Source organism: Arthrobacter sp. MMS24-T111 (assembly GCF_054888995.1).
In genome coordinates this window covers 2,902,879-2,959,911 of the sequence record NZ_JBTZRO010000001.1, presented here as the reverse complement: position 1 = coordinate 2,959,911, position 57,033 = coordinate 2,902,879, and the positions used below count along the sequence as shown (strand labels likewise).

45 protein-coding genes, 5 tRNA genes, 5 pseudogenes and 1 riboswitch (2 of these 56 cut by a window edge) are annotated in these 57,033 nt (G+C 66.7%); of the genes and pseudogenes, 11 read left to right on the top strand and 44 right to left on the bottom strand.

What is annotated here, in order from left to right:
• Together ACX5I6_RS13885 and ACX5I6_RS13880 are read right to left on the bottom strand one after the other, a co-directional pair.
• Positions 1 to 260, bottom strand: the 5' end (the start) of a protein-coding gene (locus tag ACX5I6_RS13885; RefSeq protein ID WP_461840838.1) for a DUF58 domain-containing protein. 640 nt of this gene lie to the left of the window's left edge; only the first 260 of its 900 coding nucleotides appear in the window; its start codon is at positions 258 to 260; its stop codon lies off the left edge, out of view.
• 6 nt (positions 261 to 266) lie between these two features.
• Positions 267 to 1,274, bottom strand: coding sequence for an AAA family ATPase (locus tag ACX5I6_RS13880; RefSeq protein ID WP_285246256.1), 1,008 nt, complete (start codon positions 1,272 to 1,274; stop codon positions 267 to 269).
• 110 nt (positions 1,275 to 1,384) lie between these two features.
• Between ACX5I6_RS13880 and ACX5I6_RS13875 the strand changes: the two genes are divergently transcribed.
• Positions 1,385 to 1,612 carry a hypothetical protein gene (locus ACX5I6_RS13875; RefSeq protein WP_461840837.1) on the top strand — a complete coding sequence of 76 codons (228 nt, stop codon included), beginning with the start codon at positions 1,385 to 1,387 and terminating at the stop codon, positions 1,610 to 1,612.
• On the opposite strand, the gene ACX5I6_RS13870 is transcribed toward ACX5I6_RS13875, so the two are convergent.
• The 6 genes and pseudogenes from ACX5I6_RS13870 to ACX5I6_RS13845 all read right to left on the bottom strand — a co-directional run bounded on the left by ACX5I6_RS13870 (position 1,609) and on the right by ACX5I6_RS13845 (position 8,414).
• Positions 1,609 to 2,466, bottom strand: a complete 858-nt coding sequence (locus ACX5I6_RS13870; protein ID WP_461840836.1) for a carbohydrate ABC transporter permease — start codon at positions 2,464 to 2,466, stop codon at positions 1,609 to 1,611. The genes ACX5I6_RS13875 and ACX5I6_RS13870 overlap by 4 nt on opposite strands.
• Positions 2,463 to 3,344 carry a carbohydrate ABC transporter permease gene (locus tag ACX5I6_RS13865; RefSeq protein WP_461840835.1) on the bottom strand — a complete coding sequence of 294 codons (882 nt, stop codon included), beginning with the start codon at positions 3,342 to 3,344 and terminating at the stop codon, positions 2,463 to 2,465. The genes ACX5I6_RS13870 and ACX5I6_RS13865 overlap by 4 nt, the downstream gene beginning before the upstream one ends.
• Positions 3,345 to 3,346: 2 nt before the next feature.
• The gene (locus tag ACX5I6_RS13860) at positions 3,347 to 4,696 is read right to left on the bottom strand and encodes an extracellular solute-binding protein (RefSeq protein ID WP_461840834.1); all 1,350 of its coding nucleotides are present in this window, start codon (positions 4,694 to 4,696) and stop codon (positions 3,347 to 3,349) included.
• Between the two features lie 7 nt (positions 4,697 to 4,703).
• Positions 4,704 to 5,902, bottom strand: a pseudogene (locus ACX5I6_RS13855) (ROK family transcriptional regulator).
• A 220-nt stretch (positions 5,903 to 6,122) separates the two neighbouring features.
• Positions 6,123 to 7,281: pseudogene (locus ACX5I6_RS13850) on the bottom strand (class I SAM-dependent methyltransferase).
• Between the two features lie 50 nt (positions 7,282 to 7,331).
• Positions 7,332 to 8,414, bottom strand: coding sequence for an FAD-dependent oxidoreductase (locus ACX5I6_RS13845; protein ID WP_461840833.1), 1,083 nt, complete (start codon positions 8,412 to 8,414; stop codon positions 7,332 to 7,334).
• A 46-nt stretch (positions 8,415 to 8,460) separates the two neighbouring features.
• Between ACX5I6_RS13845 and ACX5I6_RS13840 the strand changes: the two genes are divergently transcribed.
• On the top strand, positions 8,461 to 9,783 hold the full coding sequence (locus ACX5I6_RS13840; protein ID WP_461840832.1) for a class I SAM-dependent methyltransferase: 1,323 nt from the start codon (positions 8,461 to 8,463) through the stop codon (positions 9,781 to 9,783).
• A 20-nt stretch (positions 9,784 to 9,803) separates the two neighbouring features.
• Here ACX5I6_RS13840 and mctP read toward each other — a convergent pair whose 3' ends face one another.
• From mctP to ACX5I6_RS13765, 15 genes and pseudogenes are all read right to left on the bottom strand, one after another.
• Positions 9,804 to 11,480 carry a monocarboxylate uptake permease MctP gene (gene mctP / locus ACX5I6_RS13835; RefSeq protein ID WP_285246264.1) on the bottom strand — a complete coding sequence of 559 codons (1,677 nt, stop codon included), beginning with the start codon at positions 11,478 to 11,480 and terminating at the stop codon, positions 9,804 to 9,806.
• Positions 11,477 to 11,854 carry a DUF3311 domain-containing protein gene (locus tag ACX5I6_RS13830; protein WP_461840831.1) on the bottom strand — a complete coding sequence of 126 codons (378 nt, stop codon included), beginning with the start codon at positions 11,852 to 11,854 and terminating at the stop codon, positions 11,477 to 11,479. The genes mctP and ACX5I6_RS13830 overlap by 4 nt, the downstream gene beginning before the upstream one ends.
• Before the next feature lie 203 nt (positions 11,855 to 12,057).
• Positions 12,058 to 12,130, bottom strand: a tRNA-Ala gene (locus tag ACX5I6_RS13825).
• Between the two features lie 195 nt (positions 12,131 to 12,325).
• Positions 12,326 to 12,398, bottom strand: a tRNA-Ala gene (locus ACX5I6_RS13820).
• Between the two features lie 117 nt (positions 12,399 to 12,515).
• Complete coding sequence (rsfS, locus tag ACX5I6_RS13815; RefSeq protein ID WP_026264528.1) at positions 12,516 to 12,917, bottom strand: ribosome silencing factor; 402 nt, start codon at positions 12,915 to 12,917, stop codon at positions 12,516 to 12,518.
• A 40-nt stretch (positions 12,918 to 12,957) separates the two neighbouring features.
• Positions 12,958 to 14,154 (bottom strand): hypothetical protein, encoded by a 1,197-nt coding sequence (locus ACX5I6_RS13810; protein ID WP_461840830.1) that lies wholly within the window; start codon positions 14,152 to 14,154, stop codon positions 12,958 to 12,960.
• Positions 14,155 to 14,161: 7 nt separating this feature from the next.
• A complete protein-coding gene (nadD, locus tag ACX5I6_RS13805; RefSeq protein WP_285246268.1) occupies positions 14,162 to 14,776 on the bottom strand; it encodes a nicotinate-nucleotide adenylyltransferase in 615 nt (204 codons plus the stop codon).
• Positions 14,777 to 14,831: 55 nt separating this feature from the next.
• The gene (locus ACX5I6_RS13800) at positions 14,832 to 15,071 is read right to left on the bottom strand and encodes a hypothetical protein (RefSeq protein WP_285246269.1); all 240 of its coding nucleotides are present in this window, start codon (positions 15,069 to 15,071) and stop codon (positions 14,832 to 14,834) included.
• Between the two features lie 80 nt (positions 15,072 to 15,151).
• Positions 15,152 to 16,516, bottom strand: coding sequence for a glutamate-5-semialdehyde dehydrogenase (locus tag ACX5I6_RS13795; RefSeq protein WP_461840829.1), 1,365 nt, complete (start codon positions 16,514 to 16,516; stop codon positions 15,152 to 15,154).
• A gap of 26 nt (positions 16,517 to 16,542) precedes the next feature.
• Positions 16,543 to 17,694: a glutamate 5-kinase gene (gene proB, locus ACX5I6_RS13790; protein ID WP_461840828.1), complete on the bottom strand. Its 1,152-nt coding sequence runs from the start codon at positions 17,692 to 17,694 to the stop codon at positions 16,543 to 16,545.
• Complete coding sequence (obgE, locus tag ACX5I6_RS13785; RefSeq protein WP_461840827.1) at positions 17,684 to 19,273, bottom strand: GTPase ObgE; 1,590 nt, start codon at positions 19,271 to 19,273, stop codon at positions 17,684 to 17,686. Before obgE ends, proB begins: the two co-directional genes overlap by 11 nt.
• A 117-nt stretch (positions 19,274 to 19,390) precedes the next feature.
• Positions 19,391 to 19,655 (bottom strand): annotated as a pseudogene (gene rpmA / locus ACX5I6_RS13780) (50S ribosomal protein L27).
• 61 nt (positions 19,656 to 19,716) lie between these two features.
• Positions 19,717 to 20,025 (bottom strand): 50S ribosomal protein L21, encoded by a 309-nt coding sequence (gene rplU, locus ACX5I6_RS13775; protein ID WP_018761567.1) that lies wholly within the window; start codon positions 20,023 to 20,025, stop codon positions 19,717 to 19,719.
• A gap of 264 nt (positions 20,026 to 20,289) precedes the next feature.
• Entirely contained in the window at positions 20,290 to 21,810 is a 1,521-nt protein-coding gene (gene thiD / locus ACX5I6_RS13770) for a bifunctional hydroxymethylpyrimidine kinase/phosphomethylpyrimidine kinase (RefSeq protein WP_461841720.1), read from the bottom strand.
• Between the two features lie 7 nt (positions 21,811 to 21,817).
• A riboswitch (TPP riboswitch) is annotated at positions 21,818 to 21,915 on the bottom strand.
• Between the two features lie 28 nt (positions 21,916 to 21,943).
• Positions 21,944 to 25,471, bottom strand: coding sequence for an Rne/Rng family ribonuclease (locus tag ACX5I6_RS13765; RefSeq protein WP_461840826.1), 3,528 nt, complete (start codon positions 25,469 to 25,471; stop codon positions 21,944 to 21,946).
• A gap of 437 nt (positions 25,472 to 25,908) precedes the next feature.
• Between ACX5I6_RS13765 and ACX5I6_RS13760 the strand changes: the two genes are divergently transcribed.
• The gene (locus ACX5I6_RS13760) at positions 25,909 to 26,577 is read left to right on the top strand and encodes a vitamin K epoxide reductase family protein (RefSeq protein WP_461840825.1); all 669 of its coding nucleotides are present in this window, start codon (positions 25,909 to 25,911) and stop codon (positions 26,575 to 26,577) included.
• Positions 26,578 to 26,640: 63 nt separating this feature from the next.
• Here the strand turns inward: ACX5I6_RS13760 and ndk are convergent, their stop codons facing one another.
• The 5 genes from ndk to ACX5I6_RS13735 form a co-directional block, all read right to left on the bottom strand.
• The gene (gene ndk / locus ACX5I6_RS13755) at positions 26,641 to 27,060 is read right to left on the bottom strand and encodes a nucleoside-diphosphate kinase (protein ID WP_285242823.1); all 420 of its coding nucleotides are present in this window, start codon (positions 27,058 to 27,060) and stop codon (positions 26,641 to 26,643) included.
• Positions 27,061 to 27,107: 47 nt separating this feature from the next.
• Positions 27,108 to 27,563: a DUF4233 domain-containing protein gene (locus ACX5I6_RS13750; RefSeq protein WP_461840824.1), complete on the bottom strand. Its 456-nt coding sequence runs from the start codon at positions 27,561 to 27,563 to the stop codon at positions 27,108 to 27,110.
• A gap of 3 nt (positions 27,564 to 27,566) precedes the next feature.
• Positions 27,567 to 28,925, bottom strand: coding sequence for a bifunctional folylpolyglutamate synthase/dihydrofolate synthase (locus tag ACX5I6_RS13745; RefSeq protein WP_285246277.1), 1,359 nt, complete (start codon positions 28,923 to 28,925; stop codon positions 27,567 to 27,569).
• Positions 28,926 to 28,928: 3 nt separating this feature from the next.
• Entirely contained in the window at positions 28,929 to 32,255 is a 3,327-nt protein-coding gene (ileS, locus tag ACX5I6_RS13740; RefSeq protein ID WP_461840823.1) for an isoleucine--tRNA ligase, read from the bottom strand.
• A gap of 616 nt (positions 32,256 to 32,871) precedes the next feature.
• Complete coding sequence (locus tag ACX5I6_RS13735; protein WP_461840822.1) at positions 32,872 to 33,630, bottom strand: SDR family oxidoreductase; 759 nt, start codon at positions 33,628 to 33,630, stop codon at positions 32,872 to 32,874.
• A gap of 74 nt (positions 33,631 to 33,704) precedes the next feature.
• Here ACX5I6_RS13735 and valS point away from each other — a divergent pair, with 74 nt between their 5' ends.
• Entirely contained in the window at positions 33,705 to 36,326 is a 2,622-nt protein-coding gene (gene valS, locus ACX5I6_RS13730; protein ID WP_461840821.1) for a valine--tRNA ligase, read from the top strand.
• A 347-nt stretch (positions 36,327 to 36,673) separates the two neighbouring features.
• Here the strand turns inward: valS and ACX5I6_RS13725 are convergent, their stop codons facing one another.
• The 6 genes from ACX5I6_RS13725 to ACX5I6_RS13700 all read right to left on the bottom strand — a co-directional run bounded on the left by ACX5I6_RS13725 (position 36,674) and on the right by ACX5I6_RS13700 (position 41,868).
• Positions 36,674 to 37,288 (bottom strand): mycothiol-dependent nitroreductase Rv2466c family protein, encoded by a 615-nt coding sequence (locus tag ACX5I6_RS13725; protein ID WP_461840820.1) that lies wholly within the window; start codon positions 37,286 to 37,288, stop codon positions 36,674 to 36,676.
• A 14-nt stretch (positions 37,289 to 37,302) separates the two neighbouring features.
• Complete coding sequence (clpX, locus tag ACX5I6_RS13720; protein ID WP_018761579.1) at positions 37,303 to 38,583, bottom strand: ATP-dependent Clp protease ATP-binding subunit ClpX; 1,281 nt, start codon at positions 38,581 to 38,583, stop codon at positions 37,303 to 37,305.
• Positions 38,584 to 38,760: 177 nt separating this feature from the next.
• Entirely contained in the window at positions 38,761 to 39,420 is a 660-nt protein-coding gene (locus tag ACX5I6_RS13715; protein WP_018761580.1) for an ATP-dependent Clp protease proteolytic subunit, read from the bottom strand.
• A gap of 37 nt (positions 39,421 to 39,457) precedes the next feature.
• Positions 39,458 to 40,081, bottom strand: coding sequence for an ATP-dependent Clp protease proteolytic subunit (locus tag ACX5I6_RS13710; protein ID WP_461841719.1), 624 nt, complete (start codon positions 40,079 to 40,081; stop codon positions 39,458 to 39,460).
• A 234-nt stretch (positions 40,082 to 40,315) separates the two neighbouring features.
• Positions 40,316 to 41,713, bottom strand: coding sequence for a trigger factor (tig, locus tag ACX5I6_RS13705; protein WP_461840819.1), 1,398 nt, complete (start codon positions 41,711 to 41,713; stop codon positions 40,316 to 40,318).
• Between the two features lie 80 nt (positions 41,714 to 41,793).
• Positions 41,794 to 41,868 (bottom strand) — tRNA-Pro (locus ACX5I6_RS13700).
• Between the two features lie 130 nt (positions 41,869 to 41,998).
• Between ACX5I6_RS13700 and ACX5I6_RS13695 the strand changes: the two genes are divergently transcribed.
• A tRNA-Gly gene (locus ACX5I6_RS13695) sits at positions 41,999 to 42,072 on the top strand.
• A gap of 47 nt (positions 42,073 to 42,119) precedes the next feature.
• On the opposite strand, the pseudogene ACX5I6_RS13690 reads toward ACX5I6_RS13695, so the two are convergent.
• From ACX5I6_RS13690 to ACX5I6_RS13680, 3 genes and pseudogenes are all read right to left on the bottom strand, one after another.
• Positions 42,120 to 43,078, bottom strand: a pseudogene (locus tag ACX5I6_RS13690) (Fpg/Nei family DNA glycosylase).
• Positions 43,078 to 43,572, bottom strand: a complete 495-nt coding sequence (locus ACX5I6_RS13685) for a ribose-5-phosphate isomerase (protein ID WP_018761584.1) — start codon at positions 43,570 to 43,572, stop codon at positions 43,078 to 43,080. Before ACX5I6_RS13685 ends, ACX5I6_RS13690 begins: the two are co-directional and overlap by 1 nt.
• Before the next feature lie 87 nt (positions 43,573 to 43,659).
• Positions 43,660 to 44,676, bottom strand: coding sequence for a hypothetical protein (locus ACX5I6_RS13680; protein ID WP_461840818.1), 1,017 nt, complete (start codon positions 44,674 to 44,676; stop codon positions 43,660 to 43,662).
• 189 nt (positions 44,677 to 44,865) lie between these two features.
• On the opposite strand from ACX5I6_RS13680, the pseudogene pepN reads away from it, so the two are divergent.
• Both pepN and ACX5I6_RS13670 read left to right on the top strand, forming a co-directional pair.
• Positions 44,866 to 47,438 (top strand): annotated as a pseudogene (gene pepN, locus ACX5I6_RS13675) (aminopeptidase N).
• Positions 47,435 to 47,908: an OsmC family protein gene (locus ACX5I6_RS13670; RefSeq protein WP_461840817.1), complete on the top strand. Its 474-nt coding sequence runs from the start codon at positions 47,435 to 47,437 to the stop codon at positions 47,906 to 47,908. The pseudogene pepN and the gene ACX5I6_RS13670 overlap by 4 nt, the downstream one beginning before the upstream one ends.
• Here ACX5I6_RS13670 and ACX5I6_RS13665 read toward each other — a convergent pair.
• Complete coding sequence (locus ACX5I6_RS13665) at positions 47,905 to 48,900, bottom strand: Rossmann-fold NAD(P)-binding domain-containing protein (protein WP_461840816.1); 996 nt, start codon at positions 48,898 to 48,900, stop codon at positions 47,905 to 47,907. The genes ACX5I6_RS13670 and ACX5I6_RS13665 overlap by 4 nt on opposite strands.
• Before the next feature lie 66 nt (positions 48,901 to 48,966).
• On the opposite strand from ACX5I6_RS13665, the gene ACX5I6_RS13660 reads away from it, so the two are divergent.
• On the top strand, positions 48,967 to 49,650 hold the full coding sequence (locus tag ACX5I6_RS13660) for a mechanosensitive ion channel family protein (RefSeq protein ID WP_461840815.1): 684 nt from the start codon (positions 48,967 to 48,969) through the stop codon (positions 49,648 to 49,650).
• Between the two features lies 1 nt (position 49,651).
• A complete protein-coding gene (locus ACX5I6_RS13655; RefSeq protein WP_461840814.1) occupies positions 49,652 to 50,131 on the top strand; it encodes a globin in 480 nt (159 codons plus the stop codon).
• Positions 50,132 to 50,155: 24 nt separating this feature from the next.
• On the opposite strand, the gene ACX5I6_RS13650 is transcribed toward ACX5I6_RS13655, so the two are convergent.
• The gene (locus ACX5I6_RS13650) at positions 50,156 to 50,815 is read right to left on the bottom strand and encodes a hypothetical protein (RefSeq protein WP_461840813.1); all 660 of its coding nucleotides are present in this window, start codon (positions 50,813 to 50,815) and stop codon (positions 50,156 to 50,158) included.
• Between the two features lie 64 nt (positions 50,816 to 50,879).
• On the opposite strand from ACX5I6_RS13650, the gene ACX5I6_RS13645 reads away from it, so the two are divergent.
• Entirely contained in the window at positions 50,880 to 51,815 is a 936-nt protein-coding gene (locus tag ACX5I6_RS13645; protein ID WP_018761592.1) for an acyl-CoA thioesterase, read from the top strand.
• 85 nt (positions 51,816 to 51,900) lie between these two features.
• Here the strand turns inward: ACX5I6_RS13645 and ettA are convergent, their stop codons facing one another.
• The 3 genes from ettA to ACX5I6_RS13630 all read right to left on the bottom strand — a co-directional run bounded on the left by ettA (position 51,901) and on the right by ACX5I6_RS13630 (position 54,871).
• Positions 51,901 to 53,583 (bottom strand): energy-dependent translational throttle protein EttA, encoded by a 1,683-nt coding sequence (gene ettA, locus ACX5I6_RS13640; protein ID WP_018761593.1) that lies wholly within the window; start codon positions 53,581 to 53,583, stop codon positions 51,901 to 51,903.
• A gap of 60 nt (positions 53,584 to 53,643) precedes the next feature.
• Positions 53,644 to 54,201 (bottom strand): DUF6993 domain-containing protein, encoded by a 558-nt coding sequence (locus ACX5I6_RS13635; RefSeq protein ID WP_461840812.1) that lies wholly within the window; start codon positions 54,199 to 54,201, stop codon positions 53,644 to 53,646.
• Between the two features lie 112 nt (positions 54,202 to 54,313).
• Complete coding sequence (locus ACX5I6_RS13630; protein WP_461840811.1) at positions 54,314 to 54,871, bottom strand: single-stranded DNA-binding protein; 558 nt, start codon at positions 54,869 to 54,871, stop codon at positions 54,314 to 54,316.
• Positions 54,872 to 55,077: 206 nt separating this feature from the next.
• Between ACX5I6_RS13630 and ACX5I6_RS13625 the strand changes: the two genes are divergently transcribed.
• A tRNA-Arg gene (locus ACX5I6_RS13625) sits at positions 55,078 to 55,150 on the top strand.
• 70 nt (positions 55,151 to 55,220) lie between these two features.
• Here ACX5I6_RS13625 and ACX5I6_RS13620 read toward each other — a convergent pair.
• Together ACX5I6_RS13620 and ACX5I6_RS13615 are read right to left on the bottom strand one after the other, a co-directional pair.
• Complete coding sequence (locus ACX5I6_RS13620) at positions 55,221 to 56,237, bottom strand: CAP domain-containing protein (RefSeq protein WP_461840810.1); 1,017 nt, start codon at positions 56,235 to 56,237, stop codon at positions 55,221 to 55,223.
• A 185-nt stretch (positions 56,238 to 56,422) separates the two neighbouring features.
• Positions 56,423 to 57,033: the end of an ROK family protein gene (locus tag ACX5I6_RS13615; protein ID WP_461840809.1), read on the bottom strand. Its footprint extends 616 nt past the window's final position; only the last 611 of its 1,227 coding nucleotides appear in the window; its start codon lies off the right edge, out of view; it ends in the stop codon at positions 56,423 to 56,425.

The window sequence follows — 57,033 nt, the reverse complement described above, 5'->3', positions numbered from 1 at the left end:
TTGCGCCCGGTATCGGTAACGAGGAGGACCGTTTGCCTCCGGACTGCCACATAGCGCCGGATCAGGGGTGAGCCGTGGCGCGCCGAGGCCTTCCAGTCGATGTCGCGGACCTCGTCCCCGGGAACGTAGGCACGCAGGTCATCGAAGTCGAGGCTGCGGCCACGGAAGACGGAACCGTATTCGCCGTCGAGCATTCCCCGGGCTTTCCGGTGCGCGAAGATGGCCATCTTCGACTTCACGCGCTGGAGCAGGCTTGGCATGCGGGGTCAGGGGGTCTGGACGGCTGCGACGATGGCGTCGATCACCGATTCGACAGGCACTTGCTCGGCCACGGCATCGAAGTTCAGGATCAGCCGGTGCCGCAGGACCCGGTGGGCCAGCGACCTGACGTCCTCGGGGATGACGTGGTCGCGGCCGTTCAACAGGGCAACAGCACGGGAGGCCTGGCTGAAGGCGATGCTGGCGCGGGGGCTGGCGCCGAATTCGATGAATCCGGCAAGCCGGGCATCGATGTACTGCGAAGCATGCCGGGTCACGTACACCAGCCCCACGATGTAGTTGATCAGCGCAGGATCAATGTAGATCCGCTTGGCGAGGGCCTGGATGTCGGTGACGGCGTCGAGGGAGGCGGCGGCAGCAGGCTTCTGGTCCGCGGTGAAGATGCCGGCATCGATCCTGCGGATAATCTCCGCTTCCTCCGCCGGCGACGGGTAGTCCAGCACATCCTTGAGCATGAAGCGGTCCATTTGGGCTTCAGGGAGCTGGTAGGTGCCTTCCTGCTCGATCGGGTTCTGGGTGGCCAGGACCAGGAACGGTGAGGGCAGCCGGTAGTCCTGTCCGCCGATGGACGTCTGGCGTTCCTGCATGGCCTCCAGCATGGCGCTCTGGGTCTTGGCGCTGGAGCGGTTGATTTCGTCCAGCAGCACGATGTTGGCGTGCACCGGCCCCAGCTGGGTGACGAAAGTTCCTTTGGCGGCATCGTAGATCTGGGTTCCCACAATGTCGCTGGGCAGCAGGTCCGGGGTGCACTGGATCCGGCGGAAGTCCGCACTGACAGCCTCGGCCACCGTTTGCGCCGCAGTGGTCTTCGCCAGTCCCGGGACGCTTTCGAGGAGGATGTGCCCGCCGGTCAGCAGGCCCACCAGGAGCGATTCGCGCAGCCGGGACTGCCCCACCACCTTGGCGTCGAAACTGCGGGAAATGTTCGCGACCACCTGCTGCGCCCTGGCCAGCTCCGCCGGTTCGATTCTTGCGGGCACGCTGGTCGAAAGCACTGGTATTCCCCCTGGTGACGGTGATGGAGTCGCGGGCCGGGCCGGCCGTGTCCCGCCCGCCATCCTATCCAAGACCGCTGGGCCCGGAACGGCAATGGGCACCCCTCCCCATGCGGGCCGGGCAGGTCTATCCTTTTGCCATGATCGAGCTTCCAGACAGTTACAAGAAGTACCTCGCCGGCAAGAACCAGTTGTTCGTGGACACGGTCAGGCCCGTCCTGATGCAGTCCGCGGCGGACAAACTGCACGGCGTCCGCGTGGTGGACACCCACCACGGCCACCAAGCCCACCTGGACGATACCCTCCCCTTCGGCGTCGTGCTCGAGGACATCGACTAGCCCCTGACAGCTCCCGACAGCGCCAACGAGTTGCCGGCGCCGCGCGCCACGATGCCGTAGAGGGCCAGCACCGGCAGGGAGTAGAGGATGGAGAACGCGGCCAGCTGGCCATACGCCACGGCCCCGTACTGGCCGAAAAAGCTGAAGATCGATACCGCCGCCGGCTGGTTGCTTTCAGAGAGCAGGAGCACGAACGGTACGAAGAAGTTCCCCCAGGCCTGGATGAACACGAAGATAAACACCACGCCCAGGCCCGGGCCCATGAGCGGCAGCACGATTGAACGCAAGGCAGCCAGCCGGGATGCCCCGTCCACCCAAGCGGCCTCCTCCACGGCCAAAGGCACGGCATCCATGAAATTCCTGGTCATCCAGATGGCCATGGGCAGGCTGGTCGCGGACAGGAACAGCACTGTGGCGGGCAAGGAATCCAACAGCTGAAGCTGAACGAACAATCCGTACACCGGAACCATGATGGCCGTCACCGGCAGGCAGGTGCCGAACAGGATCCCGTACATGAACGGCTGGTTGAAGCGCGACCGGTAGCGCGAGAGCGGGTAGGCCGCCAGGACCGCCGCCGCGAGGGTCACGGCACCGGTCCCTGCAGAAAGCACCAGGCTGTTCCACAGCGGCCGGAACAGCAGCTCCGGGGTGAGGACTGCGGAAAAATTGTCCAGGGCCGGCCGCAGCGGAACTTTGGTGCCATGCCCGGCGGCCGGGTCCAGCGAACCGAGGACCAGCCACAGCAGCGGCAGCACGAAGCACGCGCCGATCACCAGCAGGACGGCATCCGCCACAGCGCTCCCCCGCGGACGGCGGCGGGCCCGTGGCCGGACGGCAGTCCGTGCGGCCGTCACGGCTTCTGCTCCCGCAAGAGGCGAAGATAGGCGGCCCCGAACACTGCCCCGATCAGGATCAGCACCGAAGCCACCGCCGTGCCGTAGCCGATGTCGCCGAATTTGAAGGCCTCCTGGTAGGCCATGACGGGCAACGTGGAGCTGCCGTTGGCCGGACCGCCCGCGGTCATGACCCAGATCAGGGTGAACACGGCCAGGGTCTGCAGCGTGACCAGCATCAGGTTGGTAGCGATGCTGCCCCGGATCACCGGCAGGGTGATGAACACCAGCCGCTTCCAGGCGCCGGCCCCGTCCATGTGTGCCGCTTCGGTGAGCTCGGCCGGTACCCCGCCCAGCGCCGCGCGGTACACCAGCATGGAAAAGGCGGTGCCCCGCCACACGTTCGCCATAATCACGGCCAGCATGGGCAGGGCGTAGAGCCAGTCGATTTCCGCCAGTCCCAGCCCGCCGAGTAACTGGTTGAGCGTGCCGTCGCGGCTGAAGAAAGCGTAGGCGGCGAAAGCGGCCACGATTTCGGGCAAGACCCAGGCGGCGACGACGGCGGTACCCACCGCCGCGGAGACCGCGGGCCGGGCCCGGCGCAGAAGGACCGCCAGCGCCAGTCCCAGGACGTTCTGGCCCAGAACGGCGGACCCGCCCACGAACACCACCGTCAGGGCCAGCGAGAGCGGAAACACCGGGTCCTGCAGCAGCCGCTGGTAGTTCCCCAGACCCACCCATTCCGGGTTCCTGGCATGCCTGCCGGTCAGTCCGGCATTGGTCAGCGAGGCCTGGAAGGCCCACAGCACCGGGCCCGCCAGGAAGACCACAAGCAGCAGGACGGCCGGCAGGACCGGCAGGTAGCGGGCGAACTGCCGCCGTTGGTGGTGGCGTGCCACCGCTACTTCCGGACGGTCTTGTCGCCGCCCACGATGCCTGCCACGGCCGTCTCGTAGTCGGCGGCCGCCTGCTCCGGGGTCCTCTTGCCCGTGATGACGGCTTCGGTGGCTTCCTGGACGGCAGCGGAGATCCGGGGGTAGTCCGAGGTGGCGGGGCGGTACCGGGTCACCGACACCAGGCTGGACACGTCTTTGACGAAGGGGTTGGCGGACTGGTAGCCCGGATCGGCTGCGACGTCCGTGCGGACGGCGATTTGTGAACTGGCGACCGTGAACTTCAGGGAGTTCTTTGCGTTCAGCGCCGTGGTCAGGAATGTGAAGGCGAGGTCAGGCTGCTTGGTTTCCGCGCCCACGGCCAAGGTCCAGCCGCCGGACATGCTCACGGCGCCCGGTGCCCCGCCCTTCTGTGTGGGGAATGGGGCCACGCCCATGTCCTGCGCGTACGCCGGCCATTCGTAGCTTCCACCTATTTGCCAGAACGACGGCGTATAGGAGCCTTCCACTGTGGCGCCCAACTTTGCCTTCGGGAACCAGTCTCCAAACACCTTCTTCCAGACGTTCGGGTCCAGCGCATCAGCGGGCGGCACCGCGAGGTTCTCCTGGTAGAGCGCCTGGAGGAAGGTGAGGGAATCCTTGAAGCCAGCTGAGCCGACGACCCATTTTTTCGCGTCCTGGTCGTACAGGCCGGCGCCGGTGCCGTACAGCAGTTCGTAGAACCCCTGCATCACTGTTCCCTCGCCGGTGCCTTTGCCGGCATACATGTTGAACGGGATCACGGCGGGGTTCGAGGCCTTGATCTTCCTGGCGGTGTCCAGGATGTCCTGCCAGGTGGCAGGGCGCCAGGGCAGCGCGATGCCCGCGGCTTCGAAAACCCTCTTGTTGTACCAGATGGCCCGCGTGTCGGTGCCCAACGGCACCGCGTAGGTGCCGCCGTCGTCGGCTTTCCCGGCTTCTTTCGCGCCGGCGTCGAACTTGTCCCAGTCTTCCCATGCCGTCAGCCGGCTGTCCAGGTTCAAAAGGTACCCGGCATCCACGTCCGAGCGGACCTTGAACGTGTCTTCGTAGAAGACGTCGGGGGCGGTGGCCGGCGACCTGAGCGCGAGGGCCAGTTTGGTGCCGTAGTCGTCGTCGTTGGCCTGGATGGGTTGGAGTTCAACGGTGACGCCCTGGTGCGCGGCTTCGAACTCCTTCTTGGCGTCCTGGAACATGGTGTCCAGTGCGGTGAAGGAATCCGTCTTTTGGTAGGCCACCTTAATCGTCTTGCCGCCTGCAGGATCGGCGGAAGTACAGCCGGCAAGGGCCAGTGCTGCGGCGGCCAGGAGGGACACCGTGGCGGATACCCGGCGAAGCATGGTCCGGTCAGCTTTCCAGCAGCAGCCGCTGGGCGCGGGGCGCGAGGGTATGTTCCAGGACCAGCGATGCTGCGCCGATGGCGCCCACGTCCTCCCCTACGCCGGTGCCCACAACCTCGATGGGGTGGATCAGGCGGGCGGCGCTGTTGGTGTCCAGGAGGGACGGGATCAGCTCCAGGTAGCGTTGCGACAGGCAGGTCCAGAACGGGCCGCCGAAGACAACCCGTTCAACATCCAGGGTGTTGGTGACCACTGAAACTGCCCGTGCCACCAGGACGGCTGACTTGTCCAGGATGGCGGAGGCCCGTTCGTCCCCGCTGTAGGCGCGTGCGCAGAGGTCGGCGAAGCTCTGCTTGATTTCGGCGGCACTGCTGGCGGGGGGCCCTTCCAGGATGCCGGCCGCCTCCGCCTCCGCCACCAGCACCTGCGGAATGCAGGAGGATTTGACGCAGCCCCGCTGGCCGCAGTCGCAGGGAGGACCGTCCGGATCCACCACGATGTGGCCGATCTCGCCGGCATTGCCGGAGGTTCCGCGAATAACCTCGTCGTTGAGGACGATGCCACAGCCGATGCCGGTTCCCATGTACATGAAGACGAAGCTCCCCGCGCCGCTGGGGCCGCCCGCCCAGGTTTCCGCCACGGCCGCGCTGGTGACGTCCTTGTCCACCAGTACCGAGTAGCCGGTGGCCCTGGCCAGCGCCTCACGCAGTTCCACCCGGTCCCAGCCCGGCAGCAGCGGCGGGTCCACCACGGTGCCGTTGTCCAGGTCGATGGGGCCGGGAGCGGCCACGCCCACGCCTGCAATGCGGCTGCGGTCCACGCCGGAATCGGTGACGACTGCGCCAGTTCCGCGGCGATGGTGGTGATGACGGCGGAGGGATCGTTCCCGCCCGGAGTCTTGATGCGTGAATGCCGGACCACCGCGCCCACCAGGTCCAAGACGACGAACGTGGTCACGGCGGGGTCCAGGTGGACACCCAGGGCGTACATGCCGGCGGGGTTGAGCCGCAGGATGGTGCGCGGCTTGCCCGGTCCGCTGCCCTCTTTGCCGGCTTCCACGATCAGGTTTTGGTCCAGCAGGCGCCGGGAAATATTGGAGATGGTCTGCGGGGACAGGCCCACGATCTGCGCGAGTTCCACGCGGCTCAACCCGCCGGTGGTCCTGCGGATCGCGTCGAGGATGACGGTGAGGTTGAAATCCCCCATCCTGGGCAAGTTGGTTCCGCGCCTCGGAGAAGATTGGCGGATCTCAGACACGGTGTCCCCTAAACGTCTTCGGCTACCTGCATACGGTGATGCTTTGAATCGTACGTTACGGGCGGGCGCGCGCCCACATGGCCGCGCGGCGGCGCGGCGCGGGAACGGTCCACGTCAGCGGCGGTTTGGCGGTGGGTGCCGGTCCACGGGTGGCGGCCACTGGCCCGGATCAGCGGGAGCGGCGGACGCTTCGCGTGACGGTGAATTTGGGATTCATGCCTTCCACCACGGTGGGCCCGACGTGCCTTTCCAGCGCCGGCAGGTAGGCAAGGTGCCGGTTGAAGACCGTCCACAACTCACCGCCGGGGGCCAGGACCCGTCCTGCCGCCTCGATCATCTTGATCCCGGCGCCGGCATGGACGCCGGCACCAACGTGGAAGGGCGGGTTCAGCAGGACGGCATCGGCAGCGCCGTCGGGGAAGGTACTGAGCGCGTCGTCCTGCAGGACGGTGATCCGGTCCGCCAGGCCGTTTTCCCGTGCGGTGGCGAGGGCCGACTGCACGGCGGCCGCAGACTGGTCGGTGGCCGTGACGGCGGCGCCAGGGAACTGGCGCGCGTACATGGCGGCGAGGATGCCGGTGCCGCAGCCGAGGTCGACGGCGTGCCGTGCCGGTTTCATGGCGGGCAGGAACGTCAGTAGGAATCGGGTGCCGATGTCCAGTTTGGCGCCGGCGAAGACAGCGCCGTGGGCGGCAACGTCCAGGTCCAGCTCAGCGACGTGCTCCACCACCGGGAAGCGTGGCGGTGCGGCCGGTTTTGCTCCGGCGGCCAGGACCAGCCGCGACTTTTGCCGGGCGAGCTTGCGGCTGGACGGATGCGAAAAAGCGTTCCAGGACCGCGTTCATGCCCAGGGACATGTGTTTGACCCGGCCACCGGCCAGCAGCAGCACCCCGGGGGCCGCGTGGCGGGCGACGGCAGCCGCAATCTCCTCCAGCTCCGCCAGGGTCTTGGGCAGTTGCAGCAGGACTGTGTCCGCGCCTGCCAGGAGCTCAGGCCCGAGGGGCAGCTGGGCGAATTCCGTGCTTTCACCGGCGAATCCCGGCAACTGTGCGTCGCATTGCGCGGCGTTCAACCGCAGCGCCCGCTCCCCCGTCACCAGGTCCTGGTGCACGCGCAGGGAGGCCGGGGCGAGGACGGCGGATGCGCCCAGGGTCAAGGCGCCGTAACGGTCGCCGATTACGGCAATGGTGCTGCCGGACCGGCCAAGCTGCACAGCGGTGTCCAGGAGCAGCCGGTCCGTGGCGTCCCAGGCGTGGAGGTTGGGCGCTTCAACATCGGGCCGCCGGCGCAGGACATCGAAAATCTCCGCCAGGGTATGTGCTGCCACCGGTGTCCTGCCGCCTTCTGTCGTCCGTGCCGTCCCCGGGTTCCCAGGGGTCACCCCCACGTTACCGTTTCCGCCGCCGGAGCCATCCGGGGCAGTGCCGCGATGGCTGCCACTGCTGCGCGGCCGGCCCGGTTGGCGCCGATGGTGGACGACGACGGCCCGTAGCCCACCAGGTGGACGCGCGGCTCGGCTGCCACCTGGGTTCCATCCATTGCGATCCCGCCGCCCGGTCCGCGGAGATGGAGCGGGGCGAGGTGTTCCAGTTCGGCCCTGAAGCCGGTGGCCCAGAGGATGATGTCCGCTTTCAGGAAGCTGCCATCGGCGCGGCGGACTCCGTCCGGTTCGATGGCCGTGAACATGGGCTGCCGGTCAAGGACGCCGCGCTCCCGGGCTGCGCGGAGCGCCGGAGTCCAGATGAGCCCGGTCGCCGATACGACGCTTTGCGGCGGGAGGCCCCGGCGGACACGGTCCTCCACCAGGGCCACGGCGTCGTGCCCGGCCCGGGCATCGAACGGGGCATCCCGCCAAACCGGTTCCCGGCGGGTGAACCAGCTGGTGGACGTGACGCGGGAAATCTCGTCCAGCAGGCCGACGGCGGAGATGCCGCCGCCCACCACAATCACGTGCTTGCCCGTGAATTCAGCGGCGGAGACGTAGTCGGCCACGTGGAGCTGCCGGCCGCGGAACGAGGACCGGCCCGGGTAGATGGGCCAGAACGGGCGGGTCCAGGTGCCGGTGGCATTGATGAGCGCCCTGGCGCTCCAGCCGCCGTCGGACGTCTCCACCCTCAGCCGGCCGGCCGGGTCCCCGTCTTCCCGCCGGACAGCACGCACTTTGACGGGCCGGTGCACTGCAAGGCCCAGGGCGGCCTCGTAGCCGCCAAAGTAGCGGGTCAGGAATTCGGAGCTGGGCTCGGCGGGATCGACTTCCGGTTTGGGGATCCCCGGCAGGTCGCTGATTCCGTTGACCGTTGCCATGCGCAGGCTCTTCCACCGATGCCGCCAGGCACCGCCCGGACCTTCTTCTGCGTCGAGCACCACGAAATCGAATCCCCGGCGCTGCAGGTGGTAGGCGGCGGACAGGCCGGCCTGGCCCGCCCCGATGACCACAACATCGGTTGGCTCAGGAATCACTCCCCAATGATAGTCGCGGAGGGCGGCGCAGCCTTAGGGTGGGCCCATGGACACTGCAGGAGCCGCCAAGGCCACGGGACATGCTGACCGGCTGGCAACAGCGTTGGGGGTGGTGCTGGGGACGGATCGGATCCCTCTGCGCCTGAGGGCGTGGGATGGCTCCGAGGCCGGGCCAGCGGACGCCCCGGTCCTGGAGTTCAGGTCACGCCGGGCCCTCCGGCGGATGCTTTGGTCACCGGGGCAACTGGGGCTGAGCCGGGCGTATGTCGCGGGTGAGATCGACGCCCCGGGAGACGTGTTCGCCGCCTTCGGGGCACTGAGCTCGGCAGGCAAGTTTGCCGAGCCCGGCCCCTTCCGTCCGCCCACTGCCCGCGAACTGTTGCTGTTGGCACGGACGGCGGTCAGGCTGGGCGCGGTAGGTCCCAACCCGGTGCCGCCGCCGGAGGAGGCCCGCATTGCACGGAAGGGCAGGATGCATTCCAGGGGCCGGGATTCTGCCGCCATCTCCCATCACTACGACGTCGGCAACGACTTCTATGCCCTGGTGCTGGGACCCTCCATGGTGTATTCCTGCGCCGTATGGCCGGCGGGCGGTGCGCCGGATTCGCAGGCGCCGGACGTGGGCCTGGACGCCGCGCAGGAGGCCAAAGTGGACCTTGTCTGCCGCAAACTGGGCCTCCAGCCCGGGATGCGGGTCCTCGACGTGGGCTGCGGCTGGGGCAGCTTCGCCCTCCACGCGGCCGCCGGGTACGGAGTCACCGTGGTGGGGGTGACGCTGTCGACGGAACAGGCCGCCCTGGCCCGCAAGCGGGCTGCGGATGCCGGCCTCACCGGCACCGTGGAGATCCGGGTTCAGGACTACCGGGATGTGCACGACGGACCGTTCGACGCCATCAGTTCCATTGGCATGTCCGAGCATGTGGGCCGGGCCCAGACCCCTGCCTACGCAGCTGCGCTCTTCGGGCTGCTCAGGCCCGGCGGCCGCCTGCTGAACCACGCCATTTCCTGGAACGCCGGTCCCACCAGCCCCGATCCCGACTCGTTCATTCCCCGGTACGTGTTCCCCGACGGGGAAATGATCAGCCTGGGCGAGATGGTGGCCGCCCTGGAAACAGCCCGGTTCGAAGTCCTCGACGTCGAGGCCCTCCGCCGCCACTACGCCCTGACCCTCCGGGCCTGGGTCCGGCGGCTGGAAGAGAACTGGGACGAAGCGGTGGCCCTCGCCGGGGCCGGGCGCGCCAAGGTATGGCGGCTGTACATGGCGGCCAGCGCCCTGGGCTTCGAAAACGGGCTGACCGGCGTCAACCAGGTCCTGGCCCGCCGGCCGGGCGGGGCGGAGCCGCCACTGCGCCGCGCCGATTGGTTGTGACACCCGGCCCGGATGGGCGGTTAAGCGACCGGTGACGGGCCGCCCGGCTGGGTGTAATGCTGGGTCTGCTCGATCTGCACCACTTTCGGGTCCGTCTCGTCGGCGTCATAGTCCGTGGGCCGCGTCAGGTCCTCTCCCGTCCGGACCTTCAGCGCCCGCAACACCACAGTCAGGACGACGGCGACCACCAGGTTGAGCGCGAAGGCGGACACCGCAATGTACACGCTGAAGTCCGTCCCCGGGAAGGCGGCCACCGAGCCGCCGAAGTGCGCCTTGGTCACAGGGTTGACCACGTTGTAGGCGGATACTGTTCCGAACACGATGCCCACTGCCCAGCCGGCCAGGAGGGCCCACCGGTCAAACCAGCGCGTGTACAGGCCGGCCACTACCGCCGGGAACGTCTGCAGGATCCAGATGCCGCCCAGCAGCTGCATGTTGATGGCGGCGGACTGGTCCATGGCGATGACGAAGACCAGTGCGCCCACCTTCACCACCAGGGAGACGATCTTGGATACTTTCGCCTCGGTCCTGGCGTCCACGTCGGGCCGGATGAAGTCGCGGTAGATGTTGCGGGTGAACATGTTCGCGGCGGCGATCGACATGATCGCTGCCGGCACCAGGGCACCGATGGCGATTGCGGCCAGTGCAATGCCCGCGAACCAGGCCGGGAAGTGGTCAAGGAACAACTGAGGGACCACCAGCTGCGGGTTGACCGATCCATCAAGGTCGATGGGCTTGGTCCCGGCTTGGATGGCAACGAATCCCAGCAGGGCCAGGAAGCCGAGCATCAGCGAGTACAGCGGGAGGATCGCTGCGTTGCGGCGGATGGTGTTCCGCGCCTTCGACGCCAGCACGGCGGTCACGGAGTGCGGGTACATGAACAGTGCCATGGCTGATCCGAGGGCGAGGGACCAGTAGGCGGAGTAGTTGGCGGCGCCCGGGATGAAGACGCCGGCCGGCTTGCCCGTGGCCTGGCTGACGGTGCCCAGTTTGGCCTGGGCGGAGTTGAAGATCGTGTCCCAGCCGCCGAACTTGATGGGCAGGTAGATCACGGCCACGATGACGGCGAGGTAGATCAGCAGGTCCTTGACCACGGCGATCATGGCCGGTGCACGCAGCCCCGAGGTGTACGTGTAGGCGGCCAGGACCACGAAAGCCAGGATCAATGGCAGGTCGGTCAACAGCACGTTGCCGGAGCTGCCCAGGCCCAGGACCGTGAGCACCGCCTTGATCCCGACCAGCTGCAGCGCGATATACGGCATGGTGGCGACGATTCCGGTGACTGCCACCGCCAGCGAAAGCCAGCGGCTCCCGTACCGGCCGCCCACGAAGTCGGCCGAGGTGACGTAGCCGTGGCGGTGGGAGACCGACCACAACCGGCTCATGATGATGAAGATGATCGGGTAGAGGACGATGGTGTACGGGACGGCGAAGAAACCGCTGACCGCCCCCGTGGCCCACATCGCCGCCGGGACCGCGACAAACGTGTAGGCGGTGTAAAGGTCCCCGCCCAGCAGGAACCAGGTGATCCAGGTTCCGAACCCGCGGCCGCCCAGGCCCCACTCGTCGAGGCTGTGCAGGCCCTCCACTGCGGATCCCCGGCGCCACTTGGCAGCGAGGAACCCCATGACGGCCACCACGACGAACAGCAGCACCACGATGACCAGGGCAGTCCAGTTGATTTCGCGCCCGTTCACGGCCGGTCCCCTCCCCGGCCGGTCCGGGCGGAGGCGCCACCCGCCCTCGGCGGGCCGCCGGCCCGTGCCTCAGCCCGCCGTCGTCGGTCTTCCCTGGTGACCAGCCAATAGGCTGTACCGGTCAGCACGGCAGAAATTGGTACCCAGGCCAGCTGGTACCAGTAGAAAAACGGCATGCCGCCCAGCCGGGGTGCGTCAAAGGAGTACAGCTGCGGCATCAGCGGGAGGAGTATGGCTGCCGCCAGCAGGAGGCCGGCCCCAATATACGGAGCCGGCCTGGCCGGTCCCCGGATGGCTGTATCACGCGACAGCGCCGTTCCGCGGGGAACCCCTTCGCCGTTCGCACCGTAACCGGAATCATTCGCCTGGGACATCTGCGACCTCCTCGTCAGCGACGTCCCGGGGCTGGACTCTGGTGAATGAAGGCCAGCGGCGGGACGCTGTGCCCTCCATGATCAGTTGTACCCCCGTTTGACCTGCGCGGGAAGGGTTTTGCACCAAGGCCGGCCCGCTTCCGGGCAGCAACGAAAAGGGAACCATCACCAGGTGATGGTTCCCTTTTCCCTACTTTGCACGGTGGAGCTGAGGGGACTCGAACCCCTGACCCCCTGCATGCCATGCAGGTGCGCTACCAGCTGCGCCACAGCCCCGTACAACGTGTTCCTTCCGGTCGTTTTCCCGGAGCAACCTGACCAGAGTAATGCACTTTTGCGCTGGACGCCAATCGGGCGTTTCCCGCCACGCCGGAGGCTGTGGACCGCCGCCGAAGCTGCACCACTGGCGGCCGTGAACAACCCAAAACAAAAAATCCGCCGGAACCATGATGGTTCCGGCGGATGTACCGGTGGAGCTGAGGGGACTCGAACCCCTGACCCCCTGCATGCCATGCAGGTGCGCTACCAGCTGCGCCACAGCCCCGGAATGTTGCCGCTCCAAGAAGCTTTGTTCGGGGTCTCCCCCGAAGCAACTCAAATATCTTAGAACAGCAATTCCGAAAATTCCAAATCGGGAATATTCACGGATCTGGCGTCTCGCCTACTCGCCGTCGGCCGCCGCGCCGGCCTGGGCGGGGACGTCGTCGCCGAGCTGCAGGTCCACCACCGGGCAGTCCTTCCAGAGCCGCTCAAGGGCGTAGAACACGCGGTCTTCCTCGTGCTGGACGTGGATGACGATGTCCGAGTAATCCAGGAGCACCCACCGGCCACCGGAGCGGCCTTCACGGCGCACCGGGCGGAGGTCCTGCTTGGCAAGTTCTTCCTCGATGCCATCCACGATCGCGTTGACCTGGCGTTCGCTGGGTGCAGAGGCGATGAGGAAGACGTCGGCCAGGGCCAGCCGTTCGCTCACGTCAAGGGCCACGATGTCGTGGGCTATCTTGTCAGCGGCAGCCTTGGCGGCCGTACGGGCCATAGCGATGGACGTTTGTGTTGCAGTCACGGGACTCCTTGTTTGGGTTAAGCGTTTTGCCGCTGCGGGATCAGCGGGACATGCCGGTGACGATCAGGATGATGCCGGCAACGAGTGCCAGGATCCCGAACGCGAGGATGCAGAACTGGAGGACCCGGTTGCGCCGTGCCCTGGTGAGCCCCGCCGTTGCGGCATCCAGCGGATCGAGGCCGTAGGCGGACCGTGCGGGTACCCGGGGCAGGTCCTCGAAGAGGTCTCCGGACTGGCCCTCCGGCCGCGCAGCCGGTTTGGGCCGGCTGGCCGCCTTCGCGGCCGCTTCGGCCCTGGCGATCACCTGGGACCGGCCGGTGCCGGACTCGGCAGCCGCTGCTTTGGTACGGGCCGCGGGCCGGCGCTTGCCGGCACCCTGGACCTTCGTACCGGGCCGGGTGGTGACCGGAACATGCGAGGTTGCCGGCGGTTTCATCACGGGGCGCTCAACGCCCGGGACCTGGACGAACTCAAGCGGCGTGACCATGGCAAGGTTGCTGGCGGTGGACGGGCCGGATGTGTCCTGGGTGCCGCCAGCCGGTGGTGGGGTTGCGGGACCCGCGGCCTGGGCCTGGCCCCCGGCCTGTTCGGCGAGTTTCTGCCGGGCCATCGCCCGCCGGTTCATGACCGCCGCCCTCTCGGCCAGCGCGATCTGTTCGGCGAGGATCCCCGGATCCACCGCTTCGGGGTCCTGGGAGGCGATGTGCTCCATTTTGGCGATCTGGTTCCGCGCCTGCGCTGCGATGAGCGCCCGCGCTTCCAGGGCCTGCTCCACGGTCATGCCGTCCGGCGCGGGGTTGACGGTCTCCTTTGCCGCAGCGTTCTTTCCACCGCCGGGTCGGGTTTCGGGCGCAGGCGTTCCGCCGCCCGGAGGGGAGGTTGGGCCGGTCGCTGGTTGAACCACCGGATTCGCGGCCGTCAGGGCCTGCTCTTTGAGCTGCTGCAACCGCAACTGGCGCCGGGTGGGCGGACCGCCGGCGGACAACTGCCCTTCCTTCTCTTCGAGCTCCTTGATGGTGCGCAGGGCGGCACGGTCGCGGGCACGGATCTGGGATGAGCGCTGCGGGGCTGACTGGCCTGGAACAGCTTGTGGGCGCGCGGCAGGTTCGGGCGCATCCTCGGCCGGCCGATTCGCGGCAGGCGGGCGTTGCTCCGTGGTGGCCGGGGTGCCCTGTTGGGCGTCCCTGGCCTTCCGTAGTTCCCGGCGGCTGCGGATGGGAGGCTGTTCCTGACTCATTGAGAACTCATTCAGTACTGGCTGGTTCGCGTGCTTCGGAAAGTGGTTCATCCGCGCCTGCCGGCGGATCGGCATAGAGATCGTACTTGGCGATGTACTGCACCACCCCGTCCGGGACCAAATACCAGACCGGATGGTTCGCTGCCACGCGGGCACGGCAATCCGTGGACGAAATGGCCATGGCTGGCACTTCCAGGAGGCTGACGTCCTCGCGGCCCATCCCGTCCAGGACGTGTCCCGGGCGGGTGACTCCCACGAAGTGCGCCAGCGACCAGAGCTCGTCAATGTCCTTCCAGGACAGGATCTGCGCCAAGGCGTCAGCACCCGTGATGAAGAACAAGTCGGCATCCGGCCGCTGGGCCCGGAGGTCGCGCAGGGTGTCAATGGTGTAGGTGGGACCCGGCCGGTCCACGTCAACCCTGCTGACGGTGAAGCGCGGATTGGAGGCCGTAGCGATCACGGTCATCAGGTAACGGTGCTCAGGCTCGCTGACCTGTTTATGGGACTTTTGCCATGGCTGCCCGGTGGGCACGAAGACCACCTCATCGAGGTCGAATTCGGCCGCGACCTCGCTGGCCGCCACCAGGTGCCCATGGTGGATGGGATCGAATGTCCCGCCCATGACACCAAGCCGCAGCCTTCCTCGGGCACCATTGCGGTGCAGGTTGTGCGAAATGTTAGTGGCCCTGCCCGCGATCGTGCTTGTTGGGGTGCTGGCGGTGCGGATCCGCGTGCTCCTCGGTGGCCGTGTGCCGGTTGCCCAGGTTGTTGTAGGACCATGCAATGAACATGAGGACCACCAGGATGGCGAACATTGACACGCCGAAGACCCACGGCTCCGCCAGCAGCGGCGCCGGCTCCTCATGGGCTGCGTCGCCTGCCGCGGCGATGGACGTGACGATCTGCTGGAGCAGCATTTTCTCCCCTATGTTCAAGGATTTTCAGGCAGCGGAACCTTCCGCTGCTTTCTAAGGTTCTGGTCTATGTTACCGCGTTGCTACCCGCGGACCTGGCCTTCGCCCTGGACAATCCACTTCGTGGTGGTCAGCTCGGTCAGTCCCATCGGGCCGCGGGCGTGCAGCTTCTGGGTGGAGATCCCCACCTCGGCGCCCAGGCCCAGTTCGCCGCCGTCGGTAAAGCGTGTGGAGGCGTTGACGATGACCGCTGCGGAGTCCACCTCCGCAATGAACCGTTCAGCGTTTGCGAGGCTGTTGGTGAGAATCGCTTCGGTATGGCCCGTGGACCACGTGCGGATGTGCTGGACGGCGTCGTCGAGGCTGTCCACCATGGCCACCGCAAGGTCCAGGTCCATGTATTCCGTGGCCCAGTCTTCGTCCGTGGCCGGCTCCGCGTCGATCCCGGCGGGCAAGGCTGCACCGATCCGCTGGTCCACATGCAATCGGACCCCCGCGTTTCGAAGGGCCGTTGCGACGGCGGGCAGCACGGTCGCGCCGGAGTGGACCAGCAGGGTTTCGACGGTGTTGCAGACGCTGGGCCGCTGTGTCTTGGCGTTGAGCAGGATTTCCACCGCCATGGTCTCGTCCGCAGATTCGTCCAGGAAGATGTGGACGTTTCCCTCTCCCGTCTCGATGACCGGCACTGCGGAATTGGTCACCACTGTCTGGATAAGGTCGCGGCCGCCGCGGGGAATCAGTACATCCACCTTGCCGCGGGCCTTCATCAGGACGTTGGCGCCGGCGCGGCCGAACTGGTCCACGGTCTGGACGGCGTCGGCCGGCAGGCCCACGGATTCGAGGGCTTCGCGCAGGACCCGTACCAGGACCTGGTTGGTGGCTTCGGCTGCACTGCCGCCGCGCAGGATGACGGCGTTGCCGCTCTTGAGCGCCAGCCCGGCGATGTCCACGGTGACGTTGGGGCGTGCCTCGTAGATGGCTGCCACGACGCCCATGGGCACGTTGACCTGGCGGAGGCGCAGTCCGTTGGGGAGGGTCTGGCCGCGGACCACGTTGCCCACGGGGTCCGGGAGGTTGGCCAGGTTCTCAAGGGCCGCAACCAGGCCGTCAACACGGCTTTCGGTGAGGGTGAGCCGGTCCAGGAGCGCTTTGGAGGTGCCATTGTCCCGGCCGCGCCGGACGTCCATGGCATTGGCCGCCAGGATTGCCTGCACGTTCTCCTGCAGGGCCGCTCCCACTGCGCGGAGGCCGCGGTCCTTCCATGCCCGGTTGGCGGTGGCCATGCTGCGGGCGGCGTGACGGGAGCGGTCCGCGATGGCGTGGACTGCCGCTTCGACGTCTGCCGCGGCGGCCGGCCCCCCTGCCGCCTGTCCTGCCGCCGGGCCCGGCTGCGCGAGGTCAGCAGTGGTTCCGGTATCTACGGCAGCGTGGATCAGGGCTTCAGTCATAGTCCAAGTTTAGGCGAGCCGGCTGCTTAGACCAGCACCAGGTCATCTACATGAACAACTTCGCGGTCGTAACCGCTGCCGAGTTCCTCGCCCAGCTCCCTGGTGGAGCGCCCGAGCATGTGCGGCAGCTCCTGGGATGAGTAGTTCACCAGTCCCCGGGCAACTACGGTGCCGTCGGCACCGGCAAGTTCGACGGCGTCGCCCGCTTCAAAGTCGCCGTGCACGGCCGAGATGCCGGCCGGCAGCAAGGACGTGTGGTGGTGGCGCACTGCCCGCACCGCGCCGTCGTCCAGGACCAGGCGGCCCTGCACGGACGCGACATGGGCCAGCCAGAGGAGGCGGACGGGCTTGCGCGAGCCGTTCACGGAAAACCAGGTGCCGACGTCCTCGCCGTTCAGGGCGGCGGCAGCGTTGGGTGTGGATGTCACCAGCGCGTGGATTCCGGAACCTGCCGCCATGCTGGCCGCTTCCACCTTGGTCATCATTCCGCCGGTGCCCACTCCGGCCTTGCCTGCTTTCCCGATGGAAACGCCCTCAAGGTCCTGCGCTCCGGTAACCAGCGGGATGCGCTTGGCACCGTGGGCGGGCGGACCGTCGTAGAGGGCGTCGACGTCGGACAGCAGCACGAGCGCGTCGGCGCGCACCAGGTGTGCCACCAGGGCGGCGAGCCTGTCGTTGTCGCCGAAGCGGATCTCGTGGGTGGCCACGGTGTCGTTTTCATTCACGACGGGGACCACCCCGAGGTTGAGCAGCCGGTCCATGGCGCGGAGGGCGTTGGTGTGCTGGCTGCGCCGCATCAGGTCCTCGGCCGTGAGCAGGACCTGGCTGACAGTGACGCCATGGGCACCAAACGCCTGGGTGTACCGGGCCATCAGGAGGCCCTGGCCCACGCTGGCCGCCGCCTGCTGGGTGGCCAGGTCCCGGGGACGTTTTTCCAACCCCAGCGGGGCCAACCCCGCGGCGATGGCGCCGGAGGAGACCAGGATGATTTCGGCACCCGCGTTGCGCTTGGCGGCGAGGGCGTCGGCCAGCGCGGTGAGCGACTCCTCGGAAATGCCGCCCTTGATGCTGGTCAGTGAGGAAGACCCCACCTTGACCACGATGCGGCGGGCATCCGCCAGCAGGCTTCTGTCCACGGAGCCCGCAACGGGCGCCGTGTCCACGACCCTAGAGGTCATCGTCCGCTTCCATTCCACTGTCCTGTACGGGGCGGGCAGCACGGCGTCCGCTGACGGACTCGGTCCAAATACCGGCCTTGCGCTCGGCCTCGAGTTCGGCGCGGGCGGCAGCCTTGGCGTCGCGGCGTTCCTGCTGCTCCTCACGCTTCTGGCTGCGGGTGGGGCGGTCGCCGATATCGGCGAACCGGACGTCCGTGCCACGGGGTGAAGCCAGGAGTTCCGCGCCAGCCATCATGGTGGGCTCCCAGTCGAAGACGACGCCGTCGTCCTCGCCAATGACCACGGTATCCCCCGGCTTGGCGCCCTGCTTGAACAGCTCGGTTTCCACGCCCAGCTTGGCCAGCCGGTCGGCAAGGTAGCCAATCGCTTCCTCGTTGGTGAAGTCGGTCTGCTTGACCCAGCGCTCGGGCTTCTCGCCGAGGACGCGGAACAGCGGCTCCAGGTTCTTTTCCTCGCGGCGGATCTTGAACCCGGTTTCATTGACGGCGCGCGGCCGGAGCACGACGGGCTGGACCTTGGGAGGTTCGGCCGCGACGGCGTCGCGGGCGGCCTGGACGATTTCGGCCATGGCGAAGCCGAGCTGGCGCAGGCCCTCGTGGCTGGTGGCGGAAACCTCAAAGACGCGGTACCCGCGCGATTCCAGTTCCGGGCGCACGAATTCCGCCATGTCCTTGCCGTCCGGCAGGTCCACCTTGTTCAGTGCGACGAGGCGGGGGCGGTGGTTAAGGGGGACCACCTGGCCGTCGGAGCCTGCGTAGCTCATGTCCACCGCGTACTTTTCGAGTTCGCCTTCGATGATGGCGAGGTCCGAGAGCGGATCGCGGTCGGATTCGAGCGTGCCGCAGTCGAGCACATGCACCAGGGCGGCGCAGCGCTCAACGTGACGCAGGAAGTGGTGCCCCAGGCCTTTGCCTTCGCTGGCGCCTTCAATCAGGCCGGGGACATCGGCAATCGTGAAGCGGACATCGCCTGCCTGGACGACACCCAGGTTCGGGATCAGGGTGGTGAAGGGATAATCGGCGATCTTGGGCCGGGCGGCGGACATCGCGGCGATCAGGCTGGACTTGCCCGCGGACGGGAAGCCCACCAGGGCGATGTCTGCAATGGACTTCAGTTCCAGGACCACATCGCGGGAGTCGCCTTCGATTCCCAGCAGGGCAAACCCGGGAGCGCGGCGTTTCTGGGAGGACAGGGCGGCGTTGCCGAGTCCGCCAATACCGCCGGCGGCGGCCACGTATTCGGTGCCTTCACCCACGAGGTCGGCCAGGACGGTGCCGTCTTTGGACTTGACCACGGTACCGTCCGGAACGGGAAGCACCAGGGTTTCGCCGTTCTTGCCGCCGCGCCAGTCGCCCATACCGGGCCCGCCGTTGCTGGCGTGCCGGTGCGGCGCGTGGTGGTAGTCGAGGAGGGTGGTGGTCTGGTGGTCCACCCGGAGGATCACGTCGCCGCCGTTGCCGCCGTTGCCGCCGTCGGGCCCGCCAAGGGGCTTGAACTTCTCCCGGTGGACGGAAACGCATCCATGGCCGCCGGTTCCGCCGGATACGTGCAGTACTACCCGGTCTACAAAGCTGGCCACGTGGATCTCCTCAGAATGCTGTTTACGCGGCGCCCGGGGACGCCACAACGATTGTAATGCGGTTAAAGAACAGTGGAGCGGGCCCTCAGGCCCGCTCCACCGCTTCAAGACTTGTTGTTACTCTGCGGCTGCAGCAGCAACGATGTTGACCACGCGACGTCCGCGGCGGGTGCCGAATTCAACGGCGCCCGGGGTCAGTGCGAACAGGGTGTCGTCACCGCCACGGCCGACGCCGGCGCCCGGGTGGAAGTGGGTGCCGCGCTGGCGGACGATGATCTCGCCTGCGGAAACAACCTGGCCGCCGAAGCGCTTGACGCCGAGGTACTGTGCGTTGGAATCGCGACCGTTGCGAGTGGAGCTTCGCGCCCTTTTTATGTGCCATCTGAAATGCCTGCCTCTAAATTCTGGGGAATCTGTTGAAATGCCTGAACAGTAACCGGCGGTTACTTGATGCCGGTGATCTTGACCTTGGTCAGTTCCTGGCGGTGACCCTGGCGCTTCTTGTAGCCGGTCTTGTTCTTGAACTTCTGGATGACAATCTTAGGACCACGCAGGTCCTGGAGGATTTCAGCCGTAACAGTTACCTTGGCCAGGTCCTTGGCTGCGGAGGTGACCTTGTCACCGTCAACCAGGAGCAGTGCGGGCAGCTCAATGGTGCTGCCGGCTCCACCGGCGACGCGGTTCAGGGTAACGAAGTCTCCAACGGAAACCTTCTCTTGGCGGCCGCCTGCGCGGACAATCGCGTACACCACTTGGGAACTCACTTCTCTCGACGTTTATAACAAAATTTGCGTGCGGAACCGACTCAATAAAAGCCTGGTTTCTCGCTGTGCCTCAACGCCGTGGGGTCATAACCCAAGTGTTGGCGTAAGCACCGAAGATCCAGAATACGCTAAATCCGTCTCCAGCCGCAAATGAGGCTGGTTCCGGAGGGCCGGCTGTGATAGTAACCACAGCCTGGCATGCAGCGCCGCAACCGTGCGTATCCATTGTAGCCGGGGCGCCGCCGTTGGACGTCAGGAGTGAATGCGCGGCGCGTCGAAGAATTCCACTTCAAGCCGGCAGGACTGCTTGAACGCCGTCACCATGGCGGCCTGTTCATGGTCGGAGGCTTTCCGTCCGGCCGCGTCCACAATGGCGATGGCCTGCCGGGTGGCCTCGGCGAAGCCCTCGTCGGCATAGGTGCGGAGCCACGCAGCGTAGGCGTGCCCTTCCGGTTCGCCCGCCGCGAGGAACTGGGCGTGCAGTGTCCTGCCAACCTCGGCGTAGAGCCAGAAACAGGGCAGGACGGCGGCGGCAAGGACCGCATAGCTCACCGACGCCGAGACGGCTGTGAGGTGGTCAACGTAGGACTTGGTGACGGGCCCCAGGCCCGTCTGCCCAGGCCGGGTGCTGAGCCATGAGCGGTGCAGTTCCGATTCGACCTCCAGGCACTGCCGGGCCGAGCCTGCCCAGAACAGCTGCTCCGCCTCGGACGGGGCCAGGGCACTGGCCCGGGCCAGGACCCGGGAGTACCCGTTCAGGTACTGGGCGTCCTGGGCAAGATAGTAGGCAAAGTCCTTCTCGGCCAGTTCGCCGGAGACAAGGCCGTGGATGAAGTCCAGGGCGTAGATATCCGCCAGGTCCTGCCGGGCTTCGGCCCAGAGCCTGGCCGCGAAGCCGCCTTCCGGCAGGTGGGGCCGCACGTGGTGGAAGTGGTGCACGGGCCCGTTTCCTTGGCCGACCTCCAGCCGGCCGGACTCCTCAAGCGCTCCGGCCAGCCAGGGCTTGACCGTCCGCAGCGACGCTTCCCAGTCGCCCAGCCGGGCCTGGACCGTTGCCATGGCAGAGGACAGCGAACAACCCGTGCCGTGGCTGTTGCGGGTGTTGACACGGGTGCCGGGCACTTCCACGACGTCCCGGGCCAGCACACCGGCGGTGTTGACCAGCGCGTCCGGGCAGCCTTCGCCTGACAGGTGTCCTCCCTTGACCAGGACCGTGGCGCCGGTGGCATCCGCCAGGCGCCTGCCCTGGTCCAGCGCGGCTTCCCAGTCCCCCGCGGGCTCTTCGCCCACGAGCATGGCCAGTTCGGGCAGGTTGGGGGTGATGAGGTGGGCAACGGGCAGCAGGTCGCGGAGGGCGGCTTCGGCAGATTCCTTCAGCAGCCGGTCGCCGCTGGTGGCCACCATCACGGGGTCCAGGACCACGACGGCGGGACGCACCTTTTCGAGCCACTGCTGGACTGTGCGGATCACCGCTTCGTCGCCGAGCATGCCGATCTTGACGGCGTCGATGGTGATGTCGTCGCTGACGGCATCGAGCTGCTGGGCCAGGAACGCAGCAGGCGGGACGTGGACGGCCACAACGCCGCGGGTATTCTGCGCGGTGAGTGCCGTAATGGCGGCCATGCCATATCCGCCGTGCGCTGCAATGCTTTTCAGGTCCGCCTGGATTCCTGCTCCACCGGATGGATCCGAGCCCGCGATGGAGAGGACCCGTGGGATGTCGCGGCCGGCAGGGGTGCCGGTGGCGTCAGTGGAGGCAATTGGCAGGGGCATGGAGAGGGTCGAAGACAACAGACATCCCTTCGCCGGTACTAGCCGGACAGGTTCAACGGGTGTGGATCTCAGCCGGCCTTCTGCGCGGCACCCCGTGTCGGTTTCCCAGCCTAGCCGTTGGCGCGATGCCGGGCTAAAGGTGACAGCGGCCAGATGCAGGAAGTCCCCGCCCCGTGGACTGTTCCCCCTGTACTTTCGGGGGGAATGGTCCACGAGACGGGGACTTCACCTCTCGACGCCGTGGCTTGCCGGAATTTAGAGCTTCCGAAGCCGGGACGCCCACGCCGAGGATGATGGGTTCCTCAGAACGCTTCCCGGTATCAGGAACCTTCTGGTTCGCGGGCTCGGGGGCCTTGGCTGCGTGCGAGTGCCCGGTAGTGGCGGCTTGGACGTTCTCATGGTGCTGGACGGCGGTTTCGTTCGCGGCGCCCTGGGCTCGGCTGGCGGCCCGGTGGCGGCGCGGCCTGCGCTGCCTTGTCTGCTCCAGCGTGTGGTCGGAGTAGTCCTTTTCAGCCGGTGCTTCCGCGGCCCGCGCGGGGGCTTCGCCGCCCTGCGGCCGGGGCTCCTGTGCGGCCTGTTCCGTTGCCGGTTCAGCCGCTGCAGGATTTTCCGGAGCGTCCTCGACGGCGGAAACCGGCTGGCCGAGGTGCGCGAATGCTTCCGCGAGCCGGTCCAGCGTCAGGGCGGGCTTGGGCTGCTGCTCCTCCGCGTGCTCCACGAACGGAAGCGGGACTTTCTCGCCGCCGAACGTCAGGACCGCCGCGGGACGCCCGTGTGTATCGGCGTCGTGCTTTTCCCCGTCAGCTGCCGGTGCAGGCTGGACCGGTGCTTGCGGGTCCGGAGCCTGCCCTGCCGGCGCGTGCCGGGCAGCTGCCAGCTCGTCGTCGTGGAGGTGCGCCGCGTGGGCCGCCGCGGCGATGTTGGCCAGGGCAAGCCGGGTGGCTTCAGCCTTGGCGTGCCGCTCGGCGTCACTGGGATCCGGCTGCACAGTGTGCACGTGCACTGCCGGCGCCGGTACTGCCTCGGCCTGCTGGCCGCCGCGTCCACGGCGGCGCTTCCGCTCGGGGCGTGCACCGGGCTGGGCGGCATCGGTCCGCTGCCCGTGGGGACGGTGGGCCTCCCCGCGGGCTTCGGGACGGTTGTCGGCGCGCTGGACGTGGTGTTCGGCCGCCACAATGTTGGCCCTGCGGTGCTCCACGGGATCGTCGTGGGTCACGACGCCGCGTCCGGCACACGCCTCGCACTGCTCGCCGAAGACTTCCAGCAGGCCCGTGCCCATGCGCTTGCGGGTCATTTGGACCAGGCCCAGGGAGGTGACCTCGGCAACCTGGTGCTTGGTCCGGTCGCGGCCCAGGCACTCGACGAGGCGGCGCAGGACCAGGTCGCGGTTGGATTCGAGCACCATGTCGATGAAGTCGATCACGATGATACCGCCGATATCGCGCAGCCTCAGCTGGCGTACCACTTCCTCGGCAGCTTCGAGGTTGTTCTTGGTGACGGTTTCCTCGAGGTTGCCGCCGCTGCCGGTGAACTTTCCGGTGTTGACGTCCACCACGGTCATGGCTTCGGTGCGGTCGATCACCAGCGAGCCGCCGGAGGGCAGGAACACCTTGCGCTCGAGCGCCTTGTGGATCTGCTCATCGATCCGCCAGGCGGAGAAGATGTCCTGGTCCTTGGTCCACTTCTCGAGGCGTCCCACCAGGTCCGGGGCCACGTAGGTGACGTAGGCCTCGATGGTGTCCCAGGCTTCCTCGCCGGAGACGATCAGCTTGGAAAAGTCCTCGTTGAAGACGTCGCGGACCACCTTGATGGTCAGGTCAGGTTCGCCGTACAGCAGTTCGGGGGCAAGGACCTTGGTGGAGCTGGACTGGCTCTCGATGCCCTCCCACTGCGCGCGGAGGCGGTTGATGTCGTGCGTGAGCTCCTCTTCGGATGCCCCCTCGGCCGCGGTGCGGACAATGACACCGGCGTGTTCGGGGAGGCGGTCCTTGAGGATGCGCTTGAGGCGGTTGCGTTCGACGTCGGGCAGCTTGCGCGAGATGCCCGTCATGGAGCCGCCGGGCACGTACACCAGGTAGCGTCCGGGCAAGGAGATCTGGCTGGTGAGGCGGGCACCCTTGTGGCCCACTGGGTCCTTGGTCACCTGGACCAGGACGGTGTCGCCGGACTTCAGAGCGTTTTCGATCCGGCGCTGCTTGCCTTCGAGGTTGACGGCTTCCCAGTTGACCTCGCCGGCGTACAGCACGGCGTTGCGGCCGCGCCCGATGTCAACGAACGCAGCTTCCATGGACGGCAGCACGTTCTGGACCTTGCCCAGGTAGACGTTGCCGATCAGCGAGTCCTGCTGGGTCTTGGACACGAAGTGCTCGGCCAGGACGCCGTCTTCAAGGACGCCGATCTGGATTCTGTCGTCGCGCTGCCGGACGATCATCTGGCGGTCCACGGATTCGCGGCGGGCCAGGAACTCAGCTTCGGTGATCACGGTGCGGCGGCGGCCGGTGTCGCGGGATTCGCGGCGGCGCTGCTTCTTGGCTTCAAGGCGGGTGGAGCCCTTGACGCTGGTGACCCGGTTGTTGACCGGCGCTTCGCTGACGGCGCGCGGCGCACGGACCCTCGTCACCGTGTTGGGCGGATCGTCGCCTTCCCCACCGGTCAGCTCCAGGTCCTGGTCACCGCGGCGGCGGCGACGGCGACGGCGGGAGGTCACGCCGTCTTCCACCGGCCCGTTGGCGTCCTCGTCGGCTTCGTCGTCGGCATCGGCGTCACCGGTGCCGCCTTCGACGTCTTCATCTGTCCGGTCGCCGATGCGGCTCCGTCCGCGGCGGCCACGGCTGCGGCGCCGGCGGCGGCTGGCGGAATCGTCTGCCTCGTCGGATTCTTCCTCGTCGGTCTCTTCCGCCGCGGGCGTTGTGGGGCGGACCACGGTGCTCAGGTCCGGCGCCTGGAAGAGGACTGACGTGGGGGAACCTGGTTCCAGGAACAGCGAACCAAAGGGGCTTGCTGCCGCCGTTGACGCGGCGTCGCTTCCGGCCTCGGGAGTTGCAGGTGCGGCAGCGGGCTCCTGTGCCTGCACCGGGGCGTGCGGGACCTCTTCGAGGGCGGGGCCGGCGGCGGCTTCCGGGGCAGCAACAGACGCCTCGGGGGTTTCCTCCGTTGCGGTTTCTTCCACGGCGTCCTGCACCGGAGCGGCGTCAGCAGCTTCCGCCGCTACAGTTTCCGGGGCCGGAGCCGGGGAAGCGACCTTGCGGGTGGCTACCCGACGGCGGCGTACAGGCTTCGTTTCGGCGTCCGCCGCGATGTCCGGGCCGGCAGCCGGGCCCTCATCGGCCGGGGCCGGTGCGGATACTTCAACTGCGGCAACGGCTGCGCCGGTGGTCGGCGCAGTGTCATCGGCGAACGCGGGAAGGGGTTCGGCGGCGTCGGCTTTCTTCCGGGCGCGGGTGCGGCGGGCGGGCGCCTCTTTCTCCGCGGCGGGTTCTTCCACCGGCGTGTCGGCCGCAGGGTCTGGTGCGGTGGCCTCGTCCGCTACGGCCTCGTCCGCTACGGCTTCGGCAGCCTTGGGCGCCGCCTTGCGCCGGGTCCGCGGAGCCCTCTTCGGTGCAGCAGCGGCCTCTGTTGCCACTGCTTCGTCATTAACGGCCAGTTCTCGATCATTATCCATATGTGGCTACACTCCTGCCCCTGACGTACCGCCACATCCGGCACCCATTGGGGCACATATTGTCAAAACCCGCAGGCGTTGACAGAAGTCAAATGGATGCTCCCGGGTTCGCACCGGCATTGGGGTGCGGCAGCCCACAGGAGCCGGTGGATGTTCTGAAAACCCGTTGTTCTGCGTGCCACAACCAGGTGCCGCTCAATGGAGTCGCGGGAGTGCCGGAGAATTCCGAAGCCTGCCCTGCTCATCATTGGCGGTCTTGGGAACAAACCACCGGACCGGAGTCCGAATGTGGATCGGCTTCCAGCCACGTTCATTCTCTCATACCCGGGCAGGATCGCCGCGGAGGCCCGCGCCGCCCTTGCCTTTCTGGGTGGCGGGCCCAGCCACCGGCGTTACAATCAGGCACAGGAGCACCGGATGAAAAGGACGCCACACCCATGCCCAGCATCTCCCCCGTCAGCGCCCACGAAAGCGATCGAGCCGTCGAGCCGCGCACCGCTGCTGCCGAAAACCTCCCCCGGATGACCCGGAACCGGCCGTTCGGCTGGCTTCTGGTCATCACCGGAATCGTGGGATGGCTTGCCTCCGGCACCCTCGTCCTGGAGAAGCTCGAGGTACTCAAGGACCCCAACCACACCACCGTGTGCGACGTGAATCCCTGGATCTCATGCGGCCAGGTCATGCAGACCTGGCAGAGTTCACTGTTCGGGTTCCCCAATATGTTCATCGGAATCGTGGCCTTCGCCATCATCATTACCGTGGGCATGGCCCTGCTCGCGGGCGCCACCTTCGCCCGCTGGTACTGGGTTGGCCTGCAGGCGGGCGTCACGCTGGGCTTCGCATTCGTCGTGTGGCTGTGGTCCCAGGCCCTGTACTCCATCCACATCCTGTGCCCGTTCTGCATGATCGTGTGGTCGGCCATGATCCCGCTGTTCGTCTGGACCACCATCAGGAACATCACGGCAGGAGTCATCCCGCTGCCCGCCCGGGCAACCCGCATCCTTGGCGATTCCGGCTGGATCATCACGGCGCTGCTGTATGTTGCCGTCATCGCCACCATCTTCTTTGCGTTCATCCAGGTGTTCGCCGGTACCTCGGGCTTCTAGGCCGCAGATGACAGAAGCCCTTGGTTCGAAAGAACCAAGGGCTTCTTGCTGTTCCGGGGCCTGTCAGCCCTGGAACCAGATCTTGATCTCGCGCTCGGCGGATTCGGTGGAGTCCGACCCGTGGACCAGGTTCTGCTGGACCTTCAGGCCCCAGTCGCGGCCGAAGTCGCCGCGGATGGTGCCCGGTGCCGCCGTCGTGGGATCGGTGGTCCCGGCCAGTGAACGGAAGCCTTCGATGACGCGGTGGCCTTCGAAGATGGCCGCCACGACCGGGCCGCTGAGCATGAACTCGACCAGCGGCTCGTAGAACGGCTTGCCCACGTGCTCTTCGTAGTGCTGCTCCAGCAGTTCGCGGGTGGCGTCAACCTTCTTCAGCTCAACAAGGCTGTAGCCTTTGGCTTCGATCCGGGCCAGGATGGCGCCGGTCAGGTTACGGGCGACGCCGTCGGGCTTGATCAGGACGAGGGTGCGCTCTGTGGTCACAACTGCTCCAATGGTTCGGGTGGGGTTTCAGGTCAAGTCTACGGGTACTATGGCTGGGCCGGGCCGGCGGCCTGGTCCGGGTGGGAGGCTTCCCATTCAGCTTCCTCGCGGGCGCGCTGCGCAGCTTCACGGTCAAGCCTGATGCCCGTGCGGATCCCGTACCACCAGGCGATGGCGAACAGGGCGCCCACCAGGAACATGGCCGGCTCAAAGATGCCGGTCAGGATCAGGATGACCTGCAGGATCCACCCCAGCGCCACCCCCCAGGGCTTAGTGAGGACCGCGCAGGCCACCACCATGACGGCGCTCAGGGCAAGGCCTACGCCCAAAATGAGGGCGGGCGGGAACTCCTCCCGGCGCAGGCCGAACACCGCGAGGGTGGCGAAAAACATGACGAATGCTTCCAGGAGCAGCACCGTGGAGGCAAACATGACTTTGGTGGAGCGGCGCTTCTTCGGCATCCCGGGGCGCCACTCGCGCTGTGCCTTTGTCAGTCTGGCCATGGATTACGCCTCAGTCTTCCCGAGCAGGATCCGTGCCTCAGCCACCAGGGTGATGGAGCCCGTGACCAGCACGGCGCCGGAGAGGTCGTCGTTGGCTTCGGCCCGCTCAACGGCCCATTCCAGTGCGTCGTCCAGCTTCTCGGCGATGTGTACTTTGTCTTCGCCGAAGCCAAGGTCAATGGCGAGCTCGGCGAGGTCGGCTGCCGGAACTGCGCGCGGGGAGTTGGACTGGGTGAAGCAGTACTCGTCGGCCAGGCCGCCCAGGGATTCCTTGAGTTCGCGCAGGATCTCTTCGGCGTCCTTCTCCTTGAGTACGCCCACTACCGGAACCAGCTTGGTGAACGTGAATGCTTCCTGCAGGGCGGCGGCGGAGGCCCGGATGCCGTCCGGGTTGTGCGCGGCGTCCACGACGATGGTGGGCGCCGTGCGCACCACTTCCAGGCGGCCGGGCGAGGTCACCGCAGCGAATCCTTCCTGCAGGACCTCGAAGTCGAGTTCCTTTTCGCCGCCAAAGAACGCCTCCAGTGCGGCGACCGCCACGGCGGCGTTTTGCGCCTGGTGGGATCCATGAAGCGGCACCAGCAGGTCCGGGTAGCGCCCGGCGATGCCCTGGATGGTGACCATCTGGCCGCCCACGGCCACGGTGCGTGACTCGACGCCGAACTCCACCCCCTCGAAGCGGAAGGGCACGCCTACTTCCTTGGCCTTCTCCAGCAGGACCTGGGCCGCGTCGATGGGCTGGGCGGCGCTGATGAGGTAGCCGCCGGGCTTGATGATGCCTGCCTTTTCGTGGGCGATGTCCTCCGTGGTGTCACCGAGCAGGTCGGTGTGGTCCAGGGAGATCGGGGTAACCACGGAGACCTGGCCGTCCCCGACGTTGGTGGCATCGGTGATGCCGCCCAGGCCCACCTCGATGACGGCCACATTGACCGGCTGGTCAGCGAAGATGGCGAAGCCAAGGATGGTGAGGCATTCGAAGTACGTCAGCCGTGGCTGGCCCTCGGCTTCCAGTTCCGAATCCACAATCTGCAGGTAGGGCCGGATTTCGTCCCAGATCCGCACAAACGTCTCATCCGGCACGGGGTGTCCGTCGATGCTGATCCGCTCGGTGACCTTGGACAGGTGCGGGCTGGTGTACCGCCCCGTGCTCAGGCCATGGGCGCGGAGTACCGACTCGATCATCCGCGACGTGGAGGTCTTGCCGTTGGTTCCCGTCACGTGGATGATCGGGAACGCCTTGTTGGGTTCGCCGAGGACGTCCATGGCGCGGAACAGCGGGGCCAGGCGAGGCTCCATCTTGTTTTCCGGCGCCCGGCCCAGCAGTTCCGCGTAGACGCTTTCCACCGAAAATTCGTCGGTCATGTCCTAGGCCTCCACTTTTTCCACCACGACGGCGGGTTCGTCCACGTCTGCCGGTTCGGCAGCCAGGTCAACGGTCAGGGTCTCGCCCTTGACCAGTTCGGCGTTCGCCAGCAGGGCGGCCACGACGTTCTGCGCGGCGGTTACCGTGGTGCGGATCCGGTCGCTGACATTGAGTCCGGCATCCTTGCGGGCCTGCTGGATGGCGCGGACCATGTCGCGGGCCAGGCCTTCGGCCTCGAGTTCAGGGGTCACCTCGGTGTTCAGCACCACGAAGCCGCCACCGGGCAGGACCGCGACGGCCTTGGAGCCGCCGTCACCGCCATCGGAATCCGCCACGACGGTCTCCAGGGTGTACTCCTGGGGCTCCAGGCGCAACCCGCCCGCGGTGACCGCACCGTCGTCGTCCACTGACCAATCGCCGGACTTGGCGCCCTTGATGGCAGCCTGGACGTTCTTGCCCAGCCGCGGGCCGGCGGCGCGGGCGTTGACTACCAGCTTCTGCTGGATGCCGAATTCCTCCGGGGATGCGTTCTCGGCGTCGAGCAGGCGGACTGCGCGCAGGTTGAGTTCATCGGCGACGACGGCGGCGAAACCGTCCAGCGCACCGGCACCCGGTGCCACCACGGTGAGCTCCTGCAGGGGCAGCCGGACGCGCAGGTTGGCTGCCTTGCGGAGCGAGGAGCCGGTGGAGCAGATCTGCTGGACGCGGTCCATGGCTTCGACGAGGGAGGGGTTTGCGGGGAAGAGGCCCGCGTCCGGCCAGTCGGCCAGGTGCACGGACCGGCCGCCGGTCAGGCCCCGCCAGATCTCTTCGGACACCAGCGGCAGCAGGGGGGCCGCGGCGCGGGTGACGGTCTCGAGGGCCGTGTACAGGGCGTCGAAGGCGTCCTTGTCCTCATCAAAGAACCGTTGCCGGCTGCGGCGGACGTACCAGTTGGTGAGCATGTCCAGGTAGCTGCGCAGCGAGTCGCAGGCACCTGAGATGTCGTAAGAGTCCAGCTGCGCCGTCATGTTCCGGACCAGGTCGCCGGTGTTGGCCAGCAGGTACTGGTCGAGGGTGTCGGCGTAACCCTCGTAGCGCAGCGTGGCGTCGTAACCCCGGCCCCCGTCCGCTGCGTTGGTGTACAGCGTGAAGAAACTGTAGACGTTCCAGAGCGGCAGGATGACCTGGCGGACGCCGTCGCGGATGCCCTGCTCGGTGACGATCAGGTTGCCGCCGCGGAGGATGGGGCTGGACATCAGGAACCAGCGCATGGCGTCGGAGCCGTCGCGGTCCAGGACCTCGGAGACGTCCGGGTAGTTGCGCAGGCTCTTGGACATCTTCTGCCCGTCGGAGCCCAGCACGATGCCGTGGCTGATGACGTTCCGGAACGCCGGGCGGTCGAACAGCGCAGTGGAGAGGATGTGCAGCATGTAGAACCACCCGCGGGTCTGTCCGATGTACTCCACGATGAAGTCTGCCGGGTTGTGCGTGTTGAACCAGGCTTCGTTCTCGAACGGGTAGTGGACCTGGCCGTAGGGCATGGAGCCGGAGTCGAACCAGACGTCCAGGACGTCCTCGACGCGGCGCATCACGGACTGGCCCTCTTCGGGGGTGCGGGGATCGTCCGGATTGGGCCGGGTGAGCTCGTCGATGAACGGGCGGTGAAGGTCCACCTGGCCGTCCTTGTTCAGGGGCAGGCGGCCGAAGTCCGCTTCGAGTTCGGCGAGGGAACCGTAGACATCGGTGCGCGGGTAGTCGGGATCCGTGGACTGCCACACCGGGATGGGGCTGCCCCAGTAGCGGTTGCGGCTGATGGACCAGTCACGGGCGTTGTCCAGCCACTTGCCGAACTGGCCGTCCTTGACGTTGCCGGGGATCCAGTTGATCTCCTGGTTCAGTTCGGACATCCGGTCCTTGAACTTGGTGACCTCGACGTACCAGGAGGACACGGCCCGGTAGATCAGCGGGTTACGGCAGCGCCAGCAGTGCGGGTAGCTGTGCTCGTAGCTCGCCTGGCGGACCAGCCGGCCTTGGGCGCGGAGTACCTGGGTGATGGGCTTGTTGGCCTCGAAGACCTGCAGTCCGGCGATGTCGTGGAGTTCGCCGTGCTTGAACAAGGGCAGGAACTTTGCGCCTTCGTCAACGGAGAGCACCACCGGGATGCCGGCTTCCTCGCAGACCTTCTGGTCATCTTCGCCGTAGGCCGGAGCCTGGTGCACGATGCCCGTACCGTCCGTGGTGGTCACGTAGTCGGCCACCAGGAAGCGCCAGGCGTTCTCCATGCCGTACTTTTCGTTGTCGGCGAAGTCGTCCCAGAGCCGCCGGTACTCCAGGCCTTCCAGTTCGGCACCGGTGTGGGTGGAAACGACCGCCGCTTCGGCGTCCTCGAAGCTGTCGTATCCGAGGTCCTTGGCGTAGTTGCCCAGCAGGTCTGCCGCCAGCAGGAAGCTGCCCGTCACCGGGGCGTCGGCCGATGCAGCCTTGACGCCGTTGGGTCCGGCGGGGAGCACCGCGTAGGTGATGGCGGGGCCGACGGCGAGCGCGGCATTGGTGGGCAGCGTCCAGGGCGTGGTGGTCCAGGCGAGGGCCTGGACGCCGTCGAGCTGCTTGGACAGCGCGGATTCGCCGGCCAGGATGGGGAACGTGACGGTGACCGTCTGGTCCTGGCGGTTCTTGTAGACGTCGTCGTCCATGCGCAGCTCGTGGTTGGACAGCGGGGTCTCGTCCTTCCAGCAGTACGGCAGGACGCGGTAACCGTTGTAGGTCAGGCCCTTGTCGTGCAGCTGCTTGAAGGCCCAGAGCACCGACTCCATGTACTCGACGTTCAGGGTCTTGTAGTCGTTGTCGAAGTCCACCCAGCGTGCCTGGCGGGTGACGTAGCTGCGCCATTCGTCGGCGTACTTCATGACGGATGCCCGGCAGGCGTCGTTGAACTTGTCGATGCCCATGGCTTCGATCTGGGTCTTGTCCGTCATGCCCAGCTGCTTCATGGCTTCGAGCTCGGCGGGCAATCCGTGCGTGTCCCAGCCGAAGCGGCGCTCGACGCGGCGCCCGCGCTGGGTCTGGTAACGGCCAACGAGGTCCTTGGCGTAACCGGTGAGGAGGTGGCCGTAGTGCGGCAGGCCGTTGGCGAACGGCGGGCCGTCGTAGAACACGAATTCGTTGCTGCCCGGCTCGCCGCCGGGAGCATCCGCGCTGCGCTGGTCGATGCTGGCCTGGAACGTTCCGTCCTGGTCCCAGTACTTCAGGATGCGCTCTTCGATCTCCGGGAACTTCACGGAGGCGGAAACGCCGGCATTGCCGCTGGCTGGGGTGCTGGAGGCTGAGGCCTTGGGGTAAAACGTCATGTTCGACATCCTGGGTTGGGCGCGGTGAACCTCCGGCGCGTGCCGGCTGTTCCGTTCAGGATGCGAGGACGGCGTCCGTGCCGTCCTGGGACTGCACGCTCACCGCGGTACCACCTCACTTACCGGCACTGCGTGTCCCTTGCGGAACGGGCGCCGCACCGGCCTCTCGTTGACTGCTGTGACGGGCTTACCCGTCCGGTTCTACTGGCGCGGCCGCCGTTGACGGGCGGCAGCGTGTTCTTCCGGAAGCTCACCGGTGATTGCCGGGTCATAGCCACAGGCCAGTCTACTATTTCCGCCGCGTCCAGTGCCATTCCGAAGGCCGGGGGTGGCGGCACGCGGTCAGCTGCCTTGGTCAACCGGGAGGCGGAGGGAGTCATACATGATCCCCGCCATCGGCTGCATCCGGTTGTCGCTGGTGGGTGCCTTGGCCGGCATCGCAGGATCGGCCAGCCCACCGTGGACGTGGAATTCTTCAGCGCGACTACCGGCTGCCCGGGATCACGTTGGACCATTTCGTGACCAGCCCGGAAATCAGGGCCACGAACTATTCAGTCCAGCCGGTTCCGGGCACCGACCATGCGGCGGTGGTGGCCACCCTGCACGTCAGGGATTCCTAGCCCTTCCTGATCAATTTGTGTGTCGCGGCCTGCGCCACAGGCCGGACAACGATTTGGTCCAGGTTGACATGGTGCGGGGCGGAGACGGCGTATCGGACCACGTCTGCCACATCCGCGGCCGTCAGCGGCTTTTCCACCCCCTGGTAGACCTTCCCGGCGGCCTGCGCATCGCCCAGCCGATTAAGCGCGAATTCCTCGGTCTGCACCAGGCCCGGCGCCACCTCGATAACCCGCAGGTTGTGCTCCGCTTCCTCCAGGCGGAGGGCATTCGTCATGGCGTGCTGGCCGAACTTGGCCGCGTTGTAGCCGCCGCCGCCCTCATAAGCATCCAGTCCCGCCGTCGACGTCAGGTTGAGGACTGTGCCCCGGCCGGTGGCACGGAGCATCGGCAGGAAAGCGCGGGTCAGCTTCATGGTTCCCAGGACGTTGACCCGGAACATCCACTCCCAGTCCTCCGTGCTGGCATCTCCTACCCGGTCGGCGCCGCGGGCGCCGCCGGCGATGTTGATGAGCGTATCGATGCCGCCCGCGTCGGTGACCCGCGCAAGAAGCCGGGACACGTCGTCGTCCTCTGCGATATCGGCCGGGATCGCCACGGCGCCTGTCTCGCCCGCCAGGGTGTCGAGGCGGTCCGCCCGGCGCGCGACGGCGAAGACCGTCCAGCCGTCCGCGCGCAGGGCACGGACAGCCGCTTCCCCGATTCCGCTGCTCGCTCCGGTCACCAATGCTGCCTTTTTCTGCAAGTCCTCAGTCATGGCACCACCCTAACGGGACCAGGCGGCCCGGGGTTGGTTGGGTGGGATTGAAGCCGGCATGAAAGAATTGCCCAATGGCTGAAGACACGCAGGGTACAGACACGCCCACCACCGCCCCCATCAACGTTCCGGACAAGCCGGCCCTCGAAGGCCTCGAAGCCACGCTCACCCAGCGCTGGCTGTCCGAAGGAACCTACAAGTTCAACCCCGACACCACCCGGGAGCAGGTCTACTCGATCGATACTCCCCCGCCCACCGCGTCGGGTTCCCTGCATGTGGGGCACATGTTCTCCTTCACCCAGACGGATGTCCAGGCGCGCTACATGCGCATGACGGGCAAGAACGTCTTCTACCCCATGGGCTGGGACGATAACGGGCTGCCCACCGAGCGACGCGTGCAGAACTACTACGGCGTGCGGTGCGACCCCGCCGTTCCGTACAACGCCGACTACCGGCCACCGGCCCAGCCGGCCAAGAACCAGCGCGATTTCGACGTCGTGTCCCGGCAGAACTTCATCGAACTCTGCGAGGAACTGGCTGTTGAGGACGAGAAGGTCTTCGAGAACCTGTTCCAGACCCTGGGCCTGTCCGTCGACTGGGACCTGACGTACCGCACCATTGATGACACCTCCCGTGCCGTGTCACAGCGCGCTTTCCTGGCCAACCTGGCCGCCGGCGACGCCTACATGGCCGAGGCCCCGACCCTGTGGGACGTGACGTTCCGCACGGCGGTGGCCCAGGCCGAACTGGAGGACCGCGAGGTTCCCGGAGCCTACTACCGCTACCCCTTCTTCACCGAAGCCGGCGAAAAGATCTTCATCGAGACCACCCGCCCGGAACTGCTGGCCGCGTGCGCCGCCCTGGTGGCGAACCCCGACGACGAGCGGTACCAGCCGCTGTTCGGCAAGACCGTGACGTCGCCGCTGTTCGGCGTCGAACTGGAGGTCAAGGCCCACCCGCTGGCAAAGGCGGACAAGGGCTCGGGTATCGCCATGGTCTGTACCTTCGGCGACCTGACCGACGTGACCTGGTGGCGCGAATTGCAGTTGCCCACGCGCGCCATCATGGGCCGTGACGGCCGCATCATCGGCGAAACCCCCGAGTGGATCACCAGCGAGTCCGGCAAGGAGGCGTACGCGGCCATTGCCGGCAAGACGGCGTTCTCCGCGAAGGAGGCCGTGGTTGAACTGCTCAAGGAAGCCGACCTGCTGGACGGTGAGCCGAAGAAGATCACCCACCCGGTGAACTTCTTCGAGAAGGGCGACAAGCCGCTCGAGGTTGTGACCTCACGCCAGTGGTACATCCGCAACGGCGGCCGCGACGAGGACCGCCGCGAACGCCTGATCGGCCGCGGCAAGGAGATCGACTTCCACCCCTCGTTCATGCGGTCCCGCTACGAGAACTGGATCGCCGGGTTGAACGGCGACTGGCTGGTCTCCCGGCAGCGGTTCTTCGGCGTGCCCATTCCGGTCTGGTACCCGCTGGACGGGCAGGGCAACCCGGATTACGACCACCCCATCCTCCCCTCGGACGACATGCTCCCCGTGGATCCGGCAGCGGACGCCGCACCCGGCTTCGACGAGACGCAGCGTGACCAGGCAAACGGCTTTACCGGAGATGCCGACGTCCTGGACACTTGGGCCACGTCATCGCTGACCCCGCAGATCGTGGGCGGCTGGAGCCGGGACGAGGACCTCTTCGCGAAGGTGTACCCGTTCGACCTCCGCCCGCAGGGCCATGACATCATCCGCACCTGGCTGTTTTCCTCAGCGGTCCGCGCCGACGCCCTCCAGGACAGTGCGCCCTGGAAGCATGCGGCCATCTCCGGCTGGATCCTGGACCCGGACCGCAAGAAGATGTCCAAGTCCAAGGGCAACGTCGTCGTCCCCACGGACGTGCTGAATGAGTACGGCTCGGATGCGGTGCGTTACTGGGCCGCCTCTGCGCGCCTCGGGGCCGACACAGCCTACGAGATTGCGCAAATGAAGATCGGCCGGCGCCTGGCCATCAAGCTGCTGAACGCCTCCAAGTTCGTGCTGAACCTGGGTGCCACCGAAAACTCCGTCCTCTCGGACGATCTTTCGGTGTTGACCAACCCCCTGGACCGCGCCCTGCTGGCACAACTTGCCGACGTCGTCGCCCAGTCCACCAAGGCGTTTGAAAACTACGACTATGCCCGGGCCCTGCAGCTCACGGAATCGTTCTTCTGGCAGTTCACGGACGATTATGTGGAACTGATCAAGGACCGCGCCTACGGTGCCGCCGGCGAATCAGAGCAGGCATCGGTGCTGGCCGCCCTGGCAACCACCCTGGACGCCCTCCTGCGGCTCTTTGCCCCCTTCCTTCCGTTCGCCACGGAAGAAGTCTGGAGCTGGTGGCGCAGCGGATCGGTCCACCGCGCCGCATGGCCGTCAGCGCTGGAGATTCCCGGCGGTGACACCACCATGCTGGCCACGGTGGGGATTGCCCTCAGCGGCGTCCGCAAGGCCAAATCCGAGGCGAAGGTCAAGCAGCGGACCGAGGTGCTGTCCGCCACGATCACCGCAACGGAGGCCCTCACAGCACAGCTGCGGGCCGGGCTGGCGGATTTGAAGGCGGCATCAAACGCCCGAGAAATTACCCTGGTGGTGGGTGACGGGGATCTTGCGGTCACCAATGTTGCCCTCGCCGCGAGCGACGAGCCCGCCAAGGCCTGACACCCGGCCTCGTCCGGCCGCGCCCGTTCCAGGGCAAAGGGGAAGCCCCATCAGCGTTTTGCCGTTGGTGGGGCTTCGACTTTCGGCCATCTGGTGACGCTTTTCCAATGGTCTGGCAGGATCCGCTGAGTTTCCAGGTCTTACTGCTCCGTCACTGGCAGCTTGCATTCGACTTTGCCGATGGCTGCGTCGAAATTGCATATCACTGAATCTTTGGTTCCTGCGTCCCGCTTCTTTCGAAGTGGGTAAGAACCATTGTTCTCCCGCGCCGGGCCACGTGCAAGGGCCCCGGGGAACTACTGTCATGTAGTTCCCCGGGGCCCTTGCACGTGCAGTCGACCAGCGTTCTAGTTGAACTCCGGGCTCTCAGTGCGGCTTCGCTTCAGCTCGAAGAAGTGGGGGTAGCCGGCGATCGCGGTGGTCGCATCCCACAGCTGCCCGGCAACCTCGCCGCGCGGAATGCGGGTGAGGACGGGGCCGAAAAAGGCTGTTCCGTTGAAGGCCACCACCGGCGTACCAACGTCCTGGCCCACCAGGGAGATACCTTCCTCGTGGCTGGCCCGCAGCTCAGCGTCAAAAGCGTCACTGGCGGCCGCGTCGGCGAGGGACTCGGGGAGGCCGCATTCGGCGAGGGCCTTGGCAATGACCTCCGACCGGTCCTTCTCCCCACGCTCGTGGATCAGGGTTCCCATGGCGTCGTAGAGCGGCTTGATCACCTCGGGGCCATGCCCTTCCCGAGCCGCAATGATCACACGGACCATACCCCAGGCGTTGTCCATGGATTCCCGGTAGGCCGGCTCAAGATCGCGGCCCTCGTTCAGGACGGCCAGGCTCATGACGTGCCATTCGGTCTCGATGTCACGGACGGCCTCCACCTCGCCAATCCAGCGGGACGTAATCCACGCGAACGGGCAGAGGGGGTCGAACCAGAAGTCGGCTTTGTTCTTGGCGGGTGCAGTCACGAAAATCCTCTCGGTCAGGCAGACTTGCGGCGCTTGGCCGCGTGCGGAATCAGGGTGGGTTCGGCGCCCCGCAGCACCACGTCTTCGGTGATGACCACGCTGGCGACATCCTCGCGGCTTGGCAGGTCGAACATCACCGGAAGCAGGACTTCCTCCAGGATGGCGCGGAGGCCGCGGGCACCGGTGCCTCGCTCAAGGGCCTGCTCCGCGATAGCGTCCAGGGCGGTGTCGTCGAACACCAGTTCCACGCCATCAATCTGGAACATCTTCTGGTACTGCTTCACCAGGGCATTCTTTGGCGTGGACAGGATCTGGATCAGGGCGTCGCGGTCAAGGTTGGAGACGGTGGTGATCACAGGAAGCCTGCCGATGAATTCGGGGATCAGGCCAAACTTCAGCAGGTCCTCGGGCATGACTTCGCCGTAGGAGTCGACCTTCTTGCTGGCCTCGTTGAGCGGGGCGCCGAACCCGATGCCCTTGCGCCCGGAGCGGGAGCCGATGATCTCTTCCAGCCCGGCGAAGGCACCGGCCACGATGAACAGGACGTTCGTGGTGTCGATCTGGATGAATTCCTGGTGCGGATGCTTCCGGCCGCCCTGCGGCGGCACCGACGCCACCGTGCCTTCCAGGATTTTCAGGAGTGCCTGCTGGACACCCTCGCCGGACACGTCCCGGGTGATGGAAGGGTTTTCGCTCTTCCGCGAGATCTTGTCGATCTCATCGATGTAGATGATGCCCTGCTCGGCCTTCTTGACGTCGTAGTCCGCAGCCTGGATGAGCTTAAGCAGGATGTTCTCGACATCTTCGCCGACGTAGCCGGCCTCCGTCAGGGCGGTGGCGTCTGCCACGGCGAACGGGACGTTCAGGCGCCTGGCCAGGGTTTGCGCGAGGTAAGTCTTGCCGCAACCGGTGGGACCGATCAGGAGGATGTTGGATTTGGCGATCTCGACGTCGTCATGGTGCCCGGCGTCGCCGAGGCTCCCGGACTTGGGCGCGTGCCCGGCCTGGATGCGCTTGTAGTGGTTGTAGACCGCGACGGCGAGGGAACGCTTGGCGGGCTCCTGGCCTATGACGTATTCCTGCAGGAAGTCGAAGATCTCCCGCGGTTTTGGAAGTTCGAAGCTGCCCAGGTCTGCGACTTCAGCGAGTTCCTCTTCAATGATTTCGTTGCACAACTCGATGCATTCATCGCAGATGTAGACACCGGGCCCGGCAATGAGCTTCCGGACCTGCTTTTGGCTCTTTCCGCAGAAAGAGCACTTCAGCAGATCAGTGCTCTCGCCAATCCGAGCCATATGTGAACCCCTTAGTATCCTGCTGCCAGGCAGCCCTGCGCCGTTGCTGAAAAATATCTTCCGGCCAGCGGGGACCGGTTTGTGACATCTTCCACTCTAGGTCACATTGGACGCCAAGGGTGGAATGAAAAGGCCGGTGCGGCCAAATGAACATGGCCGCACCGGCTGTTGGCACTGCTACCGCGTGATCGCCTGCGGTTTGATCTTGCGGGAATCAAGCACCTGGTCGATCAGGCCGTAGGCCTGCGCTTCAGCGGCCGTGAGAATCTTGTCGCGCTCGATATCGTTGTTGACCTGCTCCGATGTGCGTCCGGAGTGGTGGGCCAAGGTGTCCTCCAGCCAGGAGCGCATCCGCATGACCTCTGCCGCCTGGATCTCCAGGTCGGAAGCCTGGCCGCCCTGGCCGCCGGAGAGCGCCGGCTGGTGGATCAGGACGCGGGCGTTGGGCAGTGCCAGCCGCTTGCCGGGAGTACCGGCGGCCAGCAGAACGGCGGCCGCACTGGCGGCCTGGCCCAGGCAGACCGTCTGGATCTCGGGCCGGATGTACTGCATGGTGTCGTAGATGGCAGTCATGGCCGTGAATGAGCCACCGGGAGAGTTGATGTACAGGGTGATGTCGCGGTCCGGATCGGTGGACTCCAGGACCAGCAGCTGGGCCATGATGTCGTCGGCAGATGCGTCGTCCACCTGCACGCCGAGGAAGATGATGCGGTCCTCGAAGAGCTTCGTGTAGGGGTCCTGGCGCTTGAAGCCGTAGGGCGTGCGTTCCTCGAACTGTGGCAGGACGTAGCGGCTGGACGGAAGATTCCCGGCGGACCACCCAAAGTTGTAGTTCATTGTGTTTACTCCTGATCGAAGGGGTTCTGGATGCCGGTTAGTTCTGCGCGGCTGATTCGCCGGAAGATCCGTTGGACGTTCCGCCGCCGCCGGAAACCGACCCGGCGTGCGCGGCGATCTTGTCGAAGAAACCGTATTCAAGGGCTTCGGTGGCGGTGAACCACTTGTCGCGGTCGTTGTCCTTGAGGATGGTCTCCACGGTCTGGCCCGTCTGCTCGGCAGTCAGTTCCGCCATGACCTTCTTCATGTGCAGGATGAGCTCGGCCTGGATCTTGATGTCCGAGGCGGTGCCGCCGATGCCGCCGGAGGGCTGGTGCATCAGCACGCGTGCGTTCGGCGTGGCGTAGCGCTTGCCCTTGGTGCCGGAGGACAGCAGGAACTGGCCCATGGAGGCGGCCAGGCCGGTGGCCACGGTGACGACGTCGTTGGGAATGAACTGCATGGTGTCGTAGATGGCCATGCCTGCCGTCACGGAACCGCCCGGCGAGTTGATGTAGAGGTAGATGTCCTTTTCAGGATTCTCCGCGGACAACAGCAGCAGCTGCGAGCAGATGGCGTTGGCGTTATCGTCACGCACCTCCGAGCCCAGCCAGATGATCCGCTCCTTGAGGAGGCGGTTGTAAATGTAGTTGTCCTGGACTGCAGGATCGACGGTCGCCATCCGGGGGGCCTCTGAGTGCTGTGACATGTTTATTTACCTCTCACTGGTGACGGTGACATCACTGAAAATCACTACTTGGACACTAACCGGTTTCCCGGACGATTTGTTCGCGCACTGACTGCTGTTCGCTGACGGCGCACGATCGGCGGACAGCGCCCGCTCCGGTTTTCGGCCCAACGCGAACGGCCCCCGGATCGGAAGGATCCAGGGGCCGTTCGCTGCTGCTGGGAAAGGCTATGCCTTGGCCTCGGCAGTGGTTTCCTCTGCCTCGGCAGTTTCGGTTTCCACAGCTTCGGTGGCGTCAGCTTCAGCCGGGGCTTCCTCGGCGGGAACTTCCTCGCCGCCGGGGCGGACAAAGTCGCTCAGGTCGACTGCGTTGCCCTCGGTGTCGGTCACGGTGGCCTGGCCAAGGACGACGGCCAGTGCCTTGCGGCGGCGGACCTCGGAGACCATCATGGGGACCTGGCCGCTCTGATCGATGATCTGGGCGAACTGGTTGGGGTCCATGCCGTACTGGCTGGCGGTGGTGACGATGTAGTCGATCAGCTCGCTCTGGCTGACGTTGACTTCTTCCTTCTCCGCGATGGCGTCGAGGATGATTTCGTTCTGGAAGGCGCGGGCCGTGTTGGCGCGGACCTCTTCGCGGTGCTCTTCGGTGTCGTGTTCGCCGTCTCCGTGGCCGTTGCCCTCCTGGAAGTGGGCTTCAAGCTGCTCTTCGACCACCGAGTCGGGAACGGGAACCTCAACCAGCTCGACGAGCTTGTCGAGGACCTTGTCGCGGGCTTCGACGCCCTGCTCGACGATCTTGGAGTCGGCAGCCTGCTTGGCGAGGTCCTCGCGGAGCTCGGCAAGGGTGTCGAATTCGGAGGCGAGCTGGGCGAAGTCATCGTTCGCTTCCGGCAGTTCGCGTTCCTTGACGGCCTTCACGACGACCTTGACCTGGGCGGCTTCGCCGGCGTGGTCGCCACCCACCAGGGTGGTGTCGAAGATGGCGTCCTCATCTGCGCTGAGTCCGGTGACGGCCTCGTCCATGCCCTCGAGCATGGTGCCGGCACCCACCTGGTAGGACAGGCCGGCAGCGGAGTCAACCTCTTCGCCGTCGATCGTGGCGGTGATGTCGATGGTCAGGAAGTCGCCGTCGGCGGCCGGACGGTCAACGGACTTGAGCGTGCCAAAACGGCCGCGCAGCTCGTCGAGGGCCTTGTCGACGTCGGCCTCGGAGGATTCGGCGGCGGCCACCTGGACCTCGATGCCGGCGTAGTCCGGGAGTTCGATTTCGGGGCGGACGTCAACTTCGGCGGCGAACTTGAGGCCGCCGTCGGTTGCGGAGGGATCGGGCACCTCGGTGATCTCCACCTCGGGACGGCTCAGGGGGCGGATGCCGGATTCCTGCACGGCAGCCTGGTACCAGCCGTTGAGGCCATCGTTGATGGCGGTTTCCAGGACGTAGCCGCGGCCGACGCGCTGGTCGATGAGCTTGGCGGGAACCTTGCCCTTGCGGAACCCGGGAACCTGGATCTGCGAGGCAACGGTCTTGTAGGCCGAGTCGATGCTGGGCTTCAGTTCCTCAAAGGGGACCTCAACATTGAGCTTGACCCGCGTGGGGGTGAGGTTCTCGACAGCGCTCTTCACGGTCTAAGTACTCCTGGGTTGTGGGATGGGTTTCTGCATAACGCATTGGATGTCCAGGCCTGCTGGTCCTGGCCGCAGAGTCGGGGTGACAGGATTTGAACCTGCGACTTCCTGCTCCCAAAGCAGGCGCTCTAGCCAAGCTGAGCTACACCCCGTAAGTGCACAGGCAAGTCTACGGTGATACGCGTCGCGAATGCACATTTGACACGTAGGCCATCGATTAGGTTTAGTTGTATCCGGCTTGAACAGCCAGCCCGAAGTTTCCGCGAAAACGGATCTTCCTTCGGGGACGTAGCTTAATGGTAAAGCCTCAGTCTTCCAAACTGATTACGCGGGTTCGATTCCCGTCGTCCCCTCCACGGACACACAAGAAGGCCCCTCCACGGAGGGGCCTTCTTCGTTTCTCCTACTCCCCCGGCTGCTGGCAGGAGGGGCACCAGTACAGGTTTCGGCCGACGAGGTCGGTGACGAGCACGGTTGTCCGGCACACCCTGCACGGCAGGCCCTGCCGCTTGTAGACGAAGTGGACGTCCTCGCGGGCGGGGAAGTGCGCACCCTTGGGCGGCACAGGATTCCCGGCTGCAGCGGCCTTGGCGGCGGTGGTCCCATTGAGGGTCCAGTACTTCGGCGGCGTGGTGATGATCCGTCCGTCGGCGACGCCGTCGGCCATGACGGCGACGACGTCCCGCCACAGCTTCCGGGCATCGCTGTCCGGGAGGGCGCCGCCGGGAAGCCACGGATCCAGCCGGCGCCGGAACAGTACTTCGGCGCGGTAGACGTTGCCTACCCCGGCAATGATCTTCTGGTCCATGAGCAGCGCGGCGAGCGGTGTCTTCCGGGCCCGAAGGTTCGCAGAGAACCGGCCCGCGTCGCCCCGGAGGTTCCGCAGCGGATCCGGTCCGAGCCGGGCCAGGACGGCGTCCGCCTCCGCGCCGGTGATGGTTTCGCAGGTGGTTGCCCCGCGCAGATCCGCCCAGCCGTGGCCCCCTGCCAGCCGGACCCGTACGGCCCCCACCGGGGGTGGCGGACCCGCGTACGCTGCACCGCCGTCGTCGTCGCCGCTGGAGAAGGCTTCCCGCTCCCCCACCCGGCGGGGTGCGCCAATACTGGAGGCGCCGGCGAAGGTGCGGTCGCCGCCGAAGCTCCAGGCGCCGTACAGGCCGAGGTGGACGTGCAGCACCAACGCGTTGTCAAAGTGCAGGAACAGGTGCTTGCCGTGTGCCTCGGCGGCGACGAGGGCGTGCCCGTCAAGCAGGGCCGCTCCCCGGCGAACCTGCCCTGGGGGCTGGAAACGGCCAGGGTTTCGCCAAGGAAGACGTCTCCGAACTGCCGGGCGAGCCTGCGGACCGAATGTCCCTCAGGCACTACTCGATGACCTCGCCCGTGGCCTCGTAGGCTGCGATCTTGCCGATCCGGCGGACATGGCGCTCATCGTTGCTGAACGGCTCGGCAAGGAAGGCCTCAATCAGTTCGGTGGCTTCTTCCACCGAGTGCTGGCGGCCGCCCACCGCAACGACGTTCGCGTCGTTGTGCTCGCGGGCGAGGGTGGCGGTGGAAAGGTTCCATGCCAGGGCGGCACGTACGCCTTTGACCTTGTTCGCGGCAATCTGCTCACCGTTTCCGGAACCGCCCAGCACGATGCCCAGGGCGTGCACGCCTGCCTGCTGGTCGGCGACGACGGCCAAAGCGGCGTTGATGCAGAAGGAGGGGTAGTCGTCCTGGGCGTCGTAGACCTTGGGCCCGTGGTCCACCACCTCGTACCCCTTGCCCGTCAGGTGGGACACCAGGTGGGCGCTGAGCTCCATGCCGGCGTGGTCGGTGGCGATGTGGACCCGCGGGAAGGCAGGGGAAGTTGTCACGAGCAAGATCCGTTCGGTTCGGTGGGCTGGCGGCCGGCCGGGTGGGGCCGGAACAACACGGATAAGGATACTAGGACTGCCCAGGGGTCACGGCCCGGGCTGCCCAGCTGCCGGCGGCCCGCCCGCGCGCCGTGCCCTGGCCGCAACCCTGGTGAGGACATCGGCCAGCCGTGCCGCAGAGGCCTGGGTGCCGCCGCTCACGGCCAGGCGCTGGCCGTCCGTCTTGCGCACGACGACCGCGGGCCCGCTGCTGACCAGCATCGCCGCGGTGCCGCGATGGTGCCGGTAGCCCCACCCGCCGTAGTCAGCGGCCCGCACCTCCGCTGCGCTGGCGGCCGAAATGGCGCCGGCGGGGACATCCATGACTGGCACCACTCCGGCAAGCAGGACCTTCAGGCCGCCGCGGTCAGCTTTGACGCGGGCGAACAGGAACGCCGTGCTGACAGCGGCCAGGAGGACCAGCAGGATCCCGAGCCACGGCACGACGACGGCGAGCAGCGCCGCCGGGAACAGCGTGGCGATGCCGATCATGACGAAAACCGACTTCCGGGCGTGCACCCACAACCGGATGGTGTCCAGGGCGAGATCCGGGTCCGTTTCCCTGGCGATGGCGGTCTGCAGGGCGCGGTCGTCGTCCGGGGACCACTGCCGGTCAGCCTTGTAGACCATGGCCATGGTGACGCCCAGGGAAACGGCAGCGCCACTCCCGAGTGCCAGGACGGTCATGTCCACGCGTGACTGCCGGGCGTCAGCGAGCCCCACCTGGCCGATGAGGCCTGCCGCAAGGGCCGAGGTGATGAAGAGGCTGAGGAAGAAACCGGTACCCATCATGATCCTGCGCATCAGCACGGGCCTGCCCAGGGGCACCGCCTGCAGCAGGACCGCCCAGCCGGCAACCACAATGGCCGCGGCCCCTGCGCCCACATAGGCGCCGAACGGGGCGAAGGCGGCACCGCCGTCGGCCGTCCAGCGCACCGCGAGCGGGTCCGGAAGGTCAGGCCGGAGCAGCCAGGCGCAGAAGGCGAAGGCGGCGGCGAGCGCAACGGGGAACCCGAGGGCAAAGCGCAGCGCCTTGGCATCCACCGAATCCAGCAGCTTTCCCATGCATCCAACGCTACCCCCGCAACCCGGTCGGAAATCACGCGGCCGGGGCCGCGGCGCGCTGTGACCCGGGCAAGCTGTGACCCGGGCAACTTGCCAAGGACTGCAAGGATGAAAGAATGCAGCAGAGTGCCGGAACCGGGACCACCGGCCGGCAACCGAAACTTCTCTGGAGGTCCTCCTTTGCCAGGTATGAACCTGACGCGCGCCGAAGCCCGTGAGCGCGCCGAACTGATCACCGCCGAGTCCTACGATGTCAGCCTCGACCTGACCCGGGGCGGAGAGGTCTTCGGCAGCACCACCACCGTGAAGTTCACGGCCGTGCCGGGCTCGTCCAGCTTCATTGATGCCGTGACCCGGACCGTGCACAGCGTGACGCTGAACGGCCGCGTCCTGGATCCCGCAACCGTGTCCGACGGCGTGCGGATCCAACTGCCCGGACTGGAGGAGCACAACGAGCTGACCGTTGTGGCCGACATGCCCTACATGAACACCGGCGAAGGCCTGCACCGGTTCGTGGATCCGGTGGACAACGAGGTCTACCTGTACACGCAGTTCGAGGTTCCGGATTCGCGCCGCATGTTCACCGTGTTCGAACAGCCCGACTTGAAGGCAACCTTCGCGTTTACGGTCACGGCACCCTCGCACTGGGATGTGGTCTCCAATTCACCCACCCCGGAGCCGGTGCAGGCCCCGCCCGCGGAGGACGGCGGAGCCAGGTCGGTATGGGCATTTGCGCCGACCCCGCGCCTGTCGTCCTACGTCACCGCGCTGATCGCCGGACCGTACCAGTCCGTCCGCAGCGAGGTGGCCAGCTCGGACGGACGCGTCATCCCGCTGGGCGTGTTCGCGCGGAAGTCGCTCATGCAGTACCTGGACGCGGAGAACATCTTCGAACTGACCCGGCAGGGCTTCGGGTTCTTCGAAGCACAGTTCGGCTGCCCCTACCCGTTCGAGAAGTACGATCAGCTGTTCGTGCCGGAATTCAATGCCGGCGCCATGGAGAACGCCGGCGCGGTGACCATCCTGGAGGGCTACGTCTTCCGCAGCAAGGTCACCGGCGCGCAGATCGAGCGGCGCGCCATCACGGTGCTCCACGAGCTGGCCCACATGTGGTTCGGGGACCTGGTGACCATGCGGTGGTGGAACGACCTCTGGCTCAACGAGTCCTTTGCGGAGTACATGTCCCACCTGGCCGCGGTGGAGGCCACGTCCTTCACCAGCGCCTGGACCACGTTCGCGTCGGTGGAGAAGTCATGGGCCTACCGCCAGGACCAGCTGCCCACCACACACCCCATCTTCGCGGAGATCAACGACCTGCAGGATGTCGAGGTCAACTTCGACGGCATTACTTACGCCAAGGGCGCCTCGGTGCTCCGGCAGCTGGTGGCCTGGGTGGGTCCTGAACAGTTCATGGCCGGCGTCCGGGAGTACTTCGCCAAGCACTCCTGGCGCAACACCGAGCTGCGCGACCTGCTGGTGGAGCTGGAGAAGGCCAGCGGACGCGACCTTGACGGCTGGGGCCGGCAGTGGCTGGAGACCGCGGGCGTGAACACCCTCACCCCCGAGCTGGACGTGGACCAGAACGGGACGCTGAAGTCCCTGGCGATCGTGCAGTCCGCCGTTCCGGAGTGGCCCACCCTCCGGCCGCACCGCCTTGCCGTGGGGTTCTACAACCTCAACGACGCCGGAAAGCTGGAGCGGGTGCACCGCGAGGAACTGGATGTCGACGGCGAACGCACGGAGGTGGCGGGCGTGGCCGGCCTGGCGCGGCCGGACCTGATCCTCGTCAACGACGATGACCTCGCCTACGCCAAGGTGCGGCTGGACCCGAAATCCCTGGCCACCGCCACTGCACACCTCAAGGACTTCGAGGCCAGCCTGCCCCGCACCCTCGTCTGGAACTCGGCATGGGATGCGGCCCGGGACGGCCAGGCCCCGGCACGGAAGTACGTGGAGCTGATCCTGGCCAATGTGGCCGCGGAGACCGATTCGTCCGTCATCCTGGTCCAGCTCCGCCAGCTGGCCACCACCCTGAATTTCTACGTGGCGGAAGAACACCGCGAAGCCACCATGGTGGCAGCCGCAGACAGGTTGTGGGAGCTGGCATCGGAAGTCCCCGGCGGCTCCGACGCGCAGCTGCAGTTCGTGAAGTCCTTTGCCCTCCTTGCCGGCAGCGCGTCCCAGCTCGACCGCGTGGCGGCCCTGCTGGACGGCTCAGCGGTCCTGGACGGGCTGGCCGTCGACCAGGACCTCCGGTGGAGCTCGTGGCATCCTTGGTGGCCGGCGGCCGGATGGGCCAGGACGGCATCGACGCCGAACTGGAGCGGGACAACACGTCCAGCGGCCAGAACGCAGCGGCGTTGGCAAAGGCCGCGCTCCCCACGGCGGAGGCCAAAGCGGCCGTCTGGGAGTCGATCGTGGTCAAGGGTGAACTGTCCAACGCCCTGCAGGGATCGGCCGTGGCGGGCTTCATGCGGGTCCGGGACCGGTCGCTGCTGGAGCCGTACGCGGAGAAGTATTTCGCGGCGGTGCCGGCCATCGTGGCGACCCGGACCCACGCACTCGCCCAGCAGATCGTCGTCGGCCTCTACCCGGCGCTGCTGACCACGCAGGCCACCATCGACCAGACCGACGCCTTCCTGGCGTCGCTGCCCGCGGAAAGCGCCGCGCTGCGGCGGATGATGCTGGAAAACCGCGACGGCGTGGCCCGGGCCCTGCGCGCCCGCGCCGCCGACGTCCTGCCGGACGGCAGCGCGGGGTGAGCATCGGCGAACACTCCTACACGCTGACGGTCCAGTGGACCGGCAACCGGGGTGGCGGCACGTCGTCGTACCGGAGCTACTCGCGGGACCATGACGTGCTCATCCCGGGCCTTCCGGTGTTGAAGGGCTCGGCGGACCCGACGTTCCACGGGGACCGGGAGCGGTACAACCCCGAACAGCTCCTCCTGGCGGCCCTGGCGCAGTGCCACATGCTGTCCTACCTGCACGTGGCCGTCAAGCATGGCGTGGTGGTCACGGACTACCGGGACGAGGCCTCCGGGCTGATGCGGCTCAACCGCGACGGCAGCGGCCAGTTCGAAGAGGTGACACTGCACCCCAGGGTCACCGTGGCCGACGCCGGCCAGCTTGAGCTGGCCGCCGGACTGCACCATGAGGCGAACCAGGTGTGCTTCATTGCCCGGAGCGTGAACTTCCCGGTGAGGCACCAGCCCGTTACGGTGGCAGGCTAGGCACCGCCTTGGTGGAGCATAGCGATCAGCCGCTGCTCCACCGCCGGCGACAGGCCGGCCTTGCGGGGCCGGTCCAGCCCCCGGGCGCGTTCGTCGGCCAAGGTGTCCGCCAGGGTTTCCCGCCAGGGCCGCAGCACCATTCCTGCGGCCCTGGCGGCCTGGTTGCTCCGGGCCATGAAACCCTCATGCCCGGGCGGGAGCCAGAGCGGCAGGGAGTCCGGACCTGACCAGTAGTTGATCCCCTGCGCCACCAGCCACGCTTCGTCGGCAGGGACCGGGGCGCCATGCTGGCCTGCTGTTTCCCGGCAGCCATCCATCAGGGCGCCGAAGGATACCTCTTCCCCGCAGGCGTTCAAAGCACCGGTGGTGCCCTGTCCGGCCGCGGCCAGGATCCAGGCGGCCAGGTCCCGGACGTCGATGGCCTGGGTGGGATGGGCGGCAATATCCGGGACCAGCACGGGCTCCTGGTTACGGGCGAAGCCCGCAGGCCAGTAGCCGTAGCGGTCGGACGGGTCGCCGGGGCCGCTGATCAGGCCGGCGCGGCACAGATGGGCGTTCCCGGCAGTCGCCTCAAGGGTGGCCGCCTCGATGGCCACTTTGGACTCTCCATAGTTTTCCGGCGCGGACGGGATCCCCGGAGCGAGCGGAGGCAGGAGGGGTGCGTCCTCCGCCGCCCCCGGAACCGAATGGTCCGCGTAGGCCGAGCAGCTGGAAACGAAGGTCCAGTGCCCCGTCCGGGCGGCCAGCGCCTTGAGTGCGTCGCGGGCAGGTCCGGGGTCCCGCGCCACCTCGATCACTGCATCCCACTCGCCTTCCACCTGGGCATATGCCGCAGCGCCGGCGGACCGGTCCGCCTGCACCCATGCCGTGCCCCGCGGCGGCGCACCCGCGGTCCCCCGGGCCAGGCAGGTGACCTCGTGTCCCGCGGCCAACGCCTGCACGGCAATGTGCCTGGACAGGAAGGCCGTACCGCCCAGGATGAGGATGCGCATTGCTCCACGCTACGGCGCTAGGGTTGAAAGAGAACAGCGCAAACCCCCAAGGAGCTATTTCCCCCCATGGTCAGTATGTTGTCCATCATTCCCCCGGTATCCAGCCAGCCCGGCGGCGTCAGCGTTCCGGGCATTGTGATCAGCCTCGGCGTCGGTGTCGGTGTCTGGCTTGTTGCCACCTTCATCATCTCGCGCATCACCAAGCGGGTGGCGTCCGGAAGCAACTTCTTCAAGAAACCAACGTTCAAGTGGGCGGCGCCTGCCTTCAGGGCCCTGGACCACGAACGGCGCGTCCAGCGGGCGGAAACCATCGGGTCGCTGCTGAACAGCATCGTCGGGGTCCTGGTGGCAGTCATCACCGGCATGTATGTCCTGCAGAACCTGGACATCAACATCGCTCCGCTGCTGACCAGCGTGGGAATCCTGGGTGTGGCCATCGGCTTTGGCGCCCAGCAGCTCATCCGCGACTTCCTGGCCGGGATCTTCATCACCATCGAGGACCAGTACGGCATCGGCGACGTCATCGAAACCAGCGAGGTGGTGGGTGTCGTGGAGTCCATGGGGCTCCGGATCACGCGGGTCCGCTCCGATGACGGCGCCATCTGGTACCTGCGCAACGGCGAGATCCTGCGCGTGGGGAACCGGTCGCAGGGCCGTTACCTTCCGCTGCATGAGTCCGGGGACGGCACCACCGACCAGGCCTCCGCCCACGCCGATACCCCAAAGACGGACCAGAAAGCCGGCGAGTAGCATGACGCTTCCCATCGAGCCGCGCCCCGGCGTCCCGGGCCCCCTCCAGCCGCAGCGGCCCCAGCTGATGCAGAACGACCCCTTCAGCCAGCCGGCGTACACCGACAGTTTCTACGATGCCGTGGGCGGCCATGAGACGTTCGTGAAGCTCATTGATGTCTTCTACGACGGCGTCGCCGCCGATCCGCTGCTTCGGCCGATGTACCCGGAGGAAGACCTGGCTCCGGCTAAGCGCCGGTTCCTGATGTTCCTTGAGCAGTACTGGGGCGGACCCACAACCTACGGTGAGGAGCGCGGGCATCCGCGGCTGCGGATGCGGCACATGCCCTTCAAAGTCACGCCCGAGGCAAAGGACCGGTGGCTGTTCCACATGCGCGCGGCAGTGGACGCCCTGGACCTGCCGCCGCTCTATGAGGGAACACTGTGGGAGTACATGGAGCGTGCGGCCCTGTCCATGGTGAACAGTCCGTCCGGCGCGTGATGCCCGCCCGTCAGCAGCCCTGGTTTACAGGAGGCCGCTGCCGGTGCGCGCCAGGACGTGCCCGCGCGGACCACTGAGCCTGAACCAGCGGCCGGCACGGTAGAGTGCCTGTTCGCCGTCGGCGAGGAACCCCAGGGCAAGCGCTGCGAAAGCTGCGCCGGCCGGCAGGCCGGAGTGGTCCAGTTCGCGTCCCCACACGGCAGCCCGGGCGTTGTTGACGATCAGGGCGCCGGGTTTGTCCGGCACGATGCCCGCCACTTCGCCGATGCCCGACTCGGCAGCCTCCCGGAGGCGGGCATCGCTGATGGTGCCCAGTGGCTCCCATCCCCCACGCGGGGCGCCTACCCCGGTCCAGGATTCGGTGACGGTGGTGGGCGGAACCGGCAGGTCGACGTCGGAGCCGCCGGCGCGGGCAAGCCGGTCCAGGACGGCCGCCAGGGGCACCGTGACGTCTGTCGCTGACGGCTCCGCCAGCGCCATGGTGCGCAGGCCCAGGATGGTGGGGGTCGATTCACCGAGCAGCCGGGGCCGCAGGACGCACACATAGGCCGCCAGGACGGAACCGGCGGCCTGGAGCCGGATGGCGCCGTCGTCAATTGCTTTGGCGCGGGTGGCGAACGTCTTCAGGTCCGCAAGATCCCTGGGATCGGCGAAACGGAAGGATGAAGTGAGGAGATCAGACACAACAAGAACACTACCGGCTGCGGGCAGGTTGAGTGGTTCCGCGGCCGCCGTCTAGAGTCGGACCATGACTGAAGCCGAAGCCGGACTGCTGGCGCCCCCCAGCGGCGATCCCACCTCATCGCTGATCGAACTGCTGGACCTTGGTGATCTCGAAGGCGCCCGGACGGACGAGGACATTTTCCTTGGCCCCTCCCAGCGGCAGCCGCATCACAGGGTCTTCGGCGGCCAGGTGCTGGCGCAGTCGCTTGTTGCTTCCACCAGGACGGTTGATCCGGACCGGCTGGTCCATTCCATGCACGGTTACTTCCTGCGGCCCGGCGACGCCAACAAGCCCATCACGTTCGGTGTGGAGCGGTTGCGGGACGGCAGGTCGTTTTCGGCCAGGCGTGTCCATGCCTACCAGGACGGTGTGCCGATCCTGTCCATGATTGCTTCCTTCCAGGTCGAAGCCGAGGGCATTGAGCACGCTGCCGCCATGCCCGCCGGGATCCCGGACCCGGAGTCGCTTCCCAGCACTGCGGACCTGCTGGGCAAGTTCGACCATCCGGTGGCGCGGCATTGGGCGTATGAGCGGCCCTTCGACATCCGGCACGTCGACCCTGCCCTGTACGTTTCGGCCAATGGACCGCGCGAGGCGCGCAACGCCGTTTGGATGAAGACCCTCGGTCCCGTGCCGGACGACCCCAACCTGCACCGGGCGGCCCTGGCCTATGCGAGCGACTACACCCTGCTCGAGTCAATCCTCCGGAGGCACGGGCTGAGCTGGATCACCCCCGGCATGAACGTTGCCAGCCTGGACCATGCCATGTGGTGGCACCGTCCCGCCCGGGTGGACGACTGGCTGCTGTACGTCCAGGAGTCGCCCAGCGCCCAGGGTGCCCGCGGCCTGGCCACCGGCAGGATCTTCAACAGGGCAGGCCAGCACGTCGCCTCCGTGGCCCAGGAGGGCATGGTGCGGGTCCCGCTCGACACGGCGGGACCACCCGAATCCGGGTCATAGGGAATCCCTGGACGACATAAGGGCGGCACCCTCTCGGGTGCCGCCCTTATGTCTGCGTGGGTAGGCCGCTTTGTCGGCCCGCGGTTTAGTCGCGGGTGAGGCGGCGGTGGGTCACACGGTGCGGCTTGGCAGCGTCGGGTCCGAGGCGCTCCACCTTGTTCTCCTCGTAGGATTCGAAGTTGCCCTCGAACCAGTACCACTTCGAGGGGTTTTCCTCGTCACCTTCGTAGGCGAGGATGTGGGTGGCCACCCGGTCGAGGAACCACCGGTCGTGGGAGACGACGACGGCGCAGCCGGGGAACTCCAGCAGGGCGTTTTCCAGGCTGCTGAGGGTTTCGACGTCGAGGTCGTTGGTGGGCTCGTCGAGGAGCAGCAGGTTGCCGCCCTGCTTCAGGGTCAGGGCAAGGTTCAGGCGGTTCCGTTCACCACCGGACAGGACGCCGGCCTTTTTCTGCTGGTCCGGGCCCTTGAAGCCGAATGCTGCAACGTAGGCGCGGGAGGGCATCTCCACGTTGCCGACCTGGATGAAGTCCAGCCCGTCGGAAACAACCTCCCACAGGGTCTTGTTGGGATCGATGCCGCCGCGGCTCTGGTCCGCGTAGGAGATCTTGACCGACTCGCCGATCTTCAGGTCGCCGCCGTCGAGCGGTTCCAGGCCCACGATGGTCTTGAACAGCGTGGTCTTGCCAACACCGTTGGGGCCGATGACGCCCACGATGCCGTTCCGCGGCAGGCTGAAGGACAGCCCGTCGATGAGGGTCCGGTCCTCAAAGCCCTTCTGGAGGTTCTTTGCCTCCAGCACCACGCCGCCGAGGCGGGGTCCCGGCGGGATCTGGATTTCTTCGAAGTCAAGCTTGCGGGTGCGGTCCGCCTCCGCAGCCATTTCCTCGTACCGGGCCAGACGCGCCTTCGACTTGGTCTGGCGGCCCTTGGCGTTGGAGCGGACCCAGTCCAGTTCCTCCGCGAGGCGCTTGGCCTGCTTGGCGTCCTTCTTGCCCTGGATCTCAAGGCGGGCGCGCTTCTTCTCCAGGTAGGTGGAGTAGTTGCCTTCGTAGGGGTAGAGGTGTCCGCGGTCCACCTCGGCGATCCACTCGGCCACGTGGTCGAGGAAGTACCGGTCGTGGGTGACGGCGAGGACGGCGCCCGGGTAGCTCGAAAGGTGCTGCTCGAGCCAAAGCACGCTTTCGGCGTCCAGGTGGTTGGTGGGCTCGTCGAGGAGCAGCAGGTCCGGCTTCTGCAGCAGGAGCTTGCACAGTGCCACGCGGCGGCGCTCACCACCGGAAAGGTTCGTGACGTCGGCGTCGGCCGGCGGGCAGCGGAGGGCATCCATGGCCTGCTCGAGCTGGGAGTCGAGGTCCCAGGCGTCGGCGGCGTCAATGGCTTCCTGCAGTTTGCCCATCTCTTCGAGGAGGGTGTCGTAATCGGCGTCCGGGTTGGCCATTTCCTCGGAGATCTCGTTGAAGCGCTGGATCTTGCCGTAGATCTCGCCAACGCCTTCCTGGACGTTGCCCAGGACGGTCTTTTCCTCGTTCAGCGGCGGTTCCTGAAGCAGGATGCCCACGCTGTATCCGGGGCTGAGCCTGGCCTCACCGTTGGAGGGCGTGTCCAGCCCGGCCATGATCTTGAGAATGGTGGACTTACCGGCACCGTTGGGGCCCACAACACCGATCTTGGCGCCCGGGAAGAAGGACATGCTTACGTCATCGAGGATGAGCTTTTCGCCAACGGCTTTGCGGGCCTTGGTCATTGTGTAGATAAATTCCGCCATGGTCTCAAATCTAGTGGGTCGGCGGGCAGATCTCACATTTGCAGGGATCTTTCGGATCGGTCAGGACCCGACGAAGCACTTCCCGCTGGGCAGGACGGGCAGGACGGTGACGGTCACGGCGCCTTCACGGACCTGTCCGATCACGCAGTCCTTGCCTTGCAGCACCGCCGCCTCGATGGCGTCCGCTTCCAGCCCGGTCGGCGTGCGGCTTTGCGAGACCTGGAGCACGCCCGGTGAAATGCCGGCTCCTGTCAGGGCGTCGCTTACCTGCCCCGTGGCGGGTTTGGGGGCACCTGCGGCCAGCTTGGTCAGGGCGTCGGTGACCGTCCGCTTCACCGTCTCGGTGGCCGCGGCGTTGGCGGCCGCCGACGAAGCTCCGGAGGTGTCCGCGAGCGCCCCGCCGCTGTTTTCACCAGTGGCTGCCGGGGCCTGTGGCCTGGCGGACTGTCCCTGCGTGGCTTGGGCGGCAGCTGACGGAGCCGGGTTGCCGGGCTGGGCCATGGTGGGTTCGTTCGATGGAGGACCGGCAACGCACCCTGTCAAGAGTGTGGCCAGAACGGCGCACGCCAGCGCTGCACCGGCCCGGTTGTTCTGCCGGTGGGAAAGGGTGTGCCGCATGGTGCCATTCTGCCATGGCCCCGTAAGCGGACGGGCGGTGGACGGCCGGGGGGTGCCGCCGCTCCGCCCGCCCGGGACCTGATGGGACGCGCTGAAGCCTGATGGGTGGTTCCTAGACTTCTGCGAGTTCCCCCGTTTCGAGGTCAAGCGAGGCCATGGCACCATCACTGTCCTCGATGACCACTGACAGATGGCCCTCATCGTCCGGGTTTTCGCCGTCCCTGTCCTCAGGCTCATCCGGGAGCTGGTCCAAGCCCGGGTGGGGGCCGGAATCGGGGGCCGGTGGTTGCTCCACGAGCGAGAGCGCCGGCCGTGAGGATGTCCGGATGAAGTTGGCCGAGCCCAAGGACAGGTCGTGCCCCACGGTGTCGGCGTCGATGACGGTGGAATGGTAGATGCGCCCGTCCTTCTCCCAGGTGCGGATCTTCAGTTTGCCAACCACGATGACGGGCTGTCCTTTCCTGATACTGCATCCAAGGGTTCCCGCGAGCTGGCGGTAGCCCTGGACCGTGAACCAGTTGGTGTGGCCGTCCTGCCAGGTTTTGGATTCCCGGTCGAAACGGCGGCTGGTGGAACCGACGCGGAAAGAAGCCGTGGCCACTCCCCCCGGCGTGGTGGAACTCGTGATCTCGGTGGCCACGAAGCCCCGGATGGTGATCGTTTCGCTCATCTCTTCGTCCTGTCTCAATGGTGCTGCCCTGTGCAGGCAAGACCAGCATTGCGCCGGACGGCGGACGGAAGGAGGGGCGCGTTGGTGTATGTGGACAACGTGGGTGCAGGCGCCTTTGTGGAGGGACAGTGGGTGACGGATGACAGCGCCGGCAGCTCCGGCAAGGTAAACTTTTCGAGGCGCCGGCGTACAGGCCGGAACCCAATGCCTCAGTAGCTCAGGGGATAGAGCAGCGGCCTTCTAATCCGCCGGTCGGGGGTTCGATTCCCTCCTGGGGCACATATAAAAGCGGTCTGACCTGCGGAAACGTAGATCAGACCGCTCGTGTTTTCGCTCGGCAATGAGATCTTTACTGTCCCACTACCCTGAAGCGCACTGCTTCAAGGCGAAGTCCCTGACCGGTGGTTCCGCAAACCTCACCATCACCAACCTCGGGCATCCAGCCAATATTTTGAACATGCGCTTGGCATCGGATCGCCTCACCCGCAATTGTGGATTTGATTTGTATTGCTTCCATACGAAGCCCCAACCCGGTAGTACCAATTGTCGTCGCTCCAGTGCTGTAATTTTGCCAGCCGATGTTCTGGACATGCGCTCGAACCGTTTGTCCTGATGTAGAAAAGCGGAGCGCTTCCAGCCTCAGCCCTTGCCCAACAGTGCCTGCGGTTTCGCCGTTCGAAACGCTGGACTGCCAACCAATGCTTTGCACATGCCCCGCATAGGAAGTCGCCGTTGGGGCAGTGGCCGAAGCTGGGGATGACGGGATCCGGGTGGTCGAGTAGGCCGCCATGTTGGAGACCATCAGGTGCCAGCCGGCGTAGGGCCCGCTCGATGGAACCACGTATCCGATGCCGGCGTCCGTGCCCCGCGGGTCAAGCATGGCTGCCTTGTGGCCGGGAGAGTTCATCCACCAGTCGACCAGTTGGGCGGGGCTGAAGTTAAACCCGATGTTTTCCCGATACCAGGTGGCCCCGGCAGGGATTTCGTTGCCGCCGGCGTCCGTGCGGTGGATGGTGGCGAAGTCGAAGTTCGGGTCCATAGTGGCGACGCCCAGGTGGTTGGCCCAATCCTGGGATACATCGGCGATCTTCTGGTTCCAGATGAAGGGCGGCGCCCCGACCTTGGCGCGTTCGGCGTTAATCAGGTCGAAGGTCTGCTTGGTGAACGAGTCGGTGATGGTCGCGGCCGGGACGATCGTGGGGACCGGGGCGGCGACGGAAGCGGTGGCGGCCATGAGGCCGCAGAGCATGGTGAGAAGCAGCGCGAGGGTGATCGCGGACGTGCGGGAAGAAGAGAATTTCATGAGTACCTCGGTTGGGGCCGGGCGGTAATACCGGGAGACGGCACAAGCCTGCCAGCGCGCCACGGAGGACACCGTTGATCTGTGGAGATGCTGGGGCAAGCCTTGGCAGATCCTGAGGAACCCGACTCCCGGGCGCCGCTACGCAGCATGAGCCGGACCTTGGATTCCCAACCGAAGTAGTCCCGCAGCAGCCCGGGCACCCAGCCCGCGCAACGGTCTTCGGGCCGGGGCGCTTCCGGTTTACCCCGCTATGCCTGCAGCCTGTGCGGCGCTTCGACGAGCGACCGGATGACGCTGCCGGCGGCACCCAGCAGCGCTCCCGACTCCCCCACGGCCGAAACCGAGACCTGGCCGGACGCGTACCTGCCTGGAGCGTACTTTTGCAGGCTCTGGAGCAGCGGACTGCGGAGCCATGGTTCCAGGACGGCGAAGTGGCCGCCGAGGACGACGGAGGCAATATTGACCACCCGGGCTGTTGACGCGAGCGCGATGCCAAGGCAGCGCCCCGCACGCTCGACGGCGGCCAGCGCCCCCGGCTGCTGTGCGTCCAGCGCCTGGAGGAGCTTGGCCATGGCGGCCGAACGCGAATGTTCCACGGATCCGATCCCGGCCGCCTCGAAGATGGCGTCCTGGCCGGCCACGGTTTCCAGGCAGCCCGTCCCGCCGCACGAGCAACGTGCACCGTCGGGGTCCACCACGATGTGCCCCACTTCGCCGGCGTGGCCGCCGGGGCCCGTGAAGAGTTCAGATCCGATGACCAGGCCGCCACCGACGCCCACCTCGCCGGAGACAAAGAGGAAATCCGATGCCCCATCGGGGCGGTGCCGCAGCTCGGCCAGGGCGGCGGCGTTGGCTTCGT

Excerpts from the sequence above, each read along its gene's own strand:
- ACX5I6_RS13875 (WP_461840837.1), top strand. The coding sequence starts at position 1,385 with ATGCGGGCCGGGCAGGTCTATCCTTTTGCCATGATCGAGCTTCCAGAC.
- ACX5I6_RS13860 (WP_461840834.1), bottom strand. The coding sequence starts at position 4,696 with ATGCTTCGCCGGGTATCCGCCACGGTGTCCCTCCTGGCCGCCGCAGCA.
- ACX5I6_RS13840 (WP_461840832.1), top strand. The coding sequence starts at position 8,461 with ATGGACACTGCAGGAGCCGCCAAGGCCACGGGACATGCTGACCGGCTG.
- ACX5I6_RS13830 (WP_461840831.1), bottom strand. The coding sequence starts at position 11,854 with ATGTCCCAGGCGAATGATTCCGGTTACGGTGCGAACGGCGAAGGGGTT.
- ACX5I6_RS13810 (WP_461840830.1), bottom strand. The coding sequence starts at position 14,154 with ATGAGTCAGGAACAGCCTCCCATCCGCAGCCGCCGGGAACTACGGAAG.
- nadD (WP_285246268.1), bottom strand. The coding sequence starts at position 14,776 with ATGGGCGGGACATTCGATCCCATCCACCATGGGCACCTGGTGGCGGCC.
- ACX5I6_RS13800 (WP_285246269.1), bottom strand. The coding sequence starts at position 15,071 with ATGCTGCTCCAGCAGATCGTCACGTCCATCGCCGCGGCAGGCGACGCA.
- ACX5I6_RS13795 (WP_461840829.1), bottom strand. The coding sequence starts at position 16,516 with ATGACTGAAGCCCTGATCCACGCTGCCGTAGATACCGGAACCACTGCT.
- proB (WP_461840828.1), bottom strand. The coding sequence starts at position 17,694 with ATGACCTCTAGGGTCGTGGACACGGCGCCCGTTGCGGGCTCCGTGGAC.
- thiD (WP_461841720.1), bottom strand. The coding sequence starts at position 21,810 with ATGCCCCTGCCAATTGCCTCCACTGACGCCACCGGCACCCCTGCCGGC.
- ACX5I6_RS13765 (WP_461840826.1), bottom strand. The coding sequence starts at position 25,471 with ATGGATAATGATCGAGAACTGGCCGTTAATGACGAAGCAGTGGCAACA.
- ACX5I6_RS13760 (WP_461840825.1), top strand. The coding sequence starts at position 25,909 with ATGCCCAGCATCTCCCCCGTCAGCGCCCACGAAAGCGATCGAGCCGTC.
- ACX5I6_RS13750 (WP_461840824.1), bottom strand. The coding sequence starts at position 27,563 with ATGGCCAGACTGACAAAGGCACAGCGCGAGTGGCGCCCCGGGATGCCG.
- ACX5I6_RS13745 (WP_285246277.1), bottom strand. The coding sequence starts at position 28,925 with ATGACCGACGAATTTTCGGTGGAAAGCGTCTACGCGGAACTGCTGGGC.
- ileS (WP_461840823.1), bottom strand. The coding sequence starts at position 32,255 with ATGACGTTTTACCCCAAGGCCTCAGCCTCCAGCACCCCAGCCAGCGGC.
- ACX5I6_RS13735 (WP_461840822.1), bottom strand. The coding sequence starts at position 33,630 with ATGACTGAGGACTTGCAGAAAAAGGCAGCATTGGTGACCGGAGCGAGC.
- valS (WP_461840821.1), top strand. The coding sequence starts at position 33,705 with ATGGCTGAAGACACGCAGGGTACAGACACGCCCACCACCGCCCCCATC.
- clpX (WP_018761579.1), bottom strand. The coding sequence starts at position 38,583 with ATGGCTCGGATTGGCGAGAGCACTGATCTGCTGAAGTGCTCTTTCTGC.
- ACX5I6_RS13715 (WP_018761580.1), bottom strand. The coding sequence starts at position 39,420 with ATGAACTACAACTTTGGGTGGTCCGCCGGGAATCTTCCGTCCAGCCGC.
- ACX5I6_RS13710 (WP_461841719.1), bottom strand. The coding sequence starts at position 40,081 with ATGGCGACCGTCGATCCTGCAGTCCAGGACAACTACATTTACAACCGC.
- ACX5I6_RS13680 (WP_461840818.1), bottom strand. The coding sequence starts at position 44,676 with ATGGGAAAGCTGCTGGATTCGGTGGATGCCAAGGCGCTGCGCTTTGCC.
- ACX5I6_RS13665 (WP_461840816.1), bottom strand. The coding sequence starts at position 48,900 with ATGCGCATCCTCATCCTGGGCGGTACGGCCTTCCTGTCCAGGCACATT.
- ACX5I6_RS13660 (WP_461840815.1), top strand. The coding sequence starts at position 48,967 with ATGGTCAGTATGTTGTCCATCATTCCCCCGGTATCCAGCCAGCCCGGC.
- ACX5I6_RS13655 (WP_461840814.1), top strand. The coding sequence starts at position 49,652 with ATGACGCTTCCCATCGAGCCGCGCCCCGGCGTCCCGGGCCCCCTCCAG.
- ACX5I6_RS13645 (WP_018761592.1), top strand. The coding sequence starts at position 50,880 with ATGACTGAAGCCGAAGCCGGACTGCTGGCGCCCCCCAGCGGCGATCCC.
- ettA (WP_018761593.1), bottom strand. The coding sequence starts at position 53,583 with ATGGCGGAATTTATCTACACAATGACCAAGGCCCGCAAAGCCGTTGGC.
- ACX5I6_RS13635 (WP_461840812.1), bottom strand. The coding sequence starts at position 54,201 with ATGCGGCACACCCTTTCCCACCGGCAGAACAACCGGGCCGGTGCAGCG.
- ACX5I6_RS13630 (WP_461840811.1), bottom strand. The coding sequence starts at position 54,871 with ATGAGCGAAACGATCACCATCCGGGGCTTCGTGGCCACCGAGATCACG.